The following is a 55,980-nucleotide window of genomic DNA, read 5'->3' as shown; positions in this document are numbered from 1 at the left end:
ATCTGGTCGAGCACCAGCACGATGCCCTCCAGCGCCAGCGTATCGATGCCGGGCGAGGGCAGGGGATCGGCTTCCGCCAGCAACCCTTGGTGCACGGCATCCGGGGTGAGTCGGCGGTCGAGGTCGCCGGGGCGCACGATCTCCGGCGCGACGCGGGTCTTGATATTCTCGTCGGCGAGTCGCTTGGCGGCGTTTTCGGTCAGATAGAGCTTGCGGATCCGGCGCTCCGGGTTGGCGAGCGCGGCCGACACGGTGTGCCAGCCGTACAGAATCACCGGGCCGTCGGAACCGGAATCGCGCTCCCGCCAGGCCGGCGGGCGGGCGAATTTTGCCCCTTTTTGGAAGGGTTTACCGCCCTTGCTTCGGAAACTGGGTTTGCGCTCGCGATCGCTCATGTGAGGCTTGTGTCACTCCTGTCGCAGAATGGCAATTTAACCAGCAAATTGGCGGCCTGCTTGGTTGACTTTGACCGTCCCCATCGCCCATAACGGCGCCCGACCGCGCACCCGAACCGGGCCCTCGCGGTTATCAGCGTCATTTCGATGACCCGGTCCGCCGCCACTCGCGCGGCCGGTTCGGCGCTGTTGGACGGGGGAGTGTCCCGAGTGGCAAAGGGAGCTGACTGTAAATCAGCCGCCTCATGGCTTCGCAGGTTCGAGTCCTGCCTCCCCCACCAGCCTTCGCTCGCTTCGCGAGCTACGGCTGGGCAAGCCGGCAAAACTCCATCGTAGCGAAGTGAGCGAAGGCTGCCGCGCCGAAGCCCGCAGGGCGTAGGCGGGCCGTGTCCATGGGTAACGATCCGGCAGAGCGATGACGATTCTCGCCTGCCAGAGCTGGAACGAGCGCATGTGGTCAGACGGCGGACCGATCGATCCGTCGCCGACGATCGACCGGGCCGTCAACGGCGGATGAGGCGCCGCGGCTGCCGAAGGGCTTCAAGACCGTCGTGGACAGGAAGGGCTGGCGACACCAGCGGGATGCGCTGTCGTGTCTGAGTAGGACATGCGCCGCCCGAACTGCAGCAGCGGTCTTTCCAGGGCAAACCACGATACTGTCGCTGCGGAGATTGAAACGACCAAAGCGGCGCAAGTCACAAGGAATTGCGGCGCGGTCGCGATATCGGCTGTCCCGCCGAAGATGAGTCCGTGCATCACACCGTTGATGGGCTGGTGGATCAGATAGAGGCAATACGAGATCGTGCCAAAGCCCACCAGCACTCTGGACCGGAGAAACATCGGCGAGCGTCGTCCCTGCATGATGAGCAGGATGCAGTACGCGAACAGAGCTGCCATGAACGGCCAGACAGCATAGAGCGCACTGCGCGGTGCGAACGCGGCGACGGCCACGACAACCGACGTTGCCGCCAGCGGTATGATCAGCCGAACAATCTCCGGAAGCTTGACGCGCTGCCGGACGATGTAGGCGGAAAACACTCCGATCAGGAGAACAGGGCTGCTGTAGAGCAGCGGTCCCGCACCGCGCATCTGGAAGCCGTCCCAGCCGAGAAGGACGCTGGCCAGATAGCAAGCCACGATGCCGCCGACGATCGACGGCAGCAGCAGACGGGCCGGCAGCAGGAACACCAGCAACGGCGTGAGAAGGTAGAATTGCTCCTCTACCGCGAGCGTCCATGTCGGACGCAGCCAGATCATCCCGAGCGAGCCACCGAAATTCTGGGTAAAGGTGAAATAGGAGAGGGCCGGAAACGGCTCGTCAATCCATGGCGCCGGGCCGTAGAGATGGATGAAGCCCAGCGTTGCGGTGATCGTCAGGAAATACACAGGCAGGATGCGCAGGGCGCGTCGCGCGTAGAACACCCTGAAGAAGTTCGGGCTGGTGTTGTGCTCCAGGATGATCGATCCGATCAGGAATCCGGACAGCACGAAAAACAAGGTCACGCCCGGCCACCCGAACGTGAAGACGACAATGCCATGCTCCACCTCGCCGAAGTAGTGAGCGATGACGACTGCGAGAATCGCAATCCCCCGCATTCCATCAAGCTCCGGGATGCGCGCCGGGCTTGAAGTTTGACGATCCGCTGGCTGTGCAATATCCGATCCGCGAAACGCGGTTTCAAATTTGTTCATGGGCCCCCGCCCGCCGAGGAAATGGCAGAAGGCTACCACTGCGATTGCGGCGAGCAACCAGAAAGCGACGGCTCCCGGCCGAAGGCTACCGGCACCCGCTGAGATTCCCTGCAGACCCCAGCAATTTCAATGGGGAGGAGAGACTGTCAATCAGCCGCCTCATGGCTTCGCAGGTTAGAGTCCTGCCTCCCCAACCAGCCTTCGCTCGCTTCGCGAGCTACGGCTGGGCAGGCCAGCAAAACTCCATCGCAGCGAAGTGAGCTAAGGCTGTCGCGCCGAAGCCCGAGGGCGCAGGCGGGCTGTGTCCGCGCGCAAGACCGGCTTAGAATCTCTTCGTAATTCCAAGGAAACCCTCTGTTTTAGGGCGCCTGATCTTGATGCCTACTGTCGGGTCCGCGCCAACGATCTGCTGCTCCAAGAGCCGAGTGAACAGTTCGCGCATAGTGTCGAGAAAATTGCGCGCGGCCGAGGTGTCGACGATCTGCGCTCAATAGCTTCTGATCGCCAATTTTAGCGCGGGTTTGGCCAGCCGGTCGGGCGAAGAATGAGATAAGGTCAACTTCTAATTATTTCGAACCTTTTTGGTGCAACATGACAAATTTCAGTGGCGTTTATGAAGTCCCCGGAATCAAGTTGCTCGTCCAAGACAAGGACATGGCGTGTTGGTTTGCGTCGGCAATGATGGTCTTGAATTGGAAGGAGCAATACCGGCCCGGCAAAGCTTATCAATGTTCTGCAGTCGATCGAGCAACTATCGATCTGTATAGGGCAAACAAGGGAATCCAGAATCCTCAAATTATTCCGTTGGCGAGGAGATTGGGCCTGGTTCACGTGCCGCCGATGTCGCCAACTATTGACGCCTTGGCCGGCTGGTTGCGAAGCTATGGCCCTCTGTGGACAAACGGCAAAAAGCACATCGTGGTCATAGCCGGACTTCGCAAGACGTCGCGCGGCGGCTACGAAGTCAAGGTATACGACCCCTGGCCAGGAATTGGAGTAGGCTGGCGCACTCTTTCCGGCTGGTATACCGGCTTTGATGCTGGTCAACAGGTATCTAGCTCGAGGGACGCCGGTGCGGACGTAGAAGCTGTATTTCTGCATGCTCCATAGTTCGACCGATGTGACTGGTGACGGTTTCTGGCTAGAGGCGAGCGATTTGCTCGTCCGAGAGCTTTCCGGGGTGTAGCTGTCGCGCCGAAGCCCGCAGGGCGTAGGCCGGGCTGTGTTCGCGAGCAATGCCTGGCTTCGCGAGCTACGGCCCGGCAAGACAGCCCAACTCCCTCGCGGCGCATTTGCCTGCGCCCCCTGTCCCTTGCCACGCCGTTGATTCAGATCAAAACTTGCGTTTGCGGGCAGCCAAGATTGCGGGAACAGGAGCATGAGCGCCTGTCTCTCTTTTTCAGCGGCCCCCTCCCGGCCGTGCCCTCAACCCCGATCGCGAGACTGGAATGCCCGATTGCATCAAGCGCGCCGTCCTCTCCGCCGCAGTTCTGCTCGCCGTGTTCGCAGCAGGGAGCCCGCCTGCGCGCGCGCAGACCCTGAAGGCCGTCAAGGAGCGCGGCATCCTCAGGTGTGGCGTCGGGCAGGGGTTGCTGGGCTTTTCGAGTCAGGATGACCAAAGCAACTGGCGCGGCCTCGATGTGGACATTTGCCGGGCGGTCGCGGCCGCGGTGCTTGGCGATCCTGCCAAGGTGACGTTCGCGCCGCTCGACGCCGCAAGCCGCTTCAGCGCTTTGCAATCCGGCCAGATCGACCTGCTCTCGCGCAATTCGACCTGGACGATGTCGCGCGAGACCTCCCTCGGGCTGATGTTTGCCGGCGTTGCCTATTTCGACGGCCAGGGTTTTCTGCTGCGGCGGGACAGCGGAATTGATACGGCCCTGCAGCTTGGCGGCAAGACGGTCTGCACGCAGACCGGTACGACGAGCCAGCTCAACGTCGCGGACTATTTCCGCGTCAACGACATGCCGCTGAAGGTGCTGGCGCTCGACACTGTGGAAGAGAGCCGCAAGGCCTATGATGACCGCAAATGCGACGTGCTCACCAGCGACGTTTCGCAGCTCTACGCCGAGCGCCTCAAGCTCGCGGCACCCGACAGCCACGTGATCCTGCCGGAAGTGATCTCGAAGGAGCCGCTCGGGCCGGTGGTCCGGCAGGGCGACGATCAGTGGTTCAACCTGGTCAAGTGGACGCTCTACGCGCTGATCAACGCCGAAGAACTCGGCATCAAATCCTCGACGATCGACGATGCGTTGAAATCCTCCGACCCGAACGTCCGGCGCCTGGTCGGAACCGAAGGCGAGTTCGGCCTGCAACTCGGCCTCTCGAACGACTGGGCCGTGCGCGCGGTTCGCGCGACCGGCAACTACGGAGAGATCTACGAGAGAAATGTCGGGACGCAATCCCGGCTCAGCGTTCCGCGCGGGCTGAATGCGCTCTGGACCAAGGGCGGGATCCAGTACGCGCCTCCCATCAGGTAGTTTTGGGGGTATCCATGGACGTGGACTACTATTCGCTGCTGTCGAAAGCCGTTGCAGGCAAGGACGTCGCCGCGCGCGATCAGATCTACAAGGAGGCCTACGAGATCATCAGGCGGTCCCGTCTCGCGCCCGAGGCCGCCTCGTCTCACGTGGCCGCGCTCGATGACGCCGTGCGTCGGATCGAGGACGAACTCGCCGTCGATGAAGGGAGGGGCGCGGCAGCACTCGACGAGGTGCTGGCGACGGGCAGAAGCTGGAAGCCGCTGCTCGCCGGGCTCTGCGCGCTGGTTGCCATCGGCCTGACCGCCGTGCTGTACGGATATGTCGCCGGCAAGCCCAAGGTCACGGCGTCAGCGGCGAAGATGGCCCGCGCAAGCGAGGACATCGTCATGGCGGACCTGAAGGCTGGCGTCGACGGCGGATCGAGCGGCGATGGCCTGCCATTCGCATTTCAGCGGCAGGTGGTGTTCTATCGCACCACCGTTGTTCCCGGATCGATCGTGATCGATCGCGAGAGCCGCTTCCTCTACCTGATCGATTCGAACAATTCCGCGCGCCGCTATGGCATCGGGATCGCGCAGGAATGCCTCAAGGGGGGCAGCTTCTTTCGCGTCACCAACAAGTTCGAATGGCCGGAGTGGCGGCCTGCAGGCGCAAATACCAAAGACGCCGACGCGCTGCTCGCATCGACTGGCAAGCCCGGCAGTCCGCTCGGTGCACGCGCGATGTTGCTGGACAAGCCCGGCCTGCTGATCCATGGCACGAATTCGCCGAAGACGATCGGCCATCTCGTCGCGTCTGGATGCATCCGCCTCGTCAACGACGATGTCGAGGACCTGTATCGGCGTGTTTCCCTGGATACGCGGGTCGTGTTCGTCAGCTAAAGCGCGATGAGATTTGAATCATCATCGCGCTTTAGCTGCTTGTTTGAGCATGATCTTTTTCGGAAAACCGCTGCGCACTTTTCCGGATCATGCTCTAGCCGGCGCTGATCGCGACACCGCCGCGACGTCCGCCACCCGGTGGTTCCGCCATTCCGGTGACGGCGATGGCCAAGCTCGGGTCTTGATCCATATCAAGCCTCGATTGCCATTCATTCCTCATAGTGCGCGGGTGCCCATGGAGGAGTGAGATGAACAGAGCACCACCCCGCGCCTTGATCCGCATGTCGGCAACGGCGGTCTCGGCCGCCTTGCTTGCGGTTGCCGCCAGTTGCGGCGCCCGCGCCGACGATTCCGCAAGCCTGCTGAAGGCGATGACCGAGTATACGGCGGCGCAGAAATCGATCACCGCGACGTTCGACAGCGACGTCGAGATCATCACGCCGGACCTGCAAAAAATCCAGTTCACCAGCTCCGGTCAGTTGCGAATGGCGCGACCCGACAAGCTGCGGATCAGGCGCACCGGCGGCTATGCCGATGTCGATCTGGCCTATGACGGCAAGACCGTGTCGCTCTACGGCAACAACGCCAAGGCCTATGTGCAGGCGGACGCGCCCGGCACGATCGACCAGCTGGTCGATACGATACAGGCCAAGACCAACGCCGCGCTTCCGGGCATCGATCTGTTGCTGTCCAATTCGTTCGACGTGCTGACGTCCGACGTCATCGAGGGCTACCATATCGGCCAGGGCGTCGTTGACGGCGTCGAGTGCGAGCATCTGGCGTTTCGCGGGCGGGATACGGACTGGCAAATCTGGATCCAGGCCGGCGCGCAACCGATTCCGCGCAAATATGTCATCACCAGCAAGACCGTGGCCGGCGCGCCGCAATACACGCTGCGGATCAAGGACTGGAAGACCGAGGCAATCGCCGACGCCGACGCCTTCGCCTTCAAGCCGCCGGAGGGCGCGACGAAGGTCGGGCTCGATTCCGATGTGATGGTCGAATTCGACGAAGTGCCTGCCGGCACGACCAGTGGAGCCAAGAAATGATCATTTCACTTCGCAAGCTGCTTCTGCTCCTCGCCGCCACGCTTGCCTTCGCGAGCGCATTGCTCTGGAACGGCAAGGCCGATGTCGGACAAGGGCTGGTGTCCACATCGGAAGCCCGGGTCGGGCGGCCGTTGACGCCGATGAGCTATGCCGGCGTCGCACGCCGCACCACGCGCCGCGCGGTCGTCTACGGCGGCGCCGCCGCAGCCGGCGCCGCAGCCGCCGGCGCCTATGCGGCCTCGCCGGGTTGCGTCCAGGTGACCAATGCCTACGGCCAGGTTGTCACCAAGTGCTGAGCTGGCCGCCTGATCAATCGTCTGCATCGGCTGCACCGCAGCTCGATAGCTCGTGAGATCGTTCGTAGAGGAGGACCTCCCATGCTTCGCCCTATCTTCGCTGCGCTGGGAATACTGGTTCTGACCGCCGCGTGTCTGGTTCCCGATGACGCCTATGCCCGTCGTGGAGGAGGCGGCGGCTTCCGCGGCGGAGGCGGTGGATTTCATGGCGGCGGGATGCGTGGCGGAGGCATGCATGTCGGCGGCGCAAGATACCATGGCGGCGGGTATCGGGTCGCAGGCCGCCCGCGGCCTGCACACCCGATCGCGGGGCGTCCGGGCTATCCGGGCCGGCCGGTCGCAGGTCGCCCCGGCCGTCCGGTCGCCGGCTACCCCGGATACGGCCGCGGCTACTATCGCCCCGGCTACGGCGCCGCAGCCGTCGGCGCCGCGGCTGCCGCCGGCGCGTATTATGGCGGCTATGGCTATTCCGGAAACCAAGGCTGCTATTACGATCAATACGGCCAAATGATCTGCCCGCAGTACCCGTACCAGTAGCGATCCGGCCGAGCGGTGAGGGATGGTTCGGCCGTCGCGCCGCAAGGTCTCGTTAACCAGAATCGGTCACGCTTCAGCACGACCGGATTGGATGGGTTCGCGCGCGAAGGTCGCTACGATCGTCATCGTGGCGGCCTTTCGTGTTTGCGTTTCCGGGGAGACCATCGATGGAGTATGGCGCTTTCACCGACGCGAGCCTGAAGATGATGTACGAGGCCGTGCGCGGCGCGCTCGAAGCCGACGATGCGTTCGAGGCCAATGGTGAGGAGCCGAAATTCCGGGTGCGGTCGACGGCCGAGTGGAAACGGCATGCCGGCAATCTCGAGACCGAGATGCTGAGGCGAGGGCTCCAGATCGACATCATCGACTGGACCGGCGGTCAGGGCGAGCTGCCGCTTTAGCCGGCGCCTTCAATCGGCTTGTTCCACCGCTTCACCCGGTGCACGCGGTCTCCGCCGACAGGTCGTCGGCATTCGGATCGGCGGCGGCGGTGGCCCAGGCCAGTTCGACCAGCGTCACGATGCGCCGGCCGGCGCCGTCGAGCTGGCAGACGATCAGGCCTTGCTCCTCGATATAGGTCAGAAGGTGCCGCGCGCGGCGCAGCGAGTGCGTGCCGTAGGCGCGGGCGATCGCCGCATCGCTCGGGCAGGGCCAGCCCTCTTTCGCCGCACGGGCAATCATCATGAAGACGCCCTGCATGTCGTCGGGCAGGATCGCGGCCCGCAGCAGCACGTCCTGCCACGCATCGTCTTCCGCCATGTCGGCGCCGAGCCCGGCGCGGGCCCGCGTCAGCATGCGGCGGAAATCGGCGAGTTCCGGCACCACGGCCCCCAGGCCCTCGATCCGGCAGCGGACCACGAATTCCTGGTAGAGCACGCCGATGGCGCGGAAGCCCGCATCGGGCTCCGCCAGAATGGCGCGCAGGATGCGATCCAGCCGCTCGCGCCGCTCCGCCAGTTGCTCGGCGCTGAGCGGCGGCTCTGCCGTGTCGGGTTCGATCTCCGGCGCCGCCTGTTTGGCCGCCATCAGCTGGTTGAGCAGATCCGGCGCCGGCCGGCGCTGCGGCCGCGCCGTCTCGGGCGGCGGGGCGGCGAGGATGATGGCGCGGGCGTCTTCCAGCGCGGCCTCGGGCAGCGGCAGCAGCCGCGGCGCCGCGTTGCGCGGCTGGGTGTCGGTCGGGCCGATGCGCAAGCCCAGCGGGCGGCGGGAGAGCGCAGGTCCCAGAGCCATGAATTGTCCGCGCTCGAGGTCGCGGAAGGCTTCGGCCTGGCGCCGCTCCATGCCGAGAAGGTCGGCGGCGCGCGCCATGTCGATGTCGAGGAACGTGCGGCCCATCAGGAAATTGGACGCTTCGGCCGCGACGTTCTTCGCAAGTTTCGCCAGCCGCTGGGTCGCGATGATCCCGGCAAGCCCGCGCTTGCGGCCGCGGCACATCAGGTTGGTCATGGCGCCGAGCGAGAGCTTGCGGGCCTCGTCGGACACTTCGCCCGCGATCGCCGGCGCGAACAATTGCGCCTCGTCCACCACCACCAGCATCGGATACCAGTGGTCGCGGGCGACCTCGAACATGCCGCCGAGGAAAGCCGCGGCGCGGCGCATCTGGTTCTCGGCGTCGAGCCCCTCGAGATTGAGCACCGTGGAGACGCGGTGGATGCGCACGCGCTCGCCCGCGGCCTGCAGGCTGCGCTCGGTATGGTCCTCGGCATCGATCACGAGGTGGCCGAAGCGCTCGGCCAGCGTCACGAAGTCGCCCTCGGGATCGATGATGGTCTGCTGCACCCAGCGGGCGCTCTGTTCCAGCAGGCGGCGCAGCAGATGGGATTTGCCGGAACCTGAATTGCCCTGCACCAGCAGGCGGGTGGCGAGCAGTTCCTCGAGGTCGATGGCCGCTGGGGCGCCGGCCGTCGTCTGCCCCATCTCGATCGCGACCGTCATGTCCCCGACTCAAACGCTGCTTGCGGAGAGGCGGCTTAACAAGCCGATCGCGCGCCGTCGAGCGACCCGCGACATCATCCCCAGGCACGACCGAACGCGGTCACCCCCGCAACGCCCGCCGCAGCACGCCGGCAAAATCCTGCGCCACCTGGGAGAGCGCTTCGTGCGTGGGGGAGAGGATGGCGATCTGGTACTGGATCCTCGGTTTGAACGCGCGGATAGTGAGGCCTTCGGTGAACGGCTTGCTCACCACGGGATCGACGATGCCGACGCCGCGGCCCTGCGCGACCAGCTGGCAGGCGGTCGAGAAGAATTCGGTCTCCGCCACCACGTTCCAGCGTGCGCCGGCTTCCGAGAAGGCGGAGGCGAGCTGCTGGTAGATCGGGTCGCCGCGAAACAGCGTGACAAACGGGACGCCATCGAGGTCCTTCGGCGTGATCTGCTTGAGTTTCGCGAGCGGATGCGCCGGCGGCAGCATGCACAGGCACTCATACGAGAACACCTCCATGTGCGAGGTCGGATAATCGAGCGGCAGCTCGGCGACCGCGAGGTCGAATTGCTGGGTCGACATCAGCTCGCGAACGGTCGCGGAATTGCGCGTGATGATCTTGATCTGCAGATCGGGCCGGTTGCGGGCAAACTGCGACAGCAGGCGCGGCAACAGGTTGATCGAAATGCTCGGATAGGCCGCGACCGCGAGGTGACCACGCCGGCCGGACCGGATCTCGGCGGCGACCCGGGAGGCATTTTCCGCGGCTTCCAGCGCCCGCGCAGCCTCGACATAGAACAGCTTGGCTTCCGGCGTCGGTTGCAGGCGTCCGCCGCGGCGCAGGAACAGCGTCAGGCCGGTCTCATGCTCGAGGCCGGCGATCATCGTGCTGATCCCGGGCTGCGACATGCCGAGCAGTTCGGCGGCCCTGGTCATGGTGCCGTGAAGCATCAGGGCGCGAAAGCATTCGAGCTGTCGGAGGCGCATGGGCGACTATACGATTAAGCTATAATGGGCACAACTAATATTATTGGAATTGCATGAGCGGCGATGCTCCGATGGCGCGACGAAGCCTAGAGGAGACACCACGTGACCGCAGCCGCCGCCGATCTCGCCCGCGCCCGCCTGATTCCTGCCCGCCACGGGATCGCGGCCCGCCTCAAGGCGGGAGAGACAGTCACCGTCGTCAACACGCACGGCAAGCAGGTCGTCGACACCTGGGCCTTCAATGCGCGCGATGTGAGCGAATTCATGTCGATGGAGCACAGCCGCGCATCGATGTTGCGGCTCATCCCCCGGGTCGGCGACACGCTGACGACCAACCGGCGCCGCGCGATCCTCACCTTGGTCGCCGACACCACACCCGGCATTCATGACACGCTGATCGCGGCCTGCGACATTCACCGCTATCGCCAACTCGGCGCCGCCGGCCATCACGACAATTGCACGCAGAACCTGGCGCAGGCGCTCGAGGCGGTCGGCCTGTCGGTCGCCGTGACGCCGGCGCCGCTGAACCTGTTCATGAACGTGCCGGTGACCGGCAATGGGGAACTCGACTTCCAGTCGCCGGTCAGTGAGGCCGGGCAGTACGTCGCGCTGCGTGCCGAGATGGACCTCGTCATCGTGTTCTCCGCCTGTCCTCAGGACATGGTGCCGGTGAACGACATGCACCCGACCGACGCCCATTTCCTGATCGCCTGACCTCGCGGAGAACCGACCATGCGCAAGCTGCCGCCCCTCAATGCGATCCGCGCCTTCGAAGCCGCCGCGCGCCACGAGAGCTTTACCGCCGCCGCGAGCGAACTCTGCGTCACGGTGACCGCGATCAGCCACCAGGTCCGGCAGCTCGAGGCGATCCTCGGGCGGAAACTGTTCGAGCGGTCGGGGCGCGCCGTGGTGCTGACGGCGGAAGGGCATGCGGTGTTTCCCTTGCTGCGCGACGGTTTTGACCGCATGGCCAGCGCTTTTGCCGTGATCTCTCCGCCGGCCGGTGGCGATGCGATCACGGTTTCGACCACGCGCGCCTTCGCGGAACGCTGGCTGATGCCGCGGCTCGCGCATTTCAACGCGGCGTTTCCGTCCGTCGTGGTCCACATCGATGCGACCGAGGATACGCGGACACCGGGCACTGAGGGCATCGACCTTGCCGTGCGCTATGGCCGCGTCGATCGCGCCTGCGAAGCCGCCGTGCTGTTCAACGATCGCTACATCGCGGTCGCAGCGAGCACGATCTGTCCGCCGGGCAGTCGTCTTGCGATCGATGAGTTCCGCTCGCGGTCATTGCTGGCGTTTCGCTGGAAGAACGCGGCGCTGGATTCTCCTGCGTGGTCGGCCTGGCTTGCCGGAGTCGACCACGATCTCGGGCGGGATTTTCGTATCTCCTGGTACAGCGAGGAGCCCCTGGCGCTGCACGCCGCCGAACGCGGCCTGGGGCCGCTGTTGTGCAGCGATGCGCTGGTGGACGAGCAATTGCGCCAGGGCACGCTGCGCCGGCTCGACGGACCCGCGCTGCCGGGCTTTGCCTATCGCCTGGTGGAAGCGCCGGACGGCGTCAGGCGCAAGTCGGTGATCGCCTTCGTCGACTGGATGCGCGCGGAGGCTGCCGCATTTCGCAGCGGCCCGGAGCCGGTCATGACACAGGCTGCGTGAAATAGGGTAGCGTCTCGGTCCGGACCTGATAGGTGCCGGCCTTGACCAGGCCGTCGATATGGGCGGCGATGTCTTCGAGCGGGGCGAACCACACCTTGTCATCCGCGACGATCCGCTCGAGCCAGCGCTCCACCACGCGCCAGCGGGCCAGCCGGCCGGTCAGGAACGGGTGCCAGATCCCCATCCAGAACCCGCCGGCCTCATAGGCGGCCTCGAATTCCTCGAAGGAGGCGGCGAGACCCTCGCTTGGCGCTTTGACCGGCATCATGTAGCCGATCTCCGCGTAATGGGCGAACGGCGGCCAGTCATCCGATCCCCAGTGCGGCGGCATTTCGTAGAGCGAACCGCGCGCGGTGCGCATCAGATAGGGGATGTCGTCCGCCATCAGCGAAGAATCGTAGACGAAGCCGTGCTCGATCAGGAGATCGATGGTGGTCTGATTGGCATTGTAGACCGGCGCGCGGTAGCCGCGCGGCTTGCGCCCGGTCATCGCGACGTGAACGCCGAGGGCGCGTTCGAATGCCACACGCTGCTCGGCGGAGGAAATCTCGGTTGGATCTTCGTGAATGTAGCCGTGATGACCGATCTCGTGGCCATCGCCGAGGATCGCCTCCACCGCATCCGGGTAGCGCTGCATGGTCCAGGCCGGCATGAAGAACGACTGCTTGAGGCCGAGGCGGCGATAGGTCTGAAGGATGCGCGGAACGCCGACGGTCGGTCCGTATCGTCCCATCGTGATCGGATAGAGCCGGTCGAACGAATCCTTCGGCCGCGCGATGTGGATCAGGCTGTCGGCGTCGACGTCGAAGGTGATCGCACAGGCGCAGCGCGCGCCGTTCGGCCAGGGGATGGGATTGCGTATCATCGGATCATCCTCGCAGTGGTGGCCAGAGGCGGCGCATCATTCCGCGGCCACCCTAGAGCCTTTTCCGTTCCGATTTAAATCGGAACGGGGCTCTAGATTCTTGTTTGACGCGGTTTCTTCACGCGAACCGGTATCCACTTCGCTCGAAAACGCTCTGACAGGCCCATCGATCCCAAGACACTGCCGGACCAGGACGGGAATGGCGGCGAAGGCATCGGCGAGCGACTGCCGGTGACGTTCATCACCGAACTCCTGGTAGTCGACCGCGATCAGATGGCTTTCCTGGACGCCGAGATAGTGCGCGCAGGTGAAGATGTGGGTTTCCAGATGGTTCATGCTTTCCCGCACCCCGCTGGGACCGAAGCCGAATTCGCCGCGCGAGCTCAGCACCACCAGCGTCTTGCCGCGCATGATCGGTTCGAGCGGAAAGTCGCCGCGCTCAAGATCGAAGCTGAAGGTCTTGTCGATGCGGATGACCTTGTCGAACCACGATTTCAGCGATGCCGGCATGCCGTAATTGTGCATCGGTGCGCCGATCACGATCACGTCGGCGCGCGCGAGCTCGTCGATCAGCATGTCGGAGAGGCGAAGCTCGTCCTGCTGTTCCGCGGTGCGGCTCTCCGGCGCGGTGAAGGCCGCGGCGATCCACGCCTCGGTGACGAGCGGCGGCGGATCGCGGCCGACGTCGCGGGCGATGACGGTCGCGCCGGCCTCGTGCGCCAGCCAATGATCGACAAAGGCTTTTGAGAGTTTGCGGCTGACTGAACGGTCGCCGCGCGGGCTGGCATCGATGTGCAGAAGGGTGGTCATCCTTTTGGGTCCTTTGGGCCTCGGCTGGTTGAGCGCAATGCGTTGGCCGCACCATGACCGAGCGCCGCCTTCGGCGTGAATGACGAATCCAGAAGGTGGGTTGAGAAAATCTCAACAGTGAAGCGGTGTGCCATCGTGAGGCGATGGTCGCGCCTGATTTGGCTGCGCTCGGTCGCGATCCCTCTGCGCCAGCTTCACTCTCGATGTCGCCTCAACCCGGCTTGAGCAATTCTCACTCACGTATCAGGGCTGCCGCTGCTCAGATGCCGGTCGCGGCCCAAATCAGTGCGCCGGACAAACGGGGGAAACATGGTGGACAGGCAAACACAGCTACCAGCGCAGGATGAGGCCGGCTTCGATGCGCACGGAATCGAGCCGGTGCCGGTCGCGCACCGGACGTCGTCGCCATTCGATCAGTTCTGGATCTGGACCGGCGCGAACATCGCGCCGATCAACTGGGTGCTGGGCGCGCTCGGCATCCAGCTCGGCCTCAGCCTGCTGCAGACCCTTGCGATCGTCGTGATCGGCAATCTGCTCGGCGCTGCGCTGTTTGCCGCGTTCTGCCTGATGGGGCATCGCACCGGCGTGCCGCAGATGGTGCTGGGCCGCCTGGCGTTCGGACGGCGCGGCGCGTATCTGCCGGCGCTGGCGCAGGTGCTGATGCCGATGGGCTGGGTCGCGGTCAACACCTGGATCGTGCTCGACCTCTGCATGGCCGCGCTCGACCGGATGGGAATTGCCGGCGGCGTCGAGCTCAAATACGCGATCGCCGCATCCGTCATGCTGCTGCAAGTCGCCATCGCCGCCTGGGGTTTCAACGCCAGCAAGGTGTTCGAGCGCTACACCATGCCGTTCATCCTGCTGATCATGGCTGTGATGACCGCGCTCGCATTCCTGCGCGTCGACATCAAGTGGAGCGCCGCAACTGTGACCGGCATGCCGGCATTCGCCGCGGCGACGCAACTGATGACCGCGATCGGCATCGGCTGGGGCATTTCCTGGCTGACCTACGCGTCGGACTACACCCGCTTCAGCCGGCCTTCGCTCAGCGCCGCCAAGGTGTTCCGCGCGACGTTCCTCGGCATGTTCCTCCCGACGGTCTGGCTCGCCTTCCTCGGCGCTGCGATCGCGTCCGCCGGCGCCGGGTCCGATCCGTCAAAACTGATCATCGCCGCCTTCGGCGCGATGGCGCTGCCGGTGCTTCTGGTGCTGATCCATGGCCCGATCGCGACCAACATCGTGGTGATCTATTCGGCGGCGTTGTCGTTTCTCGCGCTCGATCTGCGCCGCCCACGCTGGATGATCTCGGTGGCATCCGGCCTCGTCGCCTCCGTGATCCTCTATGCGTTCCTGCAGTCGGGCGATTTCGCCCACGCCTTCGACAACTTCATGGTTGCCCTGATCGTCTGGATCAGCCCGTGGGCGGGTGTCACGCTTGCGGATTTCTATCTGGTGCGGCGCGGCCGGATCGATGTCGCCTCGCTCTATCGTCCGTCGGACCGCCGCCGTGATTTCAATTGGGCCGGGCTCGTCGCGTTTGCCGCCGGCCTCTTGGCGGCCTGGGTGTTCCAGATGGGCACGATCCCGGCCATGCAGGGCCCGCTCGCGCTGGCAACCGGCGGCGTCGATCTGTCCTGGCTCACCGGCATCACCGTATCAGCGTCGAGCTATCTGGTGCTGCATCGGCTGGTCGGACATCCGCTGGCGCGGGAGTGCCAAGCGCCGGCTGCCGATCAGGTACCGGTCGAGGCCGCGCCGACATCGAGCTGACGAGGCAGGCCTTCACGATACTGTGCCCGAGCGGCTGAGTGCGGCGTCGTTATTGCTTGGTCCGCTTGGTGTTTCGCGGCGCGGGAGCGGGCTGCGGTGCGGCAGGGCTTTCGGCCCTGGCCGACTCCAGCGAGTTGACCCGCGCGCTGAGCGAACCCAGCTGGTCGGAGAGCAGCTTCTGATCGCCCTGTTGTGCCGACAGCTTTTGCTGGACGTCGCCCACCTGCGACGCCAGCTTCTGCTGATCGGCCTGAACGCCTTGCACCGCCTGCTGCAGCGACGCCAAGGTCTGCTTGATTTGCTCGATCGCCGGATCCGGAGCAGGCGCGACCGCGGCCTGCTGTTGCGAGCCGGCAGAGCGGGTTCCGCTGCCGTAGCTCATCCATAGCGCACCGGCGGCGACGATGAGGGCGAGCAGCGCGACGAGCAATGGCAGTGCCGATCGTGGCCGTGCATCGGCGGGCATCGAAGGGTCGGTCATGAGAAATTCCCCCGTTGGCGGATAACGGGGTCAACGATCAAGGCGCGGGCCGGTTCCGCGTTCCATCTCGACGACGGTTTTGCGTCGCTGGAGGCGGCCGATGCAACGTGGGCGCGACGCCGTCAATCGATGGGGCACCAGCCGATCCCGGCAAGAACGCAATCCGCGCGCAGCGCATATGGAGTTTCGTGATGAGTTACGCGGCTTCCAGCGGCCGCGTCATCTCCTCGATCGTCGGCACCAGTGTCGGCGCTTCGCAATCGAGCTCGGCCAGCCGGCTCATCAGTTCGCGCAGCCTTGGCGGCAGATCGGCGTAATCGTCTCGCAGCGCGTAGCGCAGGCGCTCGCCGATTTCCTCGCAGATGGCGCGCGCGTGCTCGGATGTGATCGGATGCTGCTCAATCATCGGCGTGGACCGCTAGTGAAGACGGCGGGCCCTCAAACTGCATCTCCGCAACGGCAGACCCGGCATACGCAGCGGCGATCACCACGAGGATACGAACAACGCTGAACATGGGACGCTCTCCCTTTTTTCTTCAGCATTGAATAGCAGGCGCTCGTTGCCGCCCGCTTAGGGAACCTGGTTCTCACCGCCTTTAGAGGCGTGGTAAACGCGAGGTGCACGGCGCGTTTAGAAAAAGGTAACGCTGTTGGCCTCCGCGGTCGCCCGGATGAACCGACGGGTCGCGCGAACGTGCGCCCGATGACAAGCTCCGCGATATCCGGGGCCGCTCCATCGCCTGAGCAGACCGTGCTCGCATCTCGCTTCCGCCGTCGCCCTTCGAGCTACGGCGGACAAGTCGCTCATGTGGGCTCAGGGCTACGTGCTGATTTCAGCGGCAGGGCGCTCAGTGCCGCGCTTGTGATCGCAGCCGCCGGGGCGTGTGGCCCACTTCATAAGCGCGCCGTGCAGCCTCGCGTAGCTTCGCGCCATGCGGAGCCTCATCATGCGTGGCATCATCGTATTTGTGGTTTTGCTCGTGGCGGTGGCCGCGATCCATGGCGGTTCTTTCAAACCGCTTCCCACCGCGGCGATGCCGCAGGTCAACGTGCCCTGAGGCCGAAGCGCGCCGCGGCTCAGCGGCGGCGCGGCTTGCGCGGAAACAGCCGGTCGCGGATGTAGCGCGAGGTCGGCGTCAGGCGGATGCCGCGCGGCTTCTGCCAGGCGGCGCGGTCGATCTCCTTCTTGTCGCCGATCGCAAGGCGGCCCTTGGCATTCTTGGCGATGAAGATCGCGTCGCTCATCTTGCGGCCGGAGCGCTTGTTGCGCGCTGTCACTTCCTTCCAGAGGCTGAGCCGGCCGAGCTTGAGCTTCGGCAGCTCTTCCTTGATCTCGCGCTTGAGACAATTTTTTCCGGACTCGCGCGCACGCCGGCGGCCGCCGGGGAACATCCACAGGCCGTCGGATCGGCGTCGAACCAGAAGAACCTTGCCGCGCCTGGCGGCAACCAATTTGGAGGACTTCGTCACTGCTGCAGCAAAACCTAAATAGAATCGCAGCTTATTCTAATTTGTCTGTTTTGATAGACAAGTTCAATTGCGGATCGTTCCACCGCAGGTGGTTGTCGCGTGCTGCCGTCCGCGCCGGCAGGTTCCCGGACGCGGTCATCCGCGCTCGCGACTCAGCGCCGGGTTGTTGCACGTCGCGTGTCGGCGAGGTGACGACTGTCGTCCTGCAATCGCGCGTGTCTGCGGGTCACCGCCGCGATCAGTTTGGATATCGGTCACGCCCGCGAGTTAGTCGGACATCGGACGACTGCGCCGCCGCTCATCGTCAACGTTGCTCGCGGGTTCGAACTGCGCTGTGCCCGATGGCTCAGCCCCGCCAAGCCTCGCAACCAATTGGTGCTGCGAAGCGTCGCAACCTGTCGCTGCCGCCGCACGATGAATCTTCCCGATTGATCTTCCCGATTGACAATATGTTCTCGTTTTGTTCTAATCGACCTCCACCGCGAGGGAGAACACGCCATGGACAACCGTATCAGCGAAATCCGCAGGCAGATCAGGGCGCTGCGGGTCAGCATGCTCGAGGCTGAAGCGATCATGCGCCAGCAGGTCAACCGCGATGAGGACTGCACCTTCGTGGCCGGCGACCTGCTGAAGATGCGGGGCGTGATGAGCCGTCTGGTCGCGGAGCGCCGTGCGCTCGGCGATTCCGAGCCGATCCTGGTGAATGGCAGCACCGTGCCGCGTCGGCTCGCGAAGTCGGTGTTCGTTCGCCCGACACGGCGTCACCTCGTCGAACTCCGGGTATGACGACGCCGCTTGCGAAGATGCGGCTCGCGCCTGATGGTACGAGCCGTCCGTGCTGGTGAGCCGTCGCGCACGGCCGGGATGATTCCCCGATAGTGCGTCTTGCGCGTATAGTGGATGTCGCGAGACTATGGGCGCGCGTCCGGATCCTCTGGAACCGATTGCGGCCAGCCGTCTTGGTTCGTCATCGACGTCCTCGGGGAGGAAAGCGCAGATGGCCGAAGAGAGCAAAGCGCCCGCTGGTCCTGATCTCGCGCAAGGTGTCGCCCTCAGCGCCTTCGAGAATGACATGCTGCTCGGCCATGTCGGCGACGACGACGTGCTGCTGGTGCGGCGCGACGGGCAGATTTTTGCGATCGACGCCTATTGCAGCCACTATCACGGGCCGCTGGCCGAGGGGCTGGTGGTCGGCGACAGCATTCGCTGCCCCTGGCATCACGCCTGCTTCGATTTGCGCAGCGGCGCGGCGAGCCGGCCGCCCGCGCTGTCGCCGCTGTCGGTGTGGCAGGTCGAGCAGGACGGCGGCCGCGTCGTGGTCCGCACCCGGCAGCAGCCTCAGGCCGCAACATCGTGGCCACCGGATGCGCCGCAGCGGATCGTCATCGTCGGCGGTGGTGCCGCCGGCTTTGCCGCCGCCGAGATGCTAAGGCGCGAAGGTTTTGCCGGCGAGGTCACGATGCTGAGCAGCGATGCGGCGCCGCCGGTCGACCGGCCGAACCTGTCGAAGGACTATCTCGCCGGCAGCGCGCCGGAAGAGTGGGTGCCGCTGCGGCCGGATGATTTCTATCCCGAGACGAAGATCGATCTGCGCCTTGGCACCGAGGTGACCGCGATCGACGGCACAGCGCGCCACGTCGTGCTCGCCGACGGCAAGGCCGTCGGCTATGACCGCCTGCTGCTTGCAACCGGCGCCGAGCCGGTGCGGCTGCCGATCCCCGGCGCCGATCAGGTGCACGTCCACACCTTGCGCACGCTGGCCGACAGCCGCGCGATCATCGCGGCGGCCGCAACCGCGCGGCGCGCCATCGTGATCGGGGCAAGCTTCATTGGGCTCGAGACCGCCGCGTCGCTGCGGGCGCGCAACCTCGAGGTTCACGTCGTGGCGCCCGAAGCGCGTCCGATGGAGCGCATCCTCGGCCCCGACATGGGTGATTTCGTGCGCGCGCTGCATGAGGAGCATGGCGTGATCTTCCATCTCGGCGACGCTGTCAGCGCGATCGAGGGCCATCGCGCCAGCCTGAAAAGCGGCGGCACACTGGACGCCGACCTGTTCGTGCTCGGCGTCGGCGTGCGGCCGCGGCTCAAGCTGGCCGAGCAGGCCGGGCTCGCGCTCGACCGCGGCGTTGCCGTCAACGCCGAGCTCGAGACCAGCGCATCAGGCATCTACGCCGCCGGCGACATCGCGCGCTGGCCCGACCGCCATTCGAACGAAAGCATCCGGGTCGAGCATTGGGTGGTGGCGCAGCGCCAGGGCCAGACCGCCGCGCGCAACATGCTCGGCCGGCACGAGGCGTTCGATGCCGTCCCGTTCTTCTGGAGCCAGCATTACGACGTGCCGATCAACTATGTCGGACACGCCGAAAGCTGGGACGAGATTGCGGTCGACGGCGACATCAAGGCGAGGGACTGCCTGCTGCGCTACAAGCGCAAAGGCCGCGTGCTTGCGGTCGCCTCGATCTACCGCGACCTCGACAATCTGCGGGCCGAGCTCGCGATGGAGCGGGGCGAGACGGTCTGACGGCCGCGATTCTGACGGTCATATGGCATGCCCCGCGGCGTTCTGCCCCGCACGCCGCGCATCATCACTGACAAACCGGGCCTGACAGCGTAGCTTCGCGGGCGGTGAACGCGGGGATTCCCGCCGCCCGGCCGCGCTAGATTGGCGCGGCCGATTCCGGTTCGGACGCGCGATGCAAAGGAGTTTTGAATGACCAGGGGCAGGGATGTTGCAGTCGCCGTTGCCGCGTTGGCGATGCTGGCATCGCTTGGCGAGCGGGCCAACGCCGCGTCGTGCGGCAACGGTCCGGGCGGCTTCGAGAGCTGGAAGCGCGAATTTTCCGCGGAGGCGCAGGGCAAGGGCATCGGCGCTGCCGGCATCGGCGCGCTGATGCAGACGAACTACGCCAGCGCCACGATCGCCGCCGACCGCGGCCAGCACAGCTTTCGCCTGTCGCTCGAGGCCTTCATGGCCAAGCGCGGCGCCGCCACCATCGTGTCGCGCGGCCGTTCGCTGAAGCAGTCGCAGGCGGCGCTGTTCGCCTCGATCCAGCAGCGCTACGGCGTGCCGCCGGGGCCGCTGCTCGCGATCTGGGGCATGGAGACCGGCTTCGGCAGCCAGCGCGGCAATCAGAACATGCTGTCGTCGATCGCAACGCTGGCCTATGACTGCCGCCGTCCGGAATTCTTCACCGACCAGCTCTATGCCGCGCTGAAGCTGATCGACCGCGGCGCGATCTCGCCGAGCCAGCGCGGCTCGATGCATGGCGAAGTCGGCCAGACCCAGTTCATGCCGAAGAACATCCTCGCCTACGGCACCGGCAATCTCGACGTCGCCGCCAATGCGCTGAGCTCGACCGCGAACTTCCTGCGCGCGCATGGCTGGCGCGCCGGCGCCGGCTACCAGCCGGGGGAACCGAACTTCGCGGCGATCGAGGCGTGGAACGCGGCGCAGGTCTATCAGAAGGCGATCGCGATCATGGGACGACAGATCGACGGCCAGTAGGCGCGCCGGGTTCCTTCACCCGTTTTTAACGCAACGGTGCCCAGATCGATCGCTCCGCAACGGGGCGGATGGAGACGGGCTCCATGCTCGAGAACGGCACCTACGCGGCGTGGTTTCGCACGTCGCTCGCGCACGGCACGGGCATCGTGCATGTTGCCGACGGCAGGCTGTGGGGCAGCGACAGCATCATGCTCTACGACGGCACCGTCGAGCACGACGGCGATCGCTTTTCCGCCGTGCTCGTCGCCACGCGGCACACCGAGGGGCACGCCACCGTGTTCGGCACCGATGACCTCGTGGTGCGGCTCGAGGGCACCGCGACCGGCGCGATCGCGACCTGCAAGGGGAGAGCCGACTCGGTGCCCGATCTGGCCTTCGACGTCACGCTGATTCGCAGCCACGATGCGCCGGCCGAGCCGCCGGCCGACTTGCCCATGCCGAGGTTCGACCCGAGCAAGCTTCCGAAGCCGCCCAAAGCGCGATGAGAATCGCCATCGCGCTTTGGCTCTTTTCTTGAGCATGATCTCCGCGCAAACGCGTTCCGCGTTGGTCGCGAGGGAAAACCGCTAACGCGCCTTGGTCAGAGATCGTCGGCGCCGGTCATCTCGGCAAACGGCGCGCCGGGGATGTAGCGCCTGATGGCGCGGATCTCGTACACCGCCGACGGATTGACGCGGCGCAGGTCGCGCGCGGCGGCAATCGCCTCGTCCGCGTCGGCGCAATCGATCATGTAGAGCCCGAGCAGCTGTTCCTTGGTCTCGGCAAACGGGCCGTCCAGCACCATGCCGTGGCCGGGCCCGCGCAGCGTGCGTGCATTGCGGGTGTCGCCGAGCCGTGCGGTCGGGCCGAGCCGGCCCTTCAGCTTCTCGTGAACCCCGAGCAGGCCGGCCATCACGGTGGCGTCTTCCTCGGCGGTCCAGGACTTGACGTCGGCTTCGACATGGTAGGCCAGGATGGCATAAAGCATCGCGTGTGCTCCTCGTTTTGATGCGACAGGCCCAAGGACGTCTTGCTGCGGCCCGGGCCGACATTTGGTTGTTAGCGGATCGGGCAGGTTTTTGTGCTGCGGCGGGTGCGCGCGGAATGGTCCGGATGTCGGCAGTTGGCAGCAGGCCCCGCGAATCGCACGCGGCCGGCCAAGCAAAAGGCGCGGCGGAATTGCTCCCGCCGCGCCCACACTCTTGTTGTCTCGCTGGTCCAGGGCTGAGAGCGCCCCGTTGCCAGGCTGATCACTCAGCGCCTAGCGGGCGATCCCAGCGAGGTGACAGCGCTTGAGACAAGACACTGGATCACCTCCTTTCTTTGTTGATGGGATCCCCAATATAGGCGGCGAATCCGCCGCTGTTAAGGCCGCCCGCGGCCGGACCGGGCGGGCGCCGGCGCCGATTGTGCACAAATCGGGGCCGTTTGCCGCGATGAACCACTCCGGCCGGCAGCAGTTGAGGCCGCCGCCGGGCCGTGTTAGGTGATCGGCCGACGCGGGTGTAGCTCAATGGTAGAGCAGCAGCCTTCCAAGCTGAATACGAGGGTTCGATTCCCTTCACCCGCTCCAATCTTTTCAATGATTTAGCGCGTCCAGACCTTCTCATTCCGACAAGTCGCGCAAGCTCATTCCGACAAACGTTCACTCTCCCTTCGCTTTTCGTGCTCGGCGCCTGATGCGTCTCATTTGCGCATCCTGCCCGTCCTCGCCGTCATCGTGCAGATGGTGCGCGCAGATAGTGCGCCATGGCAGCAGTCGCGGATCGTACGGATTTACTCAACGCCGACGCTCGCGTGTCGCGCGGCGCACATATCACCGGTCGTCGTCTCTGCTTCGTCATCGATGTTCGTTGCAGAGTGCCAAGTCGTTGTGCGAATTTGCGGTAATGGCGCAAACGCCACAAGGGAGTTGAGCTTAGGGTAGGAACCGCGCCATGAGGGCGCGCACGGCTCTGGCCGCAATCCTGCTAGGTGCCCTTGTTACCGGTCTGATGTTGCTCCGGGATCATGGTCCGCGCCTCTGGGCCGGAGTACACGTACAGAAAGTCTGTGTGCTACTCAGCTCCGAAAATTTGCAGCACTAGAGTTTGAACAAGTGGTGCTGGAAGAGATTTAGCCCAGCAGCCCATATCAATCTCCAGCAGCCGAGCTTGATTTGGACCTCTTTTGCTGTAAAAAACTGCCCACAACTGACCGTGGAGGACGCGATGCGCCCACAGTCTTTTCTCGCAATTGCAGTACTGATTGCCATGATCGGGCTCGGGGCATTCGTCGCCTACGAATATGTGCCCCATTAGGCTTAGCGATGACCAAGGAGACGAAGTCCCTACGCAAGCAGGCCGATAAGGCCGAACGCGCAGCCCGGGCGATCACTGATGATGTTGAGGCATCCGAAAGCCTGCTGGCGTTGGCGAAAGCCTTCCGCAGTCAGGCGGGAATCATAAAGGCCAAAAATAAATCCGGCAAAAAGCGCCGATGATGTTACAGTGACGTTTCCGTCTCCCTGTTGCGACATGGGTTGATGGGTTAGCAAAGACTCAATCCCGTCCGGCTCGGTCCGGGCGGGATTTTTCGTCGCCATCGGCGCTTGCGCCATAATACCGCGAATTTGGCACTGCCACCGACTTCCCGCGGGTCGCGCAGTTCGTACGACGGTTAAGGTGCGGCCTTCATTGATCCGCGGCAATGGGCGGCGCTGGGAGTACCGGCAACAAAGCTTGTACGGAAAGCCCTAGCGACAGTACGTCCTCATCGTGCCCGGGCAGCACTGCAAAGGTGACACCAAGAGGCAGTCCGCGTGATGACAGTCCCATCGGAAGGCTCAGGGCGGCAAGCGATCCCTTGGTTATATAGTTGGTGTTGTTGATGTAAGCCTTCCAGGTTGGAATCAGCTTGCCGTCCATCGCGATCTGATCGTCCGACCCCTCGATTGGACGCGCGTCCGTCAGCGTCGTCGGAAGGGCGAGGGCGATCAGACGATGATCGGCAAAGGCGCTGCGGAATACGTTCTCGACGGCTGGTTTGAAGGTCTGCAGCGCCGTCTTGTACGCCTCTTCATCGGGGCTTGCCGCGCCGAGGAAGCGCGTCTGATAGTCTTTGATCAGATCGGGGCTTCGGATACCGGCGACGAGCTGGTCGAAGGAAATCCCGACCTTGTGGAGAGCGAGGAATTTGGGGACCTCAGTCTTCAACTCGTAGGGCGTTATCGGGCCGAAGCCCTTTTCGGCCTGCACCAGATCAGGCAAATCGACCGCGACAATCTCCATTCCGGCGGCCTTGAGCATTTCCAGCACGTGGTCGAACTTTGTCCTGCTGTCGGTATCCGCAACGTCCACAAAGAGCTTGCGAGGGATGCCTACTCTCAAGTCGCGAAGATCCAGAGGACGAATGACACTGCTGGATCGCGCCATGACGGAGTCCACCAGAATGATGTCTTCGACCGTCCGCGCGATCGGCCCGATCGTGTCACGCGTTGGCGAGACCGGAAGAACGCCACCCATTGGATATCGGCCGACGGTCGGACGAAATCCGATTGCGCCGTTGAGGGCCGCCGGGATCAGGACGGAGCCGCCAGTGTCGGTCCCGAGAGCGACCGGGACCAGCCGTGCTCCGACCGCAGCTCCCGCACCGCCGCTCGATCCGCCGGCGAAGCATCTCGGATCATAGGCGTTCCGAACCGGCCCATAGACCGCGTTGTTACTGGTCACGCCGCCCGCGAGTTCGTGGAGATTGAGTTTTCCTATGACGATTGCACCTTGATCCATCAAGCGTTGAACGGCATCCGCCGTTTCGGTGGCGAAATAGTCTTTGGTTGCCGATGTACCGAATGTGGCGCGTTGTCCGGCAACGAGGATGTTGTCCTTCACGGCAATCGGCAGGCCCGCGAGCCGCTTTGCCTGGAGGTCGGTTGAACCGTGCGGACCCTTGCAGACATCGAATTCGTCTGCACGGCGCGTACTGATGAAGCCATTGTGGTTATCGGCGGCAATGACAGATAAGAAGATCTCAGCTGCGCGACAGGGATCGAGCTGACCGGCAGCCACTTTCCTCACGATGTCGCGCGCAGACAGGTTTGTCACGTCCCGGCTGGTTTCTGCGGCTTTCGCTGCCGCCATGATGGATAGGCCCGAAAGCAATAAACATCCCGCTCGCGCGGCAATCGTTCTGCGGTTCAAGCCGGCCATGGCGATCCCTTTCCGAGGTTGAGCATCAAGACGAGGTGACGTCGCGGCGTATCAGCGCGAAGCGCCGATCGAAGGCGCAAAGAAGTCCGCCATCAGGCTGACGGAGCTCTCGAACATCCCAACGCCCGTCTGCGTGTTGCAGCCGAGCTCGCGGGCGCGCTGAAGCAGCGGGGTGACCTCGGGCTTGGTGATGACGTCCCCGACAAAGATCGTGGGAGACAGACCGGACGAGTCGAGCGGCAACGGGTCGTCGGTCGACATTCCGAGTGGGGTCGCATTGACGACGAGCGAGTAGCCCCGCGGATCGCTGGATCCCTCGACGATCTTGTCGCCGTACCTGCGATCCAGCTTGCTCATCAGCGCCTCGCGGCGACCGGCGTCGATGTCGGAGATGGCAAGCCTGCCAATGCCGCGATCGAGCAGCGACAGACCGATCGCGCTGCCTGCGCCGCCGGCGCCGACGAGCAGGCCCGGCTCGCCTGTAAGGCGACAACCGGCCGATAGAATCGCGTCGACGAAGGCCTCTCCGTCCAGCATGTCTCCCGACCATCCATCAGCCTCACGGCGTGCGACATTCGCGACGCCAAGGAAGGCCGATCGGTCGGACAAGCCGGTGCAGTGCTCGGCCAGTGCGAATTTGTGGGGGATGGTCGCGATAATCCCGTCGATATTGGCGATACGGTCGATGGCGCTCAACACGGACTTGATGTCGGCGGGCCGCACCTGCATCGGCACGACGACGGCGTCCGTGCTTCGTCTTTCGAACTCCCGCGTCAGGCCGCCGGGTGCCTTCACTTGCGCGATGGGATCGCCGAGAATGACCACGAGGCGGGTTGCACCGCTATATTGCTCGATCAACGCCCGTGCTCCTGTTCACCGGATTTCATCCCGTCCACCTCTTGAAGCAGGCGTATGGTCGCTTCGCGCGCCAGGCGCGCCTGTTCGCCGAATGGACGGTCGGCGAGACCCGCATGGGGCGCCTCTATCGCGATCGGGATAGAGGCCGGCGTGGCCGCAACGAGCTCACGAAGGGCAAGTTCGCCCTGGCCGGGATAGAGGCGGTTGCGACGCGCCTCGTCGCGCAGCAGCTCGGTGGTCCGAGGGACGATCGCAGATGCGTCGCACAGGTGCAGAAACTGGACGCGGGACAGGTCTGCCACGACATCGGTGACCGAGCCGCCCGATCGGCTCAGATGCAATGCATCGACCAGGATGCCGGTGTTGGGACAGTCGATGGCAGCAAGACAGTTTGCGGCATCCCGAATCGTGCGGACCTCAGTGTAGGGAATAAACTCCAGCAGGATCTGAATGCCGAAGGGAGCTCCAAGCTGACACACTGCATCGAGATTCCTGAGCAGCCGGTCACGGTCAGGATCATTTCCGGCAACGATCGCGTAGCGCGCGCCGATCTCCGCGCCGAAGGCAAAGGCGCGCTCGACGGGCGCCGGATCGAATTCCGCCGACAGCCACAGCGCTTCGATGTCGAGCACCTTCAGTCCCGCGTCGGCAAGGCGACGAAGGATGGTGGCACGGAGGGCGGGGTCCTCGACCGGCGACGAGATTCTGGTATCGGCGGTCGGCGCGATGATCCGCATGCCGATATGCTCGAAGCCTGCTTCCGTCGCATGATCGATCAACTGGAGCGGAGTCGATCCGACCAGAGTGAGGTGGGCGAGGGATAGAGTGCGCATGGGGACGATCGTCCGAAGCTGACTTGACGCTGGAGACATTGACAGAGCGTATCGGGCCTGTAAACAATATACGCACAAATGTGCGATATACGCACAAGCGGGATGGGAAACATGGCAGGGATCTACTTCCACGAAACGCTGGACCCCGTGCGCACTCCGGGAGCGCATACCCGCTATCTGGCGGAGCTCGGCGAAATCGTGTCCACGACGGGCAATGCGGAAGGATCGGCCGGCGCCGAATGTATCGCGGCATGGGTGCCGGTCTTCCTCAATGGGGACTGGCCGCGGATGGTGACGTTCTGGGAGATGCCGGGAGGCTGGGACGGATTCGCAGACCACTTCGAGCAGCGCAAGGAACTGTTTCACGGGCCACTGGAGCGTTGGTATGGCGAACGATCGGGAGGATTTGATCGCGTTCTGGTCGGAAGTCCGTTCACGCCGAGCCGCGCTCAATTGCTTGCTGCGGACCAGCGCGCAGCAGTCGTGCTGCAAGAGATCATCGACCTCAAAAGCGGGGGCGCCGAGGATTATCTCGCCCTGCTTGCGGAAATGAAGGAGGAGATCGATGGTACGTGCCGCTTTTCCCTGCTCGGCAGCTACGAGACGGCCTTCCGTCATGGTAGCGAAGTCATGCTGTTATGGGCATTTCCGGACATGCGGACGTTGGCGCGCCTGCAGGCGCAGCCGGCCGAGTTCACGGCCTTTCTCCGCTGGCAGCAACAGGCGCGCCGTCACGAACTCGGCCATCGCGCGCTGATCATGCGACCGACCGACTGGTCGCCATTGCGCTGAGCTTTCGGTTCTTGCCACGACAACAAAAGACACAAGGCCTAAGGAAACCCCAATGTCCATCGATGCAGTGCCGTCGAACGCGATCTCAGGTTCAGCAAGCCAGCGGCGCAAGGTTGTGGTGTCGGGCTTCGTCGGCACCGTACTCGAATGGTACGATTTCTATATTTACGGAACGGCCGCGACCGTCGTGTTCGGCGTCCTGTTCTTCCCCAATCTGGACCCCACGAGCGCGACCCTGGCCGCCTTCGCGGCGTATGGTATCGGCTTCTTTCTCAAGCCGGTCGGCGGCGTGATCTTGAGCCGGTTCGGCGACACGATTGGCCGCAAGAAAGTCCTCGTGCTCAGTCTGGTGATGATGGGCGTTGCCACCGGCTTAATCGGCCTGTTGCCGACCTATGCGGACATCGGATTGATGGCGCCCATCCTGCTCGTCCTGCTGCGTCTCGTGCAAAGTATCGGCGCCGGTGCTGAATTCGGCGGCGCGATCACGATGGTCGCCGAATTCTCCGGACCTCGCGAAAGAGGTCTGCTCGCCAGTCTGCCGGCGCTCGGCGTCTCGCTGGGCATTCTCATCGGCACCGCCATGTTCGCGGTTCTTTCATCGATGCCTCGTGAAGCGTTCCTGCAATGGGGCTGGCGCGTTCCGTTCCTGATCGGGTTCACCCTCGCGATGGTCGGTATCTTCATGCGCGCGCAGGTCGAGGAAAGTCCCGCCTTCGCGAAGCTCAAGCAACGCAACCTGATCGAACAGGCGCCGCTGTCGGATCTGGTTCGGCGGCAGTGGCGACGGCTACTGATTGCGGCGGCAGCGCGATCTGCCGACGCCGTCGGCGGGCAGCTGTTCAATGTGTTCGCGATCTCCTACTGCACGGTTGCGCTCAAGCTTCCGCCGAGTGTCGGCCTCACCGGGGTCATGCTCGCCAATCTCACGGGCCTCGCCGTCATTCCGCTCACGGGACTGCTGTGCGACCGGTTCGGACGCAAGCCGGTCTACCTCACGGGGCTCGCCTTCATGGCAGCCTTCGCGTTCCCGTTCTTCTGGCTCGCCAACAGCAGGGAGCCCTGGCAGATCTATCTAGCACTGATCCTGCAATACGGCGTCGGCGTGAAGATCATCCTGGCTACCTCGGGAGCCTACCTTGCCGAGATATTCGATGTCAGAACGCGCAGCAGCGGCGTCACGCTGGCGCGCACGATCTCCGATCCATTGGCCGGCCTGACGCCGTTGATCGCAACGGCGCTGCTTGCAGCGACCGGCGCCTATTGGTCGGTTGCGTGCTTCCTGCTCTTCTTCACTCTGCTTGCCTTCGCGGCGGTGGCCGTCGGCCCGGAAACCCAGACCGCCGATATCTCCGAACCCGGCAGCTCGAAATGACATCAGCTGCCCGCCCGACCTTCAGCGTGCATGTTGCGTCAGAAAGGGAAGCACCGCGTTCAGCACCGCTTCCGGTTGCTCCTCCGCCTGCAGATGGCCACCCGGAATGGCGTGTCCCTCCGCGTGCTCGGCCCAGTCGCGCCAGATCTGCAGAGGACTGGTTTTTCCGTCGAAGCGGCCTTCCTCCCAAAGCACGAGCACCGGACAGTCGAGACGGCGGCCGGCGTTGCGGTCATCGAGATCATGTTCGTGATCGATCGTAGCCGCGGCGCGGTAATCCTGCATCATGGCATGGCGCACCTCGGCGCGCCGGAACGCATCGCGATAGGATCGGGCAGCCTCGTCGGACAGCGCCTCCGGCGCCTTGGTCATTTTCCGCAAGGTCCAATCGAGGAAGTAATCGGGATCTGCGGCGAGCAGCCTTTCAGGGAGGTCGTACGGCTGCGCAAACATGAACCAATGATAGGCGCCGAGCGCGAAGGCCTTGTCAGCCCGGGCCCAGACCTCGCTGGAGGGGATGACGGTCAACGATACATAGGCGTTAACCCGTCCGGGGTGATCGAGCACCAGGCGGTAGCCGACCCGGGCGCCCCGATCGTGGCCGATGACGGCGAAACGGCCAAAGCCGAGCCGGTCCATCACAGCGACCTGGTCGCGCGCCATAGTGCGCTTGGAATAATCCGACGCCGGCCCCTGCTGGGGACCATGGCTCTCGCCGTAACCGCGCAGATCGGTCGCGACCACCGTGTAGCTTTGCGCAAGGACGGGGGCAATCCGGTGCCAGGCCATGTGGGTTTGAGGATAGCCGTGCAGCAGCAGCAGCGGCGGGCCGTGGCCGGCGACAAAACATGCGATCCGCGCGTCTGCGGTTTCGATATCGTGCCTTTGAAACTTGTCGAGCATGGTTCTACCTTACGCGGGATTCGCCGCTATGTTGGCGCGGACACCGTCACGGCAACTTCGCGCCCATTCACTCTGGATCGTTGACACGAACATGGCAAACAGCACTTCCACGGTCGAGCGCGACGGTCAGAAGTTCGTATCGGGACTGGCCCGGGGACTCGCGGTGATCGAGGCGTTCGGGCCGGACCGGCGCAGCATGAATATCGCGGAAGTCGCGGCGGCGACCCATCTGGATCGTGCCGTGGCGCGGCGGCTTCTCCACACGCTCGTCGATCTCGGCTTTGCCGTCGTCGAAAACAAGCGATTCGAGCTGACCAGCAGCGTCTTGCGGCTCGGTTACACCTATCTCGCATCGCTTGGCCTCGACAGCACGCTGCAGCCCTATCTCGACAGGCTGTCGAAGACGGTCGGGGAGGCGGCATCGGTATCTGTTCTGAGTGGCACCGACGTCATTTTCATTGCTCGTGCCGAGCCTCCGGGCGCCGGCATCGCCTATGTGATCAAGACCGGATTGAAGCTGCCTGCCTTCTCGTCTTCGTCAGGGCGTGTTCTGTTGGCGGCCAAGCCCGAACAGGAGCTGGTGGGCTTGATTCAAAAGACCCGGATCGAGGCCCGAACGCCGAAGACCATTACGGACAGAAAACAGATATTGAAGATCATCGAGGAAGCACGTCGATCGGGCTACGCCGTCAACAACGAGGAGCTCGAGTTGAACCTGTTCGGCCTCTCGGTTCCGATCAGGAAGCCCAACGGCCGCGTGGTCGCGGCGCTGAACGTCAACTCGCAGGCTCACCGCGTTGCCGCCCGCCGGATCAACCAGGACCTCTTGCCGGCGCTGCGATCGTGCGCGCAAGCCATTGGGGGTATACTGCCGTAGCATCATCCGACCCGCGACAGGAGCGTTCGTGCCAGCAGCGCGGGCGCACTCACCATGATGTCGTGTCCGGTATCGAGTTCGAGGTAGCTGAAGCCCTTGTCGTGGACGATGCGCTGCCGGGTGCTGTCGAACACGTCGAGCTTCGGCGACATGCAGGCGATATAGTGCTGCGCATTACGCGCTGATTTCGTGGACTCGAATCGGATCGGCTGAAGATAGGTGCGCACGGGATGCGGGACGAGACGGCGCTCGACCCAGGCGGCTTGATCGGGCGTGGTGAGGCCGAACGCGTTAGCCCTCGGGGGCGGGATCGTGCCCGCGGGATCCTTGGCCAAAAGATCCCTGAACATCGCAAGGCGGTCGGATGGCACGTAGCTCGCAACCATTTCCCCATCGAGCGGAACGAAGGCGTCGAGATAGACAATTTGCGCGATCTTCTCAGCTCGCTGTGCCGCCGCACCGCGGATTGGAAAACCGCCGTAGCTATGGCCAACCAGAACGATCTCCGTCAGTTCTTCCGCATCGATGTGACTGACGACGTCGCTGATGTGGGTCTCGAGATCCACGGCAGGCGAGAGCAGGTGAGCCCGCTCGCCAAGACCCGTCAGCGTCGGTGTCGTGACCCGATGTCCGCGTTCGCGAAGCTCCCGGGCGAGATCAGCCCAACACCAACCGCCGTGCCAGGCGCCATGTACCAGCACGAACGTGCGGTGCGGCTGCGGCCGGGCCACCGCCGGTGCCAAGAGAGTAGCGGCCGTCACGGCCGCGATTCCCTGCATGAAGGTTCTCCGCTCCATTGCCTTGCTCTCATCGCGCCGGCGGCCGATAGCCGCGCCGGCTCAAGGGTCGAAGCGCGCCGTAGGTCGGCCAGTGGCGCAGCACGCCGAGCCGGTCCAGCGTCGCCTGAAAATCTCCGAGTCGTGCCGGATCGTGGCGAACCGCACGTGGTGGAACGCTGTGCTCAAGCGCATAGGCGGCCAGTGCGCCGCTTGCCTCGCCGATGCTCCATTCGACCGGGTGGACACGATAGGCGCCGTTGGTGATGCGCGTCGTGCCGAGGTTCTTGCAGGCCGGCAGCAGATTGTCGACCCGCACCGGCAGCAATGCGCCCAGGGGAATCTCGAACGGGTAGGTGTCGATGTCGACGGTATCGCGCTTGCCCGTCGTGCTTGGATGCAGGTCGATCCGGTAGGCGCCGATACCAACACTGTCATCGAAATGTTCGGCGGCGTCGCGGCCCGGGCGCGCTTCGACGCCGATGTGTTGCTCCAGAACCGTGAACTCGGCGCGAATGCGATGGCCCTCCCGGAAGTAGGCCTGCTTTGCCAGGCCATCCGCAGTCCCGAGCACGTCGCCACGAAGCCGCAAGCCCGGATAGCCGGCTCCACCGTCATGGCGCGGCGCTTCCGTTTGCATCCAGTAGAGAAAGGAGAGGGAGAACCGGCGCGCCTCGTCGAGCGCGATGGCGGCGTCCTCGGCGCTGACGCCAACCGCGGGCTTCAGCCAGTAGTCGATCTGCGGCCAGTTCGCGATGGTGATGTCGCTTGCGAAGGCGCCGGGCAGGAAGTTGCGGCGGGCCAGAATCCGGCGCGCGTGCCAAAGGTCGAACACGTACTCGTCGTCGGTGTCGCCGGCGAACAACCTTCGTTCCAGCGGCTCGTGGGTGACGTGGTTGCTGACCGTCCAGCCAAACTGCGGACCAGGCCAGAAGTCGGGCTTCAACGCCCGAAACGTCTCATATCCCGCGGGCTTCTCGATCGTATGATCTTCCTGCGGCAGGTAGTCGACCGCAAAACCCCAGGTAAGTGCCTGCTGGTCGAGCGGATCTGCGGGACCTGGAACGGCATGCGGCTCGTTGGTCTCGGACTGAGACTCCGCTCCCAGCACATGCTCGACATTGGCCATGCCGAGTATGTCGCCGGTTTCGGTGGCGTCGACCACGAGAGCGGCGGAGATGCTGGTTTGCCGGCCGTTCTCGAGATTGATGATATCGGCCGCTACGATCCTGTCCGCATGGCTGGTGCATCCGATCAACCGGTATCGGCGAAGCACGACAAGCAGTCCGGCCGATACGAACGGTGCGAGCAGGGCGTCGAGAACCCGGGCGGCGACCGCCGGCTCACAGCAAAGCGTGCCGACATTGCCCCTACCCGGGTTCAGAAGAAAATCGGCCCGCGCGCATGCGGTCAGCGGGTAGTAGTCACGATAGTGCTTGCGTATGCCGACACGGAGCGCCGCAAAACTTTGCGACGTCACCAGGCTTTCGGCCCAGGGAGCCTCGTCGAGCGGCACGCCCTGTGAAGTCAACTGTCCCCCGAGCCAGTCGAGCTCTTCTACCAGTACGACCTTGCGTCCCAACCGGACCGCGGCAAGCGCCGCACTGACGCCGCCAAGACCGCCGCCGATCACCAGGATTTCTGTCGAGAGTTCGGTTGGCATGGCGGCGGGAACCTTTGACGGAAAAACCGATGGAATACGCTTCAATAGCCAACGACCTTTGTGGTGTCAAATTAACGCTCAAATGTGCGTATATCGCACATCGCAAAATCCGGCCGAGCATGTGCGCTTGGATCAATTGACGGTGACGAACTGCATGGCGCGCGAACGCGCCATGTGAGGGCAATCGCCGCGTTGCCAATCCTCGTCATCACTCACGGCAGGATGACAGCGCCGTCTGTTGCCGTACTGCGACCCGTTGATATGTTCGAAACGAACGGCGCATCGCGGGAAGGACCGTCGAAGTCGAAGCCGGACAGATCGAGGCCGAGCATCCGGCGCAGCTGGGTCAACGAATATTCCTGGTGGATCAGGCCTGACCAGGCCATCAGGACCGGTGCCGCCGCCGCAACCGTTTTCATTTGATGGGAAGCACCGGCGATGAAATAGCGGACGACCTGGATCGCCGCGTCAAGACGAACGAACAGCTCGTTCATCGCATGCATTCGGACAGATGTTCACTTTCTGGCCGCTTGCTGGCGCCGCTTGATGCGCTTGATTTGTGCGTCCCTCTTGGCCTCATCGTCGTGATGAAGGTAGTGGGCCATCGCTTTGGTCGACGACCATTGGCCCTTCTTCATCAACTGCGTTTCAGTGAGGCCGGATGTGCTTGCCTCGGTGGTCCCGCCGTGTCGGCCGAACGACGTGAAAGTCAGCTCAGGACGTAAGCCCGCGGCAAGAATGATCTTCTTCGAGATGCGCTCGACTTGAGTCAGCATCTCGCCCTTTCCGCTCCAGGGCAGACTGCTGCCATCGCGACGCAGCATCAGGCCGCCCGTTGGCCGTAATGCTTTCATGGCGTCCAGCTCGGCCATCAGCAGCGGATAGAGCGGTTTGCCCTTCTTGTCGAAGAGCGGCTCCCATGAGCCTGTACTCGTCTTGTAGTTGATGACGTAGACGTGGTTTGGGCGGCTTTCCGGTCTGTAGTGCTCGGCCATAAAGCGGATGAAAATATGAGCCTTGCGCTGCAGCCACTCCCAACCGATCAGGACGCCCGTTGCCAAGGACGGGTAGCCCAGCTCGATCGCTTTCTCCCGGAATGCTGCCAGCTCGTCGAAATTAGCGTGCGGGGTTTCGCGCGAGGTCGATTGCAGGCCCATCTTCTCAAATGGGTTTCTGGCTGGAAACAGGTGAGGGTGTGCGCGTGAGATGGTGTTCCAGGCGCCGCGAGCCGTCTTCATCGCGTGGTTCACGGTCGTGCGTCGTTCAATCTTCTCGCCGTCGACGTCCTTGTAGAGCAGCTTCTCGAACAGATCGTCCGCAAACGCCGTATCGATACTCAAAACGCGCAGCGTGCCCAGGCGCCTTCCGTCCTTAAGTATGTATTCGCAGATCATCTTGATGCCGGTTTCGTGCACGCGACATTGACCTGGGCTCAAGGGCTGCAGACGCTTCGCGGTCTTCTGTTTCCAGGTTCGGCGATACTCGTGAAACATCCAGTCGAGCGTTCCGATCACTACGCCGATGCCCGCGGGGTCGGCATCGTCGCCGCCCGTCACCCAGCTGTCGAACGCAGGCAGCAAGATCTTCTCGGCGCGCTGCACGGCCAGCTCGTAATCGGTACCGAGCGGTTCGTTCTTGACCGGGCAGCCGTTTCTGCGCGCCCATGTTGGCACGTCGAAGAAGTACGCAATGTTCCCAGTGAGGAGGCGTTTGCGCCTTGTATAGCGAGGCAACGGCAGCGCCGAGCGTCCAACTCTCATCACAGCAAGCTCCTGGACACCTCCGGGTCGTCCTCGGGATCCATTGGAATCGATCTTTCTCCCCTGATCAACACGGAAATGCGGCCGTCAGGCCAAATCTCCACGCGCGCGACTTTGCCGCCACTGTCGAGGACACCTCGAACAGCGCGCTTTACGTCTGCCTCAGTGAATCGGGCTCTTGACATCGAAGGGAGTGAATCGAACGCGAGGGAGCTACTTCATTCAAGCACGACTGCCCACGATCGCTCCACTGAACGTAGAACAAGCATAGTGCAGGGTGCGGTATCCGAAAGGCGGGAGAAGCAACGTGAGCCAGAGCGATCACACAAGGACCGATTGATCATTTTTTGTTGAGGTCACTGGCATCGCATTATGGCGTTGCAGTTGCCGCGCTCGACACATACCCGCAGCCAGCTGACATTTGTTGCTTGGCGATCGAGACGCTGCAGCTCGAATCCTATCCTTGCATCCGACAGTGCGCGTGCGGCAATGACCAACCGGGCTCTTGTGCACCGAGCCGCATAGCGTCTCGGCCATCCCGGCTGCGATCCCTCTCGCAAAGGGAGGAGAATAGTATAGAGAAGATAATAATGAGTGGCTCGCCGGAGGCACTCGCCCGCGGGCCCCGCCGTCATTGCATGCCGCGTCGCTATCGCTGTCCCGCGCTCGGGTGCCTTGTTAACCGGTCTCGCGACTGCAGTCGCCTCGGTGCCCGCGGGGCATTGCATGCCCGCGTCGCTATCACTGCCCTGTCGGCGGCTGCCCTTTTTTGATTTCGTCACTCGTCGCTTGATTTCAGGTCTTCCGGGTGCCTAGCGTTCTCATCATCGCGGCTCAGGGGCGCTGCCCCTCGCGCGCGCCAGGGTAAAGCGCCGGCTGGCCGGCGCCGACCCGAGCGGTCTCCCCGCGCTAGTTCAACTCTGCCGACGTTGGACAACATGGCACGCGCTTGTGCAGACCCGCTTCTTGCGAAGCGGCCCTCATCGGGCGGGAGATACCCCTCCGCCCGGGTCGCCCTGGCACTTGCTACCCCCGGTCTCGCCGACGGGCAGGGGTGCAGGCGCGGAGTGCGCCCTGCACCCATGAGCCAAAAGGAAGAATGATCATGTCGGCCAAGTCAGTTGGAATACCAAGCGGAACCGAGGTTCGCATTCCCCTCAGCAAGCTCAAGAAGTCGCCAAAGAATGCGCGCAAGACGCCGCACAGCGACGCGGCGATCGAGGCGTTGGCGGCGAGTATCGCCGTCAAAGGCATCCTGCAGAATCTGGTGGTTGAACCGGAGGTCGATGACGAAGGGGCGGCCACCGGGTTCTTCTGCGTGACCATCGGCGAGGGCAGGCGGCTCGCCCAGCTGCTGCGGGTGAAGCGCAAGGAGATCAAGAAAAGCGAGCCGATCCGGTGCATTGTCGACACCGCGAACGATCCTCACGAGATCAGCCTGGACGAGAACGTCACCCGGGAGAAGATGCATCCGGCCGACGAGTTCGAGGCGTTCCGGAAGCTCGCGGACGAGCGCGGCTTCGGTGCGGAAGAGATCGCGGCCCGCTTCGGCGTGACGGCGCAGGTGGTGCGGCAGCGTCTCCGGTTGAGTGCGGTTTCGCCCAAATTGGTGCAGCTTTATCGCGACGGCGAGCTGGTCCTTGAGCAACTGATGGCCTTTGCCATCACCGACGATCGAGCCCGGCAGGAAGCGGTCTATGAGCGCCTGCCGTTCGATCCGGATGCCAGCACCATCCGCCGTCTGCTCACCGAAACCCACGTTCCCGCCACCGATCGCCGGGCGCGCTTTGTCGGGCTCGAGGCCTATACGGAGGCGGGCGGCACGGTTTTGCGGGACCTCTTTACCGATGATCGCGGCGGCTATCTGGAGGACGTGGCGCTGCTCGATTTGCTGGTGACGGCGAAGCTTGGCCGCGAGGCGGATGCGCTGCGGGCAGCGGAGGGATGGAAGTGGACGGAGGCCCATCTCGACTTCCCGCATGCCCATGGCATGCGCCGCGTCTACCCGCATGCGGTGGTGCTGTCATTGGAAGACGAGGCGAGCCTTGCGGCGGCTCACGCGGAGTTCGACCGGCTGACCGAGCAGCATCAGACGGCCGAGGAACTGCCGGACGACGTGGATGCGCGGTTCGGCGAACTGGAGGCCGAGATCGACCGGCTGGAAGCATTGCGGACCGCCTATGATGCCGAGGACGTTGCACGCGGCGGTGCTTTTGTCGTCCTCAATCACGATGGCAGGGTGCGGATCGAGCGGGGCTTTATCCGCCCCGGCGACGAGAAACCCGGGGCTGAAACCGGCCCGGAAAGTGCCCCCGAGGCGCGGGATGAGGAGGATAGGGATGGCGAGGAAGCCTCGGCGGATGACGAGGACGACGAGGGTGCGAGCGACGAAGAGGACGAGGACCAGCCGCTGTCTGACGCTCTCGTTCGCGACCTTACCGCGCACCGAACATTGGGGCTGCGGCTCAATCTGAGTGAGCAGCCTGACGTCGCCATCGTCGCGGTGACCCATGCGCTCGCAGCGCAAATTTTCTATTTCGGGGCGAATGCGCATGTGGTCGGCATCCAGCCAGTGAAGTGCGATTTGGCTGCGCACGCGGCCGGGATCGAGGACACGCCAGCCGGCAAGATGTGGTCGGATCGGCACGCCAATTGGGCACGGCAGATGCCCAAGGACGTCGCCGGACTATGGGAATTCGTGGCCGAGCTCGACCACGACAGCCGCATGGCGCTGTTCGCCCATTGCGTCGCCCTGACGGTCAATGCGGTCAAATTGCCATTCGACCGCAGGCCGCGGGCGCTGGCGGTGGCCCGCCGCTTGGCCGAGGCCGAGGCCCTCGACATGACCGCCTACTGGCGTCCGACGGTGCGCAGTTATCTTGGCCGCGTCACCAAGGCCGACATTCTGGCAGCCGTCCGCGAAGGTGTCGGGACGGAGGCGGCGGAGTGCATGTCGGACATGAAGAAGGCCGATATGGCGCAGGCGGCCGAGCAGCTGTTGGCGGCGACCGGCTGGCTGCCAGCGTTGCTGCGGACGGCTGCACCGCATGGGCAGGGCGGTCTCCAAGGCGAGGCGCAAAGCAACGAACTCCGGGCGGAAGCTGCGGAGTGAAATCAGCGCCGGGGCCGCTTAGGCGGCCCCGGCGGGCTCAAAATTGCGGCCGCGCACCTGACGGTGCGCGGCCGATACAGTGAATGCGAAGCGGCGACTCCCCACACAAGCGCCCGCTCCGATCGGCGGTACGATCCCTCTGATCGACGCCGATTGTCGCAGCCAGGTGCCTGCTTTGCGCCTTCTCGATCTTGACCAGCGAGGTGTAGATCGGGGCCAGGAAGTGCGGATCTTGGTCTTGACCGCGCGCATCCAGCGCGCATTGGGGCAGACAATTCCGGCGGTGCGACCGGTATCCTGTGCGAACATGTAGCCCGGTTTCCTCGCGTTGATCCGGCTGCGTCCTCGTTGCAATTGATGCACGGTCGTCGGCTATTCTTTCGGCCGTTTGAGCCTCGTTCCGGCGCTGAGCCAACGGCGCTCGCCATGATAGTCTCCGTCGGTTCCGTCGCGGGCTCGCATCCAACGCAGTCACGATTGGGCTGATCAAGCCCGGGGGACGGCAAGGGCCTCGATCGCCTTCCCGCAACAGCTCACGCCTGCTTTTTTCCCCTGCCGCGAAGCGGGCGGCATTCCTCGCGGGAAGACAAAAAAGCAGGCTTCGCCGTCCTCCGCTGGCGCTCTGGGCCTTACGGCTGCGGGCCGATCGCTCCCCGGGCCAAGGATCGCCACCGAGGCTGCGATGGACGCGGCCCGGGCAAAACAGACGGAGATTATCATGGCGACCATCGGCACTTTCACCGCTTCCGAGAACGGCTACACCGGCTCGATCAAGACGCTGACGCTCAACATCAAGGCCAAGCTCGTCGCATCCGAAAAGGACAACGACAAGGCTCCCGACTACCGCATCTTCGCGGGCGCCACCGAGTTCGGCGCCGCCTGGAAGAAGACCGTCCGCGACAGCGAGCGTGAATATCTCTCGGTCAAGCTCGACGATCCGAGCTTCCCGGCCCCGATCTACGCCTCGCTGGTCAAGGTCGAAGGTGAGGACGGCTTCAGCCTGATCTGGTCGCGGCGCAGCGGCGATTGAGCCCATCAGCCCCGCCTCTTCGGAGGCGGGGCTTTTTTGCGTTTCTTGCGCCTTCCAGAGGAGGCAGGAGGGCATTTTGTGCTCAGACAAGGGGCTTCGCGGCCGATGAGAACGCGATCGATCGGGTGGAATTTGGGACGCGTTTTGCCGGGAATTTCACAGAAAATCGCGTCGGTTCGAGCTTCGAATTTCGATACCGGGCGTGATATTGCGCCAGGTTCGCAGACTGGAATGACGTCTCCGCGCGTGCTGTCAGCGCTCGAATTGCCGTCCGATTGTTGAGCGGAAGTGCGCTGTTTAATGTCGCTCCGACGAACTCGCTACGACAGGGAGAGCAAGCGAGAACAGGTGAGGTGAAGAGGTGAAGCGCGCAAGACGACCGATTAAGAGGGCAAGATAAAAGCACTGTCGCCGAGGGGCGGCTAAGTCATTGTCTGCACATCCAAGGTTTGTCGCCATTGTCATACTGCGTATCGCCACAACGTGCTCAAGTGGTGCAGTCCCTTCGTGAAATTCGTCTGCATGCTCCGTTCGGATCTGTCGTGCGGAGAATTTTAGAGTCTCGTCGATAGCGGTGGATGCGAGTTCGCGAAATGAACATTCATGCGACTGCGTCGGTCCGCGCGACGTTCATTTCCAAGTTGCGCCCAACTGTTCTTAGGGGCGCTCGGATCAGCCGCTACTGTATGGCACCCAATCGAAGCTTCTCGGAGTTAGGGTGCGAGCGCTCTTTGAAGGACGAGCGAATTACGACGATGAGACGCTGGCTTGGATCGAGGGCTTGACCGCGCGTTAGATCCAGCCTGCAATACGTTGCTGAACGGCCCGAAGGTTTCACCTCCTATAGGTTTTGAGTATCCATGTCAGACTGGCTCTCATCTGCGCTCGATTACATCCCCACATGGATTGACTATCAGCGGGAATTATTCGATCAGCCCGGTGTGTCGCTGGCGATCGCTCACAAGGGGCAGGTGCTGCTGGAACACGCGAGCGGCATGGCCGATCTTGCAACCCGCGAACCACTCACGTCTCGCCATCGATTTCGCGTCGCCTCACATTCGAAGACCTTCACGGCGGCTGGGATCATGTTGCTACGCGAGCGCAACAAAATTCGGCTTGACGACCGGCTGGGTGAGTATCTGGCCAATCTGACACCCGAGGTTTCTGACGTCACTATTTCGCAGCTGCTTTCGCATGCGGCCGGCCTGACCCGCGACGGGCCTGACGGCGGTCAGTTCTCGGACCGCCGTCCCTTCCTCAGTGAGGCGGAGTTTCGCGCCGATCTCTCCGCGCCACAGCCCCTCGCGCCGGGCGTCACGTTCAAATACTCCAATCACGGCTTCGCGTTGCTGGGCAAAGTCATTGAGAAGGTGACGGGTGAACCCTATGGCCGCTGGATCTATGATCACGTCGTCGTTCCAGCCGGCCTCACAGAGACGACGCCTGACTTCGATCAAACCGTCTGTCGTCCATTCGCCCATGGCCACTCGACCCGCCAACCCTATGGCCGGCGCTTCGTCATCCCCGGGGACAACGTGACGAACGACATGGCCTCGGCGACGGGCTTTACGGCAACCGCCGGCGACCTCGCGCGGTTTTTTGGCCAACTTTCTCCCGGCGCCCAATCGAGCATTTTGCCGGCGGCAAGCCGCCGTGAGATGACGCGGCGGCATTGGCGCGATGCCCACTCACAATTGGAGCGCTACTACGGTCTGGGCACGATTTCCGGCCCGCCAGGGCCGTGGAGCTGGGTCGGGCATGCCGGTGGTTTCCAGGGAACGCTGACGCGTACGGTGGTTTTGCCGGAACAGGATATCGCGGTCAGCATCCTTACCAACGCCATAGACGGTCTCGCGAATGTCTGGTTCGAGGGTGTGATCCACATCCTAAAGACGATTCACGATCTCGGCGGCCCGGGACCCGAAGCCGCTCAGTGGCGCGGCCGCTGGTGGACCCTGTGGGGGCCATTGGATCTAGTGCCCGGCAAAGACAAGGCGCTGGTCGCGCTGCCAAGCCAACTGTTTCCTTTTCTGGATGCGACCGAACTAACCCCGTCAGGCATCGACGAGGCGGTCGTTACGTCGGCGCAGGCATTCGGCGATCTCGGTGAGGCCTGCCGCTTTATCCGCGGCTCTACGGGCATCATCGAAGAGATTAGGATCGGTAGCAAGCACCTGGTGTCCGAAGACACGATCAAGTCCGAAGTGCAGCGCCGGTACCAGCCGGGTTCAGGCGCAGTTTAGACCGCGTTCTGTCGTTGCTCGATAGGTTGAGGTCTCTAGAAGGCCGGGCCGGGTCAAAAACTTGATGCCCGATCTATGGCGGTTCTTACCAAGGCGATCGCGCGTTCTGGGCGGCTGAATCGAAGTGCGAGGTCTTTCGGGGGCCTATTCCGTTCGCAGTGTTTCCGATCAGATCAGTGATAGCATCACAGCCGCGAGGAGGACTGGAATGGGCGAGGGGTGCTTTGGACGAGAATCGACTGGTTTAGTCGCAGCTGGCCAGTTAAATCGACCAAACGTTGAAAACGCTGACTTTTTGGCTTGACTTGGCGGAAGGGGGTGTCCGGTCAACCATGTTGAGAAAACTCGCCTTTTCGAAACGGCGGTCTCAGAAACTACGGTCTCACCCACGGTGAATGATGCACTTGGCGGTCCTACCTCATACGGCGCTGCCCGGGGTAATGCGACAAATTCGGTCGCTGTATTCTCAGCCCTCATCACGTACCCGGACCGACTTCGCTGCGGTGTCCCCGATTGGCTAGTGCCCGTCGCACCAGCCGTACTGAGGCCGGTATCGTGCATGCGTCGTCTTGACCTAGATCAACGGTCAAATCCAGGAGTATGCCGCGGTGATCGCGGGGGAGCCGGCGATCGTTGGCTGTCTTCATAAGAGCAGCTCTGGTGAAACCGTCGTCGCGCGGTTCTTGTTCACCATCTGGCTGACAAATGCAAAGCTGCCTATGACAGAGTTTCTTTCCTCCCGTTGGCTCGGCGATTTCCTGTTCGGTTTCGGGGCCTTGTTTGCGATCAATCCTTACGGCCTAGCCTTCATCTTCCACGATAGAACGGTCGGGCTGACCGATCGCGAGCGCAGCCGGATCGCTGTTCGCATTGCGTTGTATGCGTTCGCGGTCATTCTCATGTTTCTCTTTGCGGGAGGTCATGTTCTTCGTTTCTTTGGCATCACCATGCCAGCGCTACGGATCGGAGGCGGCCTTGTTGTTGCAGCGAGTGGCTGGTCGATGCTGCACGCGCCGCCGGTCGCGCATGACGTGCATCAGACGTCGACCGCAGGCTATTCGGCGATCCGTCGAATGGCATTTTTCCCGATGACGATCCCCTTGACGACGGGGCCGGGAACGATCGCCACTGCGATCGCAATCGGCACCAATCGCCCTGACGATATCGAGGGGCTCTTTTATTCTTCCGTCGTGCTCCTGTTCGTCACGGCATGTGTGACCGCAACGATTTATCATGCCTATCGAAGGTCGAGCGCGATGGCTCGGCTCTTCGGGGAGGAGGGAACGAGCGTGGTCACGAAGCTTTCGGCTTTTCTGCTACTGTGTATTGGAGTTCAAATCTTGATCACCGGGGTGGTGGAGGTCGCGAGGTCGGCTACCGCCATCTCCGTGTAGACCCGCTTCGATCAACAAATTGCGTCGCTTCATCCAAGGTTTGCCTGTAAACGGTGTGCACACTGGCCGACCTGCTTGGACCAGAATGGTCGTTCACGGATGCGCGAGGGCTATTCCGGTTAAGGGGAATATCGCTCACGGGCGCTGGCACAACTTGCACTTTTAACGAGAATCTTCCTGGCTTAACATATGCCAATTGCCGCACTGCCGGGGGAAGCCATGAGCTATAGGGCTGTCATCGCAAATGCTCGGCGTCGCACCGTAACAAGGATTTCCGAGACTGCAGGATGGGTCGTCGACACTCTCATCGTAGTTTTGGGGATCGCTCCAATGGTTATCGTCGGTGTCTCATTGCTGATGTGAACGTTTGCCTATGGGGAATCGAACAGGTAGATCGGCACTCAAATCTGCCGATCCACAAATCGCTACGTTGCCAGAACCGCTGTCCTGAGCCCTGAGCCTTTCGAGGACTTCCTCAGCGAGGGCCCCCGGAAAGCGCTGGTCAACGGCTGTTCCGTGGTGGCTTCGTTAAATGGACTTGCCACACGCCATTTTCACGAAGCCACTCAGTTATGTTGACGGTCGCGCAATCCCAAGGCTCGATGGTGGGCGGAACGTCATTGCTTTCCGCCTTCGCCTCTTCTGGATGTGGCTTAGGGAAGCCGCTTTCGGCTCGTTCTCGAGCGTGTGACTTTGCCATGACATTGTCCTCCCGAGCAATGAAGCAGCCTTCCGATCGTTGACCCTTGGCTGGGAAGCGCCGAATTCGTGCATTCTGATCATCGCAGGGGTAGCGCCAGGCAAACAATCTGCGGGTCGCTTCCGCGGCGAGCCTGAAAGCCGAACTTGGCGAAAACCTTTCGCATCGCCGTGTTCTCCGGCAGGACCTCGGCAACGAGCTCCCTGAGCTCAGCCTGGCGTGCGAGGATCGCAAGGTGGTGCATCAGCAAGGTGCCGACGCCCTGTGCCTGATAGTCGTCTATGGTCACGAAGGCGACCTCCGCCGTTCCGGGGTTCGTGACGACGTAGCGACCACCGCCGATGATCACCTCGTGTCCGTCCTCGTCGGCAAGCGCGATCAAAGCGACGTGATTGGTGAAATCGATGTTCATGAAAAAATCGACCTCCTTCTTCGAGAAGCTTCGCTTGGGGCCGAAGAAGCGACGTTGAAGCGACTGGCTACTCGTGCGGCCGATGGCGGCCAACATGTCATCCTGGTCGTCCGCTCGCAACATGCGGATCTCGACGCTCCGGCCATCGCGCAGGCGTTCGCTCGCTGCATAATTCTCAGGCACGGGCATCAGCCTGTCCTCCCGGCGCAAGAAAGGCGCACGGGCGCGCTCGTGGCTTGACCTAAATCAATGATCGCGGCGCGCCAGACGCTTTCATCGATGCGTCGGCTGAAGGACCTAAACGATGTCGCTGGACAGTCCGCAACTCCCGGGCGGCCTCATGTCAGGGGTCGTCGCCAAGGCCGTGGAATATATGGTGGATGCCGGGCAGCGCAGCGTGCTGCTTCTGGATATTTTCCGCCAGCGCGGCGACCAGTATCGCGAGCACGTTGCCCAGACGGCGCCCCACGTCCTGAGCTATGCGGCCGAACTCATCCTGGACGGTCGCACGCTCGAGCAACCCGTCAACTACGCGCTGGTGCGCATCATCCCGCCCAAGGATGTGGAAATCGACCTCAAGCGCCGACCATTTGTTGTCGTCGACCCTCGGGCGGGTCATGGACCGGGGATCGGGGGCTTCAAGGCCGACAGTGAGATTGGCGTCGCGATGAAAGCGGGGCACCCCTGCTATTTCATCGGCTTCCTGCCCGAGCCGATGCCGGGTCAGACCATCGAGCGCATTGCCCGCGCCGAAGCCATTTTCATCGAAAAGGTCATCGAGCGGCATCCCAAGGCTGATGGCAAACCGTGCGTGATCGGCAACTGCCAGGCCGGATGGGCGATCATGATCCTGGCGTCGTTACGGCCGGAACTGTTCGGTCCAGTGATCGTGGCGGGCGCGCCGCTGGCCTATTGGGCCGGTGTGCATGGCAAATATCCCATGCGTTACTCCGGCGGACTGCTCGGCGGCAGCTGGCTGACTGCGCTTTCCAGCGACCTCGGCGCCGGCAAGTTCGACGGTGCCTGGCTGGTACAGAACTTCGAAAACCAGAATCCGTCGAACACGCTATGGACCAAACAGTACAACGTCTATTCCAAGGTCGACACCGAGGCCGATCGCTATCTCGAATTCGAGCGCTGGTGGGGCGGGCACGTCAACCTCAATGCTGAGGAGATCCAGTTCATCGTCGATGAACTATTCATCGGCAACAATCTGGCTGCCGGCCGCGTCAAGCTGTCCGACGGAACCGCGGTCGATCTGCGCAACATCCGTTCGCCGATCGTCGTGTTCTGCTCGAAAGGCGACAACATCACGCCGCCGCAACAGGCGCTGCACTGGATCCTGGACCTCTATGCTGATGTCGACGAGATCAGGGCGCACGGGCAGACCATTGTCTATACCGTTCACGAGACGGTCGGCCATCTCGGCATCTTCGTGTCCGGCGGCGTGGCCAAGAAGGAGCACGCCGAGTTCTCGAGCAACATCGACTTGATCGATGTGTTGCCACCCGGCCTTTACGAGGCGACCTTCGAGGCGAGGGGATCCGACACGTTCAACGATGAGCTGGCGGTCGGGCAGTGGGTGATGCGTTGCGAGGCCCGCACGCTCGACGACATCCGTGCGATGGGCGGAAATTCGGCGGAGGACGAGCGGCGATTCGAGACTGCCAAGCGCGTATCGGAAATAAATCTCGCCGCCTATCAGAAATATCTGCAGCCCTGGGTCAAATCGATGGTGACGCCGCAAATGGCGGAGATGATGCGCAACTGGCATCCGCTTCGCCTGCAATACGAGGCGTTCAGCAGCGGCAATCCATGGATGAAGATGGTGGAGACCGCGGCGGAGAAGGCGCGCGACGAGCGCAAGCCGGCCGCCAAGGACAATCCCTTCCTGGCGTTCCAGGAGCAGGTGTCGAAGCAGATCGTCAGTTCGCTCGATCGCTGGCGCGACTCGCAGGAGGCGCTGAGCGAGGCGATGTTCCTTGCCATCTATGGCTCGCCGGCGCTGCAAGCCGCAGTCGGGGTCGATCCGGAGGCGGCGCCCTCCCAACGCCGCGACATGGATCCAAAGCACCGCGAGTTCCTGCAAGCCCGGATAGCGGAGCTGACATCCAGGATCGGCTCCGGTGGCATGCGTGAGGCCGGCATTCGGGCCTTGCTCTATGTCGGATCCGCTCGGGGCATGGTGGATGAACGCAGTCTCGAGGCGCTGCGTCGGCTTCGCCAGGCCGACGAGGCCGCGCGCGTGACGCTCGCGGAGTTCAAGATGCTGGTCCGCGAGCAATTCTTCATGCTGCTGCTCGATCGGGAGGGCGCACTCGCGGCGATTCCAAAGCTCTTGCCGGACAACATGGACGAGCGCCGCAGGGCGTTTACCGCCATTCAGGACGTGCTGTCGGCAAGCGCGGAGATATCCGGCGAGGTGGCCAGGCGATTGAAGCAGGTCGCCGGGCTGTTCGGGCTCGAGGCTCACAACAACACCGTCCCTTTCGATCCGAAAGCCCGGGCATCATAGCAATTCAGAGGGGAGCGATGGGTGTCATGGCAGCCGGACCGAACGAAGCCCAGCCGGGATCGAAATACGATCGCCTCATCGTCGCCGCGAAGGGCGTTCCCTCGGTCTCCACGATCGTCGTACATCCCTGTGACGAAAGCTCACTGCGAGGTGCGATTGAATCTGCCGAGGCAGGAATCATCAAGGCGCTTCTGGTCGGTCCGGCCGCGCGGATCCGAGATACCGCTGCGAAGCACAATGTTGATATTGCGGGATATGAGATCGTCGATACGCCGCCAACTGAAGCTGCTGCTGCGGCCAAGGGCGTCGAGTTGATTCATGAAGGTCGAGGCGAAGTCCTGATGAAGGGCAGCCTCCACACCGATGAACTGATGCGCAGCGTGACGGCAAAGGTCGGCGGGCTGCGCACCGACCGGCGCATCAGCCACGTGTTCGTGATGGACGTGCCGGCCTACACCGAAACGGTGTTCGTCACCGATGCCGCCATCAACATCTTCCCGGACCTCGATGCCAAGCGCGATATCATCCAGAACGCCGTCGATCTCTACAATGAGGCCGGCTTCGGCACGACACCGCGCGTGGCGATCCTGTCGGCGGTTGAGACGGTGACTTCGAAGATCCCTTCGACGATCGAAGCGGCCGCGCTCTGCAAGATGGCGGACCGCAAGCAGATCACCGGCGCGTTGCTCGATGGTCCGCTCGCCTTTGACAATGCGATCGATCTGGAAGCGGCGCGGATCAAGGGGATCAGGTCGGAGGTCGCCGGGCGGGCGCAGATCCTGGTCGTGCCCGACCTCGAGTCCGGCAACATGCTGGCGAAGAATCTGGCCTATTTTGCCAAGGCCGATGGCGCCGGCATCGTGCTCGGCGCGCGGGTGCCCGTGGTGCTGACATCGCGCGCCGATTCGGCGCGTTCACGGATGGCGTCAGCCGCAGTTGCGTGCCTTTACGCGGATGCCCGCCGTCGCCGCGCTCCCATCGCTGCCGCGTGACTGCCATGGATACGATCCTCGTCGTCAATGCCGGTTCCTCCAGCGTGAAGTTTCAGGTCTTCGCGGTGGAAGGCGAGGGCCGGCTGTGGCGGCAGCTGAAGGGCCAGATGGACGGCATCGGCAGCCGGCCGCGAATGCGCGCCAGCGGCTCAAGTGGCGAACCGCTGGCCGACCGCGCCTATGCGATCGAAGCGGTTGCCGATGTTCCTGCCGCCATGTCCGTCGCTGGCGCCTGGTTGAGGGAGGAACTCAACATCAACCCTGTGGCCGTAGGCCATCGGGTTGTTCACGGCGGCCCAGATTACGCGCACCCGGTGCTGATCGACCCCCTGATCGTGTCGCGGCTGGAGCGTTACGTTCCGCTGGCGCCGTTGCACCAGCCGCACAATCTGGCGCCCATTAAGTCCCTACTGACCAATTTTCCGGCCCTACCGCAGGTGGCCTGCTTCGATACGGCGTTCCACCGCGATCATGATCCGCTGGCGGACCATTACGCCATTCCGCACCAGCTGTACGCCGAGGGCATCAGGCGCTACGGCTTCCATGGTCTGTCCTACGAATATGTGGCCAAGCGGCTGCCGCAGGTGGCACCTGAGGTGGCGATCGGACGTGTGATCGTGGCCCATCTCGGCAGCGGCGCGTCGATGTGCGCGATGCGGGCAGGGCGGAGCGTCGAGAGCACGATGGGGTTCACGGCGCTCGATGGCCTCGCGATGGGAACGCGGCCCGGCCAGATCGATCCTGGTGTCGTCCTGCACTTGCTCACCGAGAAAGGAATGTCCGCGTCCAAGGTGCAGGACTTCCTGTATCGCGATTGCGGCTTGAAGGGGCTCTCCGGCGTCAGCAACGACATGCGTGAGCTCGAGACGAGCCTAGACCCGCGAGCTGCATTTGCGATCGATTATTTCGTCTACCGCGTTGGCCTTAACGCCGGCATGCTGGCAGCCGCGCTAGAAGGGCTCGACGGCTTCGTCTTCACCGCGGGGATCGGCGAGAACTCCGTTTCGATCCGTGCCCGCATCTCCGAACGGCTAGCATGGCTCGGGATCGTGCTGGATCCAGCCGAGAACGCACGGCACTCGACCAGGATCTCCCGATCCGACAGCCGAATCCCCGTCTTCGTCGTGCCGACCGATGAGGAACTGATGATCGCGCAGCATACGCTGACGCTGCTCATGAACCAGAGATCGCCAAATCCAAAAAGCGAGAGAGTATCATGAACATTCCGGTTTATCCTGAGACCAGTGTCGCGCTGAAGGGCAAGAAGGGATTGATCGTCGGCATAGCCAATGACCAATCGATCGCCTGGGGCTGTGCCAAGGCGTTTCGGGCGCTCGGCGCCGAACTCGCCGTCACCTACCTGAACGAGAAGGCCAAGAAGCACGTCGAACCATTGGCCAAGGCGCTGGAAGCGCCGATCTTCATGCCGCTCGACGTGATGGCGGAGGGTGAGACCGAAAAGGTGTTCGAGCGAGTCGGGAAGGAATGGGGGCAGCTCGATTTCCTGCTTCACTCGATCGCGTTTTCACCCAAGGACGCCTTGCATGGTCGTGTGGTCGATGTCGATCGCGCAGGCTTCCAGAAGACCATGGATGTGTCCTGCTGGTCGTTCATGCGCATGGCCCATCTCGCCGAACCGCTGATGAAGAACGGCGGTACGATGTTCACCATGACCTACTACGGTAGCCAGATGGTAGTGAAGAACTACAATGTCATGGGCGTCGCGAAGGCGGCGCTCGAGGCCGCGGTGCGCTACATCGCGGCCGAGCTCGGGCCGAAAGGCATTCGGGTGCACGCCATCTCGCCAGGACCGCTTGCCACGCGCGCGGCATCCGGCATTCCGGAATTCGATGAACTGATGGACAAGGCGCAGTCGCAGGCGCCGACGCGCAGTCTTGTCAGCATCGACGACGTCGGCAAGGCGACGGCATTTCTTGCGCTCGACGGTGCCAAGCTGATCACAGGTAGCGTGCTCTACATCGATGGCGGTTACCACATCATCGATTGAACGCCGTGAGAATACGGCTCAGCTGTAGTGCAGCCCGATGACCTCCGCCACGCAGGCAGGGCGGGCACCGCCCTCCATCTCGATCACGACGCGGTAGTGAACCCTCAGCCCATTCGGCGGCACATCTTCGGCTTCCGCGATGCCGATGCGCCCACGCAGCTTTGATCCGGCGGGCACCGGCGCCAGATAGCGGATGCGGTCCGCGCCGTAGTTGAGCGTGTTCTTCAACCCCTTCAAGCCCATCACCGAGCGAATAAACATCGGCGTCAGGCTCAGCGACAAGAGGCCGTGAGCGATGGTCTTGCCTCCGGGCATTTCGGCCTTCGCGCGTTCCTGGTCGACGTGGATCCACTGCTCATCGCAGGTCGCATCGGCGAATTTGTTGATGCGTTCCTGGGTGATCTCGATCCATTCGCTGATGCCGACTTCGGTGCCGACCGCTGATTTGAGCTCGTTGAACCCGTTGAAAATCCTCATGGCATCGACTCGCTTTGGTCAGAACGTCATTTCGGGGACGGTATCGGGAATCGCGAGTTCAGCTTCAGTCACCGCCAGCACTTCGGCGACTGTCAGGCCCGGCGCGGTTTCCAGGAGGGTCGCCTTGCCGCCGGGAAACGCGATGACCGCCATATCTGTCACGACAAGGTCAACCGGCCGCGCCGATGTCAGCGGCAGGTTGCATCTGGCTACGATCTTCGACTTTCCCTTGGCCGCATGCTGCATGGCGACGATGACGCGCTTGGCACCGCTGACGAGGTCCATGGCGCCGCCCATGCCCGGCACCATCTTGCCCGGGATCATCCAGTTGGCGAGATGCCCGGTGGCGTCGACCTGCAGGCCGCCGAGCACCGTGATGTCGACATGGCCGCCACGAATCAGGCCGAACGACATCGCACTGTCGAAGGTGGCAGCGCCGGGTAACGCGCTGATCGGCTTGCCGCCGGCATCGGTCAGCAGCGGATGGGCCATGCCCTGTTCGGGAATTGGGCCAGTGCCGATCAAGCCATTCTCGGACTGGAAGAACACGTTGAGCCCCGCAGGAACGTAGTTCGCAACCAGGGTCGGAATTCCGATGCCGAGATTGACGAGGTTACCTGGCCGCAGTTCCTTTGCTACGCGACGCGCAATGATGGTTTGTGCATCCATGGCTCACCCGTTCGCAACGAGATAGTCGACCAGTGGTCCCGGCGTGATCACGTGATCCGGCGCAATCACGCCGACCGGAACAATGTGCTCGGCGGTCACGATCACCGTGTCCGCCGCCATCGCCATGACTGGGTTGAAGTTTCGCGCGGTGAGGGCATAGGACAGGTTGCCGGCGTAGTCGGCCAGGAAGGCGTGCACGAGCGCGAAATCGGCGCGCAGCGCGGTCTCCAGCAGATACGGCTTGCCGTCGACTTCGATCTTCTGCTTGCCTTCCTCGACAAGCGTGCCGACGCCGGTGGGCGTCAGGACACCGCCAAGACCGCAGCCGCCGGCGCGGATGCGTTCGACGAAAGTGCCCTGCGGAATAAGGTCGACCGTGATCTGCTTGCCCAGCATCTGTTGCTGCGCTTTCGGATTCAGCCCGATATGGGTACCGATCATGCTCGACACCTGGGCGCCGTCGAACAGCTTGCCGACGCCCTTGCCGGGCGTGGCCGCATCATTGCTGATCAGCGCGAGGCCCGATTTCTTCTGTCGGACCAGTTCGTCCAGGAGGCGCTCTGGCGTACCCACGCCCATGAAGCCGCCGACCATGATGCGCGCGTTGTTCGGGATCATCGCAACAGCTTCTTCGGCGGATACGGCCTTCATGATTGGGCTCCGGCGATCGGTCCGAGGCGGGATGTTTCGGCGAACATTGTCGTTTGTCGCGGTGCATACGTTGATCTGGGTCAAGGCCCGCGTCATTCGTCGTCTGCGCGGTGCTTAATCCCAATGCTGTCGAGCATCTCCGCCCACAATTTGCGTACCTGTCGATGCCGGTCGTTCACGGCCGCGCTGACGGCGTCGCGGGCGGGCTTCAGATCATCACTTTTCAGAAAATGGATCTGGGTCTGGATCAGGCGGCTGCTTTCAAATTCGATCCGGCGCAAAGCCACGACAAAGGGGTCATCCGCGGACGCCTCGACCGGCAGCAGGGCGGCAGGCCGGATGGCGCCGTGAGCGGCATGCCCGAGGGCCGCAATGTCGATCGTTGCGGCAAGCCGCCCATCGGTAACGCCGGAAACCGGGTTGGGCAGCCAAGCCATTTCCCAGATCAGCGTGTTGTAGAAGGCCATGACATCAGGCGCCCACGAGGTCGCGCGCAGGAGAAGGGAAACGATCTCCGTTTCGCGATGCAGCTGTGTGTTCAACTCGGTTTGCCAGCCGGCCTTGAACTGGCCTGGCAAGGCCAGAGCCAGCTGCCGCGCAAGCGCGCCATGTATCGAGACCAGGAACGATGACACCCGAGTTTGCTGCAGCGGCGGCACGCGACCGGAGGAATCGAGCGGGCCGAGGAACTGGTTCATGACGCAGCCCTTGGCACGGGAATAGCGCGCAGGTGATCGAAGCCGGCCGGAAAAGGGGTCATCTCGCCACCGGCGTCGTCGGGTGCGATCCATACCGACTGTTTGCCCTGCCAGCGCTTCGCCAGCACGTCTTCGGCGAAGCGTGCCAGCAGGTCAGCCGTCAGTGCAGCCTTCTCGAGCGTGAAGGCGTGATAAGAATTGGGGATGATGACCAGTGAGCTGTCGGCAATGTGAGTGCGCAGGGTTTCGTGCAGCGAGCGCGGCGTAAGGAAGTCAAATTCACCGTTGAGGATCATCGTCGGCGTCTTGATCGACGCCAGTTGTGGCGTCAGGGGCTGAAAGTCGAGGAAGGATTCCATCAAGTTTTGCACCGCATAAACGTCGTTGATTAACCAGCCCTGCCGCTTCACCGCGTCGAGATTGCCGAGTAGCGGCCTGAGCCATGAGTCGGAGAGATTCATTGGCAGCAACAAGTCCTGCAGATAGCTGATGCCGCCCAGGATCAAGCCGGTGCGCAGGGCGTTACCGAGCAACAAAAGCTGCGGCGAGAGTTCCGCAAAGGCACTCATGGGCACCAGGCCCGAGAGCCTATTGCTGTGCAAGATCGCATAGCGCAGCGCGATCAGTGCGCCGAAACTGATGCCGCTGAGGAATATCGGACCATCACCGAGCTCATCGATCAGGAGCCGAAGCGCCTCAACCTGATCTTCCTGGCTGATGAACAACTCCGGCTTGGCCGAGGCGCCCTGACCGAGCAAATCGAAGGTGGCGACGCGAAATCCCTTGCCGATCAGCGCGTCCCGATAAGCTGCCCAGAGCTCCGAATATTGAGTAAGCCCGTTAACGAGCACATAGGCCGGCGCGTCCGTGGCACCGTTGAGTTCGTAGCGGATGCGGTGCGAGCCATACGACAGAAACGGCATTCGATTCACTTGTTCGATGCTTTCGGCCGCATAGTTGAGATGCGCGTCCGGTCGTTCCCTTGACCTAGGTCAATATCGATCGCGCGTATCTGACGGAAATCTTCCCAAAATTTCGGTCAGGGAGGGTTTCCATGAGGCGTCTTTTCATTGGCCTGGTGCTGCTCGCCGTCAGCGCATCCGCTGCGACCGCCCAGCCATTTACGCGCCGCTCGTCGCAAGTCCAGCATGACGGGCTGAAGCAATATTACGAGATCGCCGACTTCAAGCTCGGTGGCAAATACGACCTGGCCAATCCGTCCAAGTGGGAAAATGGCGGCGAGGGGGGCGTGACCCTTGAATCGCTCGGCGGAGGAAAGCTGCGCACCGCCTACATCGCGGTCGGTACGCCGCGGCGCAACGCCGCAGGCGAGATCACCAACGCCGTTGTCATCAATTCATATTACTCGGGCGACTCCACCGACATGTATGAGCAGTGGGTCAAGGGCGCCGCGCTGTCGGGGGGCGTCCCGATCATCGGACCGGGCCGGCCGATCGACACCGACCGCTATTACGTCGTGATGGTCGATCCGCTCGGGACCTGGGGCGCAAGCAAGCCGTCAGATGGTCTCGGGATCAAGTTTCCCCAGTACACCTATTACGACATGGTGCAGGCGAACTACCGGATGCTTCGCGATCATCTGAAGGTCGCGAGGGTCGCGCTCGCGGCCGGCGTCTCGATGGGGGGCACGCAAACCTATGTTTGGGGCGTCATGCATCCGGAATATGTGAGCGCGCTGATGCCGATCGGCGGCACGACGCAATCGGACGCAGGAGATCCCGTCGGCAACTGGACTTTCCAGTTGATGACGGCGGCGATCGAGTCCGATCCGGTCTGGCAGCAGACCAAAGGCGATTACTACAAGCTGCCCAAGGAGAAGCATCCGCTGATGGGCATGGCGTTCGGCTGGTCAGTATTGGGCCTGACCGGCTACGATCTCTCATACCGGACCACGCAGGCATTCACCGCGGTGCAGCCGGAAATCTTCTATTGGGACCCGCCGAACGAGAAGGCCGGGCTCAACGTGATCAATCGCTCCAAGCTGTATGACGCTGTCGACCTCGTCTGGCGCAACCGCGTCGGCGAGCTTCACAACATCAACAAGGAACTCGGCCGCGTCCAGTCACGTACGCTGGTGATGCACATCAAGAACGACCTCTGGCTCAACTTCAAGCTTGCAGAGAAAGCGGTCGACAATATCCCGGGCGCCGACTTGATCGCCGAAGACAGCCCAGTCGCGCATTACGGCGTGTTCTCGATCATCAACGGCCACAAGAACGACCCGAAATTCGTGTCGTTCATGGACGATGTTGCGAGCCTCGACAGGGCGCAGCAGTTCGCCGACAAGAACTTCCGCACGCCCGGCGTAGCGTCAGACATCGACCCGAAGAAATCCTTCTGGAAGGACTACGTTACCTATCCTTATCCGGTGAAATACGCCGACGCCAAGGACGCCAAGGGCACGACCTGGCAGATCGGCTACATGGACGAATATTACGGCACCGAGAAGGATCCGAAGGTCCTCGTCGTCATCCACGGCAAGGGAGCGTTCGCCGGCCACTATGGCAACATCATGCAATACGCCCTGCGCAGCGGTCTGCGCGTGATCGCACCGGACCTGCCGCACTACGGCATGTCGGGCCCGGGCAATCTCGACAAGAGCCCCGCGCGGACCATGCAGGACATGCGTGAAGTGGTGTATGACCTTGTGGTCAACCAGCTCAAGATCAAGCAAGCGTCCTACCTTGGCCATTCCCTGGGCGGCCAATTGATCCTCGGCTACGCGCGGACATATCCCGACGCGGTGAAGAGCCTGATCCTCGAAGCGCCCGCCGGCCTCGAAGAGTATCCGCGCGAGGTGACGATAGGGCCTGGCAAGACCGCAAAGCTGTTCGACGCCTCGCTCGCGGGCAACTTCGACAAGTGGAAGGAAGTCTGGGGACCGACCCAGGTCTTGGCGAACGAAATCGCTCGGCCGGAGCAGAACATTCGCGACTTCTTCTATTTCAAGAAGCGCGATCCCGCGACCGGCGCGGTCGGACGTAGCAAGAGTGGCTACTTCATGAACGACAGCGAGTATGCGCGGTTGCATACCGAGCAACGTGTCGGCCTGACCAAGGGCAATCCGAAGGAGCTCGAGCAATGGGCCAACGTGTACATTCTCGACATCTACGGCATGGTGTCGGAGTTGCAGCAGGATGATCCAAAGAACCTGTATCGGCGGCTGACCGACATCAAGGTGCCGATCTTCCTGGCCTTCGGCGACAAGGAGCCCTTCATTCCCGGAACGCCATTTAACGGATTGAAGGACCTCGGCCGCGACATCATCACCCCGTTCATGACGCGGATGACGCGCGCGAACAACCGGCCGATCCTGAAAATCTATCCGGACACCGGTCATTTCATCCATACCGACAACCCGGTCGAGTTTCCGGCTGACGTGACCGATTTCGTAATGACGGGCAATCTCGACACCAGTTCGCCGCTCGAGACGGACAGAATTATCAACGGCGTGGTGTCGGCGATGGCTGTTGCGCCGACGCCGGACGGACCGAATCCGACAGCCGGTTTGAATAAGTGACCAGCAGGCTGAGTTGCAACGAGAGGATCAAACTGTAGCAATGCCCAAAGTGCGTGCCGGAGAGGTCGACCTTGGCTGGCGGGAGTGGGGCGAAGGCGAAACCACGGTCGTCTTCATCCACGGCAATCTCGCCAGCAAGGATTGGATCGAGCTCGCCGCCCCCTTGTTCCCGAGCGGCCTTCGGGTCATCGGAATCGACTGGCGCGGTTGTGGCGACAGCGATCGCCCGGCCGCGACGCCGGACTATACCAACTACTCGATGCAGCAACATGCGCTCGACATGCTGGCGGCGCTGGATGCTCTGCAGATCCCGTTCTGTCATCTCGCCACCCATTCCACCGGCGGTATCATCGCGGCGCGCATGCTGCTGATGCAGCCGGAGCGGTTTGGCCGGGTATTCGCGCTCGATCCCGTGACGCCACTCGGGCTCGCGTTCAACGCGGAGCAGATCGGGCTATTCCGCGCGATGATGGCAAGCCGCGAGTTGACGCGCACCGTAATGGCAACGGCGGCATCCTCCTTGTTCCTCCCGGACAGCATGGCGCCGAATGCCGCGCCGAGATTCCGCGAGGGGTTGGGCGCGATTCAGGCTCTGTTCGAGCGCATCCTGGATCAGACGTTTGGCGTCTCCGAGGGAATATGGATCGGCACGCCAGTCAATCTGACACGCGAGCGGGAAAGCCGCGAACTCGAGCGGCGGATGCCCGAAATTCGGCATCCACATCTCG

Annotated in this window: 53 protein-coding genes and 2 tRNA genes (2 of these 55 cut by a window edge); 31 read left to right on the top strand and 24 right to left on the bottom strand. The window is 63.1% G+C overall.

Annotated features, from left to right (window positions below):
• Nucleotides 1–395, bottom strand: the 5' end (the start) of a protein-coding gene (gene rlmB / locus CI41S_RS19015) for a 23S rRNA (guanosine(2251)-2'-O)-methyltransferase RlmB (RefSeq protein ID WP_139861042.1). The gene continues 433 nt to the left of window position 1, outside the view; the window shows 395 of its 828 coding nt (coding positions 1–395); the start codon lies at nt 393–395; its stop codon lies beyond the left edge, outside the window.
• Nucleotides 396–590: 195 nt separating this feature from the next.
• On the opposite strand from rlmB, the gene CI41S_RS19010 reads away from it, so the two are divergent.
• Nucleotides 591–676 (top strand) — tRNA-Tyr (locus CI41S_RS19010).
• 259 nt (nt 677–935) lie between these two features.
• Here the strand turns inward: CI41S_RS19010 and CI41S_RS19005 are convergent.
• Complete coding sequence (locus CI41S_RS19005) at nt 936–2,087, bottom strand: acyltransferase family protein (protein WP_139861041.1); 1,152 nt, start codon at nt 2,085–2,087, stop codon at nt 936–938.
• Nucleotides 2,088–2,678: 591 nt separating this feature from the next.
• Between CI41S_RS19005 and CI41S_RS19000 the strand changes: the two genes are divergently transcribed.
• From CI41S_RS19000 to CI41S_RS18970, 7 genes are all read left to right on the top strand, one after another.
• A complete protein-coding gene (locus tag CI41S_RS19000) occupies nt 2,679–3,197 on the top strand; it encodes a papain-like cysteine protease family protein (protein ID WP_139861040.1) in 519 nt (172 codons plus the stop codon).
• 350 nt (nt 3,198–3,547) lie between these two features.
• Nucleotides 3,548–4,567, top strand: coding sequence for an amino acid ABC transporter substrate-binding protein (locus tag CI41S_RS18995; RefSeq protein ID WP_244626601.1), 1,020 nt, complete (start codon nt 3,548–3,550; stop codon nt 4,565–4,567).
• 14 nt (nt 4,568–4,581) lie between these two features.
• The gene (locus CI41S_RS18990) at nt 4,582–5,451 is read left to right on the top strand and encodes a L,D-transpeptidase (RefSeq protein WP_139861038.1); all 870 of its coding nucleotides are present in this window, start codon (nt 4,582–4,584) and stop codon (nt 5,449–5,451) included.
• Nucleotides 5,452–5,699: 248 nt separating this feature from the next.
• Nucleotides 5,700–6,500, top strand: a complete 801-nt coding sequence (locus CI41S_RS18985) for a DUF2092 domain-containing protein (RefSeq protein ID WP_244626594.1) — start codon at nt 5,700–5,702, stop codon at nt 6,498–6,500.
• Nucleotides 6,497–6,796, top strand: a complete 300-nt coding sequence (locus tag CI41S_RS18980) for a hypothetical protein (RefSeq protein ID WP_139861037.1) — start codon at nt 6,497–6,499, stop codon at nt 6,794–6,796. The genes CI41S_RS18985 and CI41S_RS18980 overlap by 4 nt, the downstream gene beginning before the upstream one ends.
• A gap of 81 nt (nt 6,797–6,877) precedes the next feature.
• Nucleotides 6,878–7,333, top strand: a complete 456-nt coding sequence (locus tag CI41S_RS18975) for a hypothetical protein (RefSeq protein ID WP_139484284.1) — start codon at nt 6,878–6,880, stop codon at nt 7,331–7,333.
• A gap of 167 nt (nt 7,334–7,500) precedes the next feature.
• A complete protein-coding gene (locus tag CI41S_RS18970; RefSeq protein ID WP_139484285.1) occupies nt 7,501–7,734 on the top strand; it encodes a hypothetical protein in 234 nt (77 codons plus the stop codon).
• Between the two features lie 31 nt (nt 7,735–7,765).
• On the opposite strand, the gene CI41S_RS18965 is transcribed toward CI41S_RS18970, so the two are convergent.
• On the bottom strand, nt 7,766–9,268 hold the full coding sequence (locus tag CI41S_RS18965) for an ATP-binding protein (protein ID WP_139861036.1): 1,503 nt from the start codon (nt 9,266–9,268) through the stop codon (nt 7,766–7,768).
• Between the two features lie 100 nt (nt 9,269–9,368).
• Nucleotides 9,369–10,244 (bottom strand): LysR family transcriptional regulator, encoded by an 876-nt coding sequence (locus CI41S_RS18960; RefSeq protein ID WP_139484287.1) that lies wholly within the window; start codon nt 10,242–10,244, stop codon nt 9,369–9,371.
• 102 nt (nt 10,245–10,346) lie between these two features.
• Here CI41S_RS18960 and CI41S_RS18955 point away from each other — a divergent pair, with 102 nt between their 5' ends.
• Nucleotides 10,347–10,958 carry a DUF1989 domain-containing protein gene (locus tag CI41S_RS18955; protein ID WP_139861035.1) on the top strand — a complete coding sequence of 204 codons (612 nt, stop codon included), beginning with the start codon at nt 10,347–10,349 and terminating at the stop codon, nt 10,956–10,958.
• Nucleotides 10,959–10,976: 18 nt separating this feature from the next.
• The gene (locus CI41S_RS18950; RefSeq protein ID WP_139861034.1) at nt 10,977–11,906 is read left to right on the top strand and encodes a LysR family transcriptional regulator; all 930 of its coding nucleotides are present in this window, start codon (nt 10,977–10,979) and stop codon (nt 11,904–11,906) included.
• Here CI41S_RS18950 and CI41S_RS18945 read toward each other — a convergent pair.
• Nucleotides 11,887–12,771: a polysaccharide deacetylase family protein gene (locus CI41S_RS18945; RefSeq protein WP_139861033.1), complete on the bottom strand. Its 885-nt coding sequence runs from the start codon at nt 12,769–12,771 to the stop codon at nt 11,887–11,889. The two genes, CI41S_RS18950 and CI41S_RS18945, sit on opposite strands and share 20 nt — an antisense overlap.
• A 36-nt stretch (nt 12,772–12,807) precedes the next feature.
• Nucleotides 12,808–13,581 carry an FMN-dependent NADH-azoreductase gene (locus CI41S_RS18940; protein WP_139484291.1) on the bottom strand — a complete coding sequence of 258 codons (774 nt, stop codon included), beginning with the start codon at nt 13,579–13,581 and terminating at the stop codon, nt 12,808–12,810.
• Nucleotides 13,582–13,890: 309 nt separating this feature from the next.
• Here CI41S_RS18940 and CI41S_RS18935 point away from each other — a divergent pair, with 309 nt between their 5' ends.
• Nucleotides 13,891–15,351, top strand: coding sequence for a purine-cytosine permease family protein (locus tag CI41S_RS18935; RefSeq protein WP_139861032.1), 1,461 nt, complete (start codon nt 13,891–13,893; stop codon nt 15,349–15,351).
• 49 nt (nt 15,352–15,400) lie between these two features.
• Here CI41S_RS18935 and CI41S_RS18930 read toward each other — a convergent pair whose 3' ends face one another.
• The 3 genes from CI41S_RS18930 to CI41S_RS18920 form a co-directional block, all read right to left on the bottom strand.
• A complete protein-coding gene (locus CI41S_RS18930; RefSeq protein ID WP_139484293.1) occupies nt 15,401–15,832 on the bottom strand; it encodes a hypothetical protein in 432 nt (143 codons plus the stop codon).
• Nucleotides 15,833–16,028: 196 nt separating this feature from the next.
• Nucleotides 16,029–16,238 (bottom strand): hypothetical protein, encoded by a 210-nt coding sequence (locus CI41S_RS18925; protein ID WP_139484294.1) that lies wholly within the window; start codon nt 16,236–16,238, stop codon nt 16,029–16,031.
• Nucleotides 16,239–16,909: 671 nt separating this feature from the next.
• Nucleotides 16,910–17,302, bottom strand: a complete 393-nt coding sequence (locus CI41S_RS18920; RefSeq protein ID WP_139484295.1) for an NUDIX hydrolase — start codon at nt 17,300–17,302, stop codon at nt 16,910–16,912.
• A 498-nt stretch (nt 17,303–17,800) separates the two neighbouring features.
• On the opposite strand from CI41S_RS18920, the gene CI41S_RS18915 reads away from it, so the two are divergent.
• The 4 genes from CI41S_RS18915 to CI41S_RS18900 all read left to right on the top strand — a co-directional run bounded on the left by CI41S_RS18915 (nt 17,801) and on the right by CI41S_RS18900 (nt 21,292).
• Complete coding sequence (locus tag CI41S_RS18915) at nt 17,801–18,088, top strand: hypothetical protein (protein WP_139861031.1); 288 nt, start codon at nt 17,801–17,803, stop codon at nt 18,086–18,088.
• A 211-nt stretch (nt 18,089–18,299) separates the two neighbouring features.
• Nucleotides 18,300–19,823 carry an FAD-dependent oxidoreductase gene (locus CI41S_RS18910; RefSeq protein ID WP_139861030.1) on the top strand — a complete coding sequence of 508 codons (1,524 nt, stop codon included), beginning with the start codon at nt 18,300–18,302 and terminating at the stop codon, nt 19,821–19,823.
• A 189-nt stretch (nt 19,824–20,012) separates the two neighbouring features.
• A complete protein-coding gene (locus CI41S_RS18905) occupies nt 20,013–20,807 on the top strand; it encodes a lytic murein transglycosylase (protein ID WP_139861029.1) in 795 nt (264 codons plus the stop codon).
• A gap of 83 nt (nt 20,808–20,890) precedes the next feature.
• Entirely contained in the window at nt 20,891–21,292 is a 402-nt protein-coding gene (locus tag CI41S_RS18900; protein WP_172628103.1) for a hypothetical protein, read from the top strand.
• Nucleotides 21,293–21,387: 95 nt separating this feature from the next.
• Here the strand turns inward: CI41S_RS18900 and CI41S_RS18895 are convergent, their stop codons facing one another.
• Nucleotides 21,388–21,774 carry a YciI family protein gene (locus CI41S_RS18895; RefSeq protein WP_139861027.1) on the bottom strand — a complete coding sequence of 129 codons (387 nt, stop codon included), beginning with the start codon at nt 21,772–21,774 and terminating at the stop codon, nt 21,388–21,390.
• 511 nt (nt 21,775–22,285) lie between these two features.
• Here CI41S_RS18895 and CI41S_RS18890 point away from each other — a divergent pair.
• Nucleotides 22,286–22,359 (top strand) — tRNA-Gly (locus tag CI41S_RS18890).
• Between the two features lie 735 nt (nt 22,360–23,094).
• The gene (locus tag CI41S_RS43570) at nt 23,095–23,268 is read left to right on the top strand and encodes a hypothetical protein (protein ID WP_172628102.1); all 174 of its coding nucleotides are present in this window, start codon (nt 23,095–23,097) and stop codon (nt 23,266–23,268) included.
• 190 nt (nt 23,269–23,458) lie between these two features.
• Here CI41S_RS43570 and CI41S_RS18885 read toward each other — a convergent pair whose 3' ends face one another.
• The 3 genes from CI41S_RS18885 to CI41S_RS43565 are packed head-to-tail and all read right to left on the bottom strand — an operon-like array spanning nt 23,459 to nt 26,664.
• Nucleotides 23,459–24,973: an amidase family protein gene (locus CI41S_RS18885; RefSeq protein WP_139861026.1), complete on the bottom strand. Its 1,515-nt coding sequence runs from the start codon at nt 24,971–24,973 to the stop codon at nt 23,459–23,461.
• A 51-nt stretch (nt 24,974–25,024) separates the two neighbouring features.
• On the bottom strand, nt 25,025–25,831 hold the full coding sequence (locus CI41S_RS18880) for a shikimate dehydrogenase family protein (protein WP_139861025.1): 807 nt from the start codon (nt 25,829–25,831) through the stop codon (nt 25,025–25,027).
• Nucleotides 25,828–26,664 (bottom strand): sugar phosphate isomerase/epimerase family protein, encoded by an 837-nt coding sequence (locus tag CI41S_RS43565; RefSeq protein WP_172628101.1) that lies wholly within the window; start codon nt 26,662–26,664, stop codon nt 25,828–25,830. Before CI41S_RS43565 ends, CI41S_RS18880 begins: the two co-directional genes overlap by 4 nt.
• Before the next feature lie 111 nt (nt 26,665–26,775).
• Between CI41S_RS43565 and CI41S_RS43560 the strand changes: the two genes are divergently transcribed.
• The gene (locus tag CI41S_RS43560; RefSeq protein ID WP_172628100.1) at nt 26,776–27,456 is read left to right on the top strand and encodes a hypothetical protein; all 681 of its coding nucleotides are present in this window, start codon (nt 26,776–26,778) and stop codon (nt 27,454–27,456) included.
• Nucleotides 27,457–27,508: 52 nt separating this feature from the next.
• Entirely contained in the window at nt 27,509–28,831 is a 1,323-nt protein-coding gene (locus tag CI41S_RS18870; protein ID WP_139861023.1) for an MFS transporter, read from the top strand.
• A 21-nt stretch (nt 28,832–28,852) separates the two neighbouring features.
• Here the strand turns inward: CI41S_RS18870 and CI41S_RS18865 are convergent, their stop codons facing one another.
• A complete protein-coding gene (locus tag CI41S_RS18865; protein WP_139861022.1) occupies nt 28,853–29,734 on the bottom strand; it encodes an alpha/beta fold hydrolase in 882 nt (293 codons plus the stop codon).
• Between the two features lie 28 nt (nt 29,735–29,762).
• Here CI41S_RS18865 and CI41S_RS18860 point away from each other — a divergent pair, with 28 nt between their 5' ends.
• Nucleotides 29,763–30,611, top strand: coding sequence for an IclR family transcriptional regulator domain-containing protein (locus CI41S_RS18860; protein ID WP_172628099.1), 849 nt, complete (start codon nt 29,763–29,765; stop codon nt 30,609–30,611).
• Between the two features lie 2 nt (nt 30,612–30,613).
• On the opposite strand, the gene CI41S_RS18855 is transcribed toward CI41S_RS18860, so the two are convergent.
• Nucleotides 30,614–31,390, bottom strand: coding sequence for an alpha/beta fold hydrolase (locus CI41S_RS18855; RefSeq protein WP_172628098.1), 777 nt, complete (start codon nt 31,388–31,390; stop codon nt 30,614–30,616).
• A gap of 28 nt (nt 31,391–31,418) precedes the next feature.
• Entirely contained in the window at nt 31,419–33,020 is a 1,602-nt protein-coding gene (locus tag CI41S_RS18850; protein WP_210242673.1) for an FAD-dependent oxidoreductase, read from the bottom strand.
• 28 nt (nt 33,021–33,048) lie between these two features.
• Here CI41S_RS18850 and CI41S_RS43555 point away from each other — a divergent pair, with 28 nt between their 5' ends.
• Nucleotides 33,049–33,228, top strand: coding sequence for a hypothetical protein (locus CI41S_RS43555; protein ID WP_172628097.1), 180 nt, complete (start codon nt 33,049–33,051; stop codon nt 33,226–33,228).
• 34 nt (nt 33,229–33,262) lie between these two features.
• Here CI41S_RS43555 and CI41S_RS18845 read toward each other — a convergent pair whose 3' ends face one another.
• Together CI41S_RS18845 and CI41S_RS18840 are read right to left on the bottom strand one after the other, a co-directional pair.
• Nucleotides 33,263–33,544: a hypothetical protein gene (locus tag CI41S_RS18845; protein WP_139861018.1), complete on the bottom strand. Its 282-nt coding sequence runs from the start codon at nt 33,542–33,544 to the stop codon at nt 33,263–33,265.
• A gap of 21 nt (nt 33,545–33,565) precedes the next feature.
• Nucleotides 33,566–34,810: a site-specific integrase gene (locus CI41S_RS18840; protein WP_244626593.1), complete on the bottom strand. Its 1,245-nt coding sequence runs from the start codon at nt 34,808–34,810 to the stop codon at nt 33,566–33,568.
• A 1,105-nt stretch (nt 34,811–35,915) separates the two neighbouring features.
• Between CI41S_RS18840 and CI41S_RS18835 the strand changes: the two genes are divergently transcribed.
• The 4 genes from CI41S_RS18835 to CI41S_RS18820 all read left to right on the top strand — a co-directional run bounded on the left by CI41S_RS18835 (nt 35,916) and on the right by CI41S_RS18820 (nt 42,589).
• Nucleotides 35,916–37,922 carry a ParB/RepB/Spo0J family partition protein gene (locus CI41S_RS18835; protein ID WP_139861017.1) on the top strand — a complete coding sequence of 669 codons (2,007 nt, stop codon included), beginning with the start codon at nt 35,916–35,918 and terminating at the stop codon, nt 37,920–37,922.
• A 718-nt stretch (nt 37,923–38,640) separates the two neighbouring features.
• Nucleotides 38,641–38,952: a DUF736 domain-containing protein gene (locus CI41S_RS18830; protein WP_139861016.1), complete on the top strand. Its 312-nt coding sequence runs from the start codon at nt 38,641–38,643 to the stop codon at nt 38,950–38,952.
• 860 nt (nt 38,953–39,812) lie between these two features.
• Nucleotides 39,813–41,195, top strand: a complete 1,383-nt coding sequence (locus CI41S_RS18825; RefSeq protein WP_139861015.1) for a serine hydrolase domain-containing protein — start codon at nt 39,813–39,815, stop codon at nt 41,193–41,195.
• A gap of 608 nt (nt 41,196–41,803) precedes the next feature.
• On the top strand, nt 41,804–42,589 hold the full coding sequence (locus CI41S_RS18820) for a MarC family protein (protein ID WP_244626592.1): 786 nt from the start codon (nt 41,804–41,806) through the stop codon (nt 42,587–42,589).
• Between the two features lie 779 nt (nt 42,590–43,368).
• On the opposite strand, the gene CI41S_RS18815 is transcribed toward CI41S_RS18820, so the two are convergent.
• A complete protein-coding gene (locus CI41S_RS18815; protein ID WP_139861014.1) occupies nt 43,369–43,890 on the bottom strand; it encodes a GNAT family N-acetyltransferase in 522 nt (173 codons plus the stop codon).
• Between the two features lie 115 nt (nt 43,891–44,005).
• Between CI41S_RS18815 and CI41S_RS18810 the strand changes: the two genes are divergently transcribed.
• From CI41S_RS18810 to fabI, 4 genes are read left to right on the top strand one after another with little or no spacing between them, the layout of a single operon-like run.
• Nucleotides 44,006–46,216 (top strand): DUF3141 domain-containing protein, encoded by a 2,211-nt coding sequence (locus tag CI41S_RS18810; protein WP_139861013.1) that lies wholly within the window; start codon nt 44,006–44,008, stop codon nt 46,214–46,216.
• Nucleotides 46,217–46,242: 26 nt separating this feature from the next.
• Nucleotides 46,243–47,208: a phosphate acetyltransferase gene (locus CI41S_RS18805; protein WP_139861012.1), complete on the top strand. Its 966-nt coding sequence runs from the start codon at nt 46,243–46,245 to the stop codon at nt 47,206–47,208.
• Nucleotides 47,209–47,213: 5 nt separating this feature from the next.
• Complete coding sequence (locus tag CI41S_RS18800; protein ID WP_139861011.1) at nt 47,214–48,428, top strand: acetate/propionate family kinase; 1,215 nt, start codon at nt 47,214–47,216, stop codon at nt 48,426–48,428.
• Nucleotides 48,425–49,216: an enoyl-ACP reductase FabI gene (gene fabI, locus CI41S_RS18795; protein ID WP_139861010.1), complete on the top strand. Its 792-nt coding sequence runs from the start codon at nt 48,425–48,427 to the stop codon at nt 49,214–49,216. Before CI41S_RS18800 ends, fabI begins: the two co-directional genes overlap by 4 nt.
• 18 nt (nt 49,217–49,234) lie before the next feature.
• Here the strand turns inward: fabI and CI41S_RS18790 are convergent, their stop codons facing one another.
• The 5 genes from CI41S_RS18790 to CI41S_RS18770 form a co-directional block, all read right to left on the bottom strand.
• Nucleotides 49,235–49,693 carry a MaoC family dehydratase gene (locus CI41S_RS18790; RefSeq protein ID WP_139861009.1) on the bottom strand — a complete coding sequence of 153 codons (459 nt, stop codon included), beginning with the start codon at nt 49,691–49,693 and terminating at the stop codon, nt 49,235–49,237.
• An 18-nt stretch (nt 49,694–49,711) separates the two neighbouring features.
• Nucleotides 49,712–50,362, bottom strand: a complete 651-nt coding sequence (locus CI41S_RS18785) for a 3-oxoacid CoA-transferase subunit B (RefSeq protein ID WP_139861008.1) — start codon at nt 50,360–50,362, stop codon at nt 49,712–49,714.
• A gap of 3 nt (nt 50,363–50,365) precedes the next feature.
• Entirely contained in the window at nt 50,366–51,013 is a 648-nt protein-coding gene (locus CI41S_RS18780) for a CoA transferase subunit A (protein WP_139861007.1), read from the bottom strand.
• A 92-nt stretch (nt 51,014–51,105) separates the two neighbouring features.
• A complete protein-coding gene (locus CI41S_RS18775; protein WP_139861006.1) occupies nt 51,106–51,711 on the bottom strand; it encodes a hypothetical protein in 606 nt (201 codons plus the stop codon).
• A complete protein-coding gene (locus tag CI41S_RS18770) occupies nt 51,708–52,634 on the bottom strand; it encodes an alpha/beta fold hydrolase (protein WP_139861005.1) in 927 nt (308 codons plus the stop codon). Before CI41S_RS18770 ends, CI41S_RS18775 begins: the two co-directional genes overlap by 4 nt.
• 131 nt (nt 52,635–52,765) lie before the next feature.
• Between CI41S_RS18770 and CI41S_RS18765 the strand changes: the two genes are divergently transcribed.
• Nucleotides 52,766–55,252 carry an alpha/beta hydrolase gene (locus CI41S_RS18765; RefSeq protein ID WP_139861004.1) on the top strand — a complete coding sequence of 829 codons (2,487 nt, stop codon included), beginning with the start codon at nt 52,766–52,768 and terminating at the stop codon, nt 55,250–55,252.
• 40 nt (nt 55,253–55,292) lie between these two features.
• A protein-coding gene (locus CI41S_RS18760) for an alpha/beta fold hydrolase (RefSeq protein ID WP_139861003.1) crosses the window boundary here: on the top strand, nt 55,293–55,980 show its 5' portion. Its footprint extends 185 nt past the window's final position; 688 of the gene's 873 nt are visible here — the first part of the coding sequence; it begins with the start codon at nt 55,293–55,295; the stop codon falls past the right edge of the window.

The organism is Bradyrhizobium ivorense (assembly GCF_900696085.1).
GTDB lineage: Bacteria > Pseudomonadota > Alphaproteobacteria > Rhizobiales > Xanthobacteraceae > Bradyrhizobium > Bradyrhizobium ivorense.
Note: the sequence above shows the minus strand (reverse complement) of the source record. Positions and strands in the feature narration are given on the sequence as shown.

What these genes read in the sequence shown, in the direction of transcription:
- CI41S_RS18765 (WP_139861004.1), top strand. Translation starts at nt 52,766, where the DNA reads ATGAGGCGTCTTTTCATTGGCCTGGTGCTGCTCGCCGTCAGCGCATCC.
- CI41S_RS18815 (WP_139861014.1), bottom strand. Translation starts at nt 43,890, where the DNA reads ATGCCCGTGCCTGAGAATTATGCAGCGAGCGAACGCCTGCGCGATGGC.
- CI41S_RS18930 (WP_139484293.1), bottom strand. Translation starts at nt 15,832, where the DNA reads ATGACCGACCCTTCGATGCCCGCCGATGCACGGCCACGATCGGCACTG.
- CI41S_RS18770 (WP_139861005.1), bottom strand. Translation starts at nt 52,634, where the DNA reads ATGCCGTTTCTGTCGTATGGCTCGCACCGCATCCGCTACGAACTCAAC.
- CI41S_RS19005 (WP_139861041.1), bottom strand. Translation starts at nt 2,087, where the DNA reads ATGAACAAATTTGAAACCGCGTTTCGCGGATCGGATATTGCACAGCCA.
- CI41S_RS18935 (WP_139861032.1), top strand. Translation starts at nt 13,891, where the DNA reads ATGGTGGACAGGCAAACACAGCTACCAGCGCAGGATGAGGCCGGCTTC.
- CI41S_RS43560 (WP_172628100.1), top strand. Translation starts at nt 26,776, where the DNA reads ATGGCAGGGATCTACTTCCACGAAACGCTGGACCCCGTGCGCACTCCG.
- CI41S_RS19000 (WP_139861040.1), top strand. Translation starts at nt 2,679, where the DNA reads ATGACAAATTTCAGTGGCGTTTATGAAGTCCCCGGAATCAAGTTGCTC.
- CI41S_RS18960 (WP_139484287.1), bottom strand. Translation starts at nt 10,244, where the DNA reads ATGCGCCTCCGACAGCTCGAATGCTTTCGCGCCCTGATGCTTCACGGC.
- CI41S_RS18840 (WP_244626593.1), bottom strand. Translation starts at nt 34,810, where the DNA reads ATGAGAGTTGGACGCTCGGCGCTGCCGTTGCCTCGCTATACAAGGCGC.
- CI41S_RS43570 (WP_172628102.1), top strand. Translation starts at nt 23,095, where the DNA reads ATGACCAAGGAGACGAAGTCCCTACGCAAGCAGGCCGATAAGGCCGAA.
- CI41S_RS18865 (WP_139861022.1), bottom strand. Translation starts at nt 29,734, where the DNA reads ATGCTCGACAAGTTTCAAAGGCACGATATCGAAACCGCAGACGCGCGG.
- CI41S_RS18845 (WP_139861018.1), bottom strand. Translation starts at nt 33,544, where the DNA reads ATGAACGAGCTGTTCGTTCGTCTTGACGCGGCGATCCAGGTCGTCCGC.
- CI41S_RS18985 (WP_244626594.1), top strand. Translation starts at nt 5,700, where the DNA reads ATGAACAGAGCACCACCCCGCGCCTTGATCCGCATGTCGGCAACGGCG.
- CI41S_RS43555 (WP_172628097.1), top strand. Translation starts at nt 33,049, where the DNA reads ATGGCGGCGGGAACCTTTGACGGAAAAACCGATGGAATACGCTTCAAT.
- CI41S_RS18965 (WP_139861036.1), bottom strand. Translation starts at nt 9,268, where the DNA reads ATGACGGTCGCGATCGAGATGGGGCAGACGACGGCCGGCGCCCCAGCG.
- CI41S_RS18870 (WP_139861023.1), top strand. Translation starts at nt 27,509, where the DNA reads ATGTCCATCGATGCAGTGCCGTCGAACGCGATCTCAGGTTCAGCAAGC.
- CI41S_RS18800 (WP_139861011.1), top strand. Translation starts at nt 47,214, where the DNA reads ATGGATACGATCCTCGTCGTCAATGCCGGTTCCTCCAGCGTGAAGTTT.
- CI41S_RS43565 (WP_172628101.1), bottom strand. Translation starts at nt 26,664, where the DNA reads ATGCGCACTCTATCCCTCGCCCACCTCACTCTGGTCGGATCGACTCCG.
- CI41S_RS18990 (WP_139861038.1), top strand. Translation starts at nt 4,582, where the DNA reads ATGGACGTGGACTACTATTCGCTGCTGTCGAAAGCCGTTGCAGGCAAG.
- CI41S_RS18925 (WP_139484294.1), bottom strand. Translation starts at nt 16,238, where the DNA reads ATGATTGAGCAGCATCCGATCACATCCGAGCACGCGCGCGCCATCTGC.
- CI41S_RS18940 (WP_139484291.1), bottom strand. Translation starts at nt 13,581, where the DNA reads ATGACCACCCTTCTGCACATCGATGCCAGCCCGCGCGGCGACCGTTCA.
- CI41S_RS18950 (WP_139861034.1), top strand. Translation starts at nt 10,977, where the DNA reads ATGCGCAAGCTGCCGCCCCTCAATGCGATCCGCGCCTTCGAAGCCGCC.
- fabI (WP_139861010.1), top strand. Translation starts at nt 48,425, where the DNA reads ATGAACATTCCGGTTTATCCTGAGACCAGTGTCGCGCTGAAGGGCAAG.
- CI41S_RS18910 (WP_139861030.1), top strand. Translation starts at nt 18,300, where the DNA reads ATGGCCGAAGAGAGCAAAGCGCCCGCTGGTCCTGATCTCGCGCAAGGT.
- CI41S_RS18945 (WP_139861033.1), bottom strand. Translation starts at nt 12,771, where the DNA reads ATGATACGCAATCCCATCCCCTGGCCGAACGGCGCGCGCTGCGCCTGT.
- CI41S_RS18905 (WP_139861029.1), top strand. Translation starts at nt 20,013, where the DNA reads ATGACCAGGGGCAGGGATGTTGCAGTCGCCGTTGCCGCGTTGGCGATG.
- CI41S_RS18900 (WP_172628103.1), top strand. Translation starts at nt 20,891, where the DNA reads ATGCTCGAGAACGGCACCTACGCGGCGTGGTTTCGCACGTCGCTCGCG.
- CI41S_RS18775 (WP_139861006.1), bottom strand. Translation starts at nt 51,711, where the DNA reads ATGAACCAGTTCCTCGGCCCGCTCGATTCCTCCGGTCGCGTGCCGCCG.
- CI41S_RS18855 (WP_172628098.1), bottom strand. Translation starts at nt 31,390, where the DNA reads ATGCAGGGAATCGCGGCCGTGACGGCCGCTACTCTCTTGGCACCGGCG.
- CI41S_RS18980 (WP_139861037.1), top strand. Translation starts at nt 6,497, where the DNA reads ATGATCATTTCACTTCGCAAGCTGCTTCTGCTCCTCGCCGCCACGCTT.
- CI41S_RS18975 (WP_139484284.1), top strand. Translation starts at nt 6,878, where the DNA reads ATGCTTCGCCCTATCTTCGCTGCGCTGGGAATACTGGTTCTGACCGCC.
- CI41S_RS18785 (WP_139861008.1), bottom strand. Translation starts at nt 50,362, where the DNA reads ATGGATGCACAAACCATCATTGCGCGTCGCGTAGCAAAGGAACTGCGG.
- CI41S_RS18790 (WP_139861009.1), bottom strand. Translation starts at nt 49,693, where the DNA reads ATGAGGATTTTCAACGGGTTCAACGAGCTCAAATCAGCGGTCGGCACC.
- CI41S_RS18970 (WP_139484285.1), top strand. Translation starts at nt 7,501, where the DNA reads ATGGAGTATGGCGCTTTCACCGACGCGAGCCTGAAGATGATGTACGAG.
- CI41S_RS18830 (WP_139861016.1), top strand. Translation starts at nt 38,641, where the DNA reads ATGGCGACCATCGGCACTTTCACCGCTTCCGAGAACGGCTACACCGGC.
- CI41S_RS18860 (WP_172628099.1), top strand. Translation starts at nt 29,763, where the DNA reads ATGTTGGCGCGGACACCGTCACGGCAACTTCGCGCCCATTCACTCTGG.
- CI41S_RS18885 (WP_139861026.1), bottom strand. Translation starts at nt 24,973, where the DNA reads ATGGCCGGCTTGAACCGCAGAACGATTGCCGCGCGAGCGGGATGTTTA.
- CI41S_RS18810 (WP_139861013.1), top strand. Translation starts at nt 44,006, where the DNA reads ATGTCGCTGGACAGTCCGCAACTCCCGGGCGGCCTCATGTCAGGGGTC.
- CI41S_RS18835 (WP_139861017.1), top strand. Translation starts at nt 35,916, where the DNA reads ATGTCGGCCAAGTCAGTTGGAATACCAAGCGGAACCGAGGTTCGCATT.
- CI41S_RS18895 (WP_139861027.1), bottom strand. Translation starts at nt 21,774, where the DNA reads ATGCTTTATGCCATCCTGGCCTACCATGTCGAAGCCGACGTCAAGTCC.
- CI41S_RS18825 (WP_139861015.1), top strand. Translation starts at nt 39,813, where the DNA reads ATGTCAGACTGGCTCTCATCTGCGCTCGATTACATCCCCACATGGATT.
- CI41S_RS18915 (WP_139861031.1), top strand. Translation starts at nt 17,801, where the DNA reads ATGGACAACCGTATCAGCGAAATCCGCAGGCAGATCAGGGCGCTGCGG.
- CI41S_RS18805 (WP_139861012.1), top strand. Translation starts at nt 46,243, where the DNA reads ATGGCAGCCGGACCGAACGAAGCCCAGCCGGGATCGAAATACGATCGC.
- CI41S_RS18780 (WP_139861007.1), bottom strand. Translation starts at nt 51,013, where the DNA reads ATGAAGGCCGTATCCGCCGAAGAAGCTGTTGCGATGATCCCGAACAAC.